Source organism: Corynebacterium sp. KPL2734 (assembly GCF_040225595.1).
Taxonomy (GTDB): Bacteria; Actinomycetota; Actinomycetes; order Mycobacteriales; family Mycobacteriaceae; genus Corynebacterium; species Corynebacterium rhinophilum.
Genome location: NZ_JBEHFO010000013.1, coordinates 1 through 55,107, shown reverse-complemented (window position 1 = coordinate 55,107; position 55,107 = coordinate 1). Strand labels below are relative to the sequence as shown.

Annotated in this window: 47 protein-coding genes and 5 pseudogenes; 34 read left to right on the top strand and 18 right to left on the bottom strand. The window is 58.2% G+C overall.

The features are described from left to right. Positions 1-164: 164 nt before the first annotated feature. The 13 genes from ABRP88_RS08810 to tuf all read left to right on the top strand — a co-directional run bounded on the left by ABRP88_RS08810 (position 165) and on the right by tuf (position 18,741). Positions 165-443, top strand: a complete 279-nt coding sequence (locus tag ABRP88_RS08810; protein WP_284642670.1) for a type II toxin-antitoxin system RelE/ParE family toxin — start codon at positions 165-167, stop codon at positions 441-443. Further along, positions 418-753, top strand: coding sequence for a HigA family addiction module antitoxin (locus ABRP88_RS08805; protein WP_284864783.1), 336 nt, complete (start codon positions 418-420; stop codon positions 751-753). Before ABRP88_RS08810 ends, ABRP88_RS08805 begins: the two co-directional genes overlap by 26 nt. A gap of 76 nt (positions 754-829) precedes the next feature. Further along, positions 830-1,843 carry a cell envelope lipid trafficking protein PgfA gene (gene pgfA, locus ABRP88_RS08800; protein WP_349836972.1) on the top strand — a complete coding sequence of 338 codons (1,014 nt, stop codon included), beginning with the start codon at positions 830-832 and terminating at the stop codon, positions 1,841-1,843. A 376-nt stretch (positions 1,844-2,219) separates the two neighbouring features. Next, a complete protein-coding gene (gene rpoB, locus ABRP88_RS08795; RefSeq protein WP_349836971.1) occupies positions 2,220-5,714 on the top strand; it encodes a DNA-directed RNA polymerase subunit beta in 3,495 nt (1,164 codons plus the stop codon). A gap of 132 nt (positions 5,715-5,846) precedes the next feature. Beyond that, positions 5,847-9,842 (top strand): DNA-directed RNA polymerase subunit beta', encoded by a 3,996-nt coding sequence (locus ABRP88_RS08790; RefSeq protein WP_284770903.1) that lies wholly within the window; start codon positions 5,847-5,849, stop codon positions 9,840-9,842. Positions 9,843-10,207: 365 nt separating this feature from the next. After that, positions 10,208-10,822: an ECF transporter S component gene (locus ABRP88_RS08785; RefSeq protein WP_284770904.1), complete on the top strand. Its 615-nt coding sequence runs from the start codon at positions 10,208-10,210 to the stop codon at positions 10,820-10,822. Between the two features lie 13 nt (positions 10,823-10,835). Continuing rightward, positions 10,836-12,263, top strand: a complete 1,428-nt coding sequence (locus ABRP88_RS08780) for an ABC transporter ATP-binding protein (protein ID WP_349836970.1) — start codon at positions 10,836-10,838, stop codon at positions 12,261-12,263. Beyond that, positions 12,256-13,026 (top strand): energy-coupling factor transporter transmembrane component T family protein, encoded by a 771-nt coding sequence (locus ABRP88_RS08775; RefSeq protein ID WP_349836969.1) that lies wholly within the window; start codon positions 12,256-12,258, stop codon positions 13,024-13,026. The genes ABRP88_RS08780 and ABRP88_RS08775 overlap by 8 nt, the downstream gene beginning before the upstream one ends. A 26-nt stretch (positions 13,027-13,052) precedes the next feature. Next, positions 13,053-13,604, top strand: coding sequence for a nucleoside/nucleotide kinase family protein (locus ABRP88_RS08770; RefSeq protein WP_284851476.1), 552 nt, complete (start codon positions 13,053-13,055; stop codon positions 13,602-13,604). A gap of 263 nt (positions 13,605-13,867) precedes the next feature. Then, entirely contained in the window at positions 13,868-14,239 is a 372-nt protein-coding gene (gene rpsL, locus ABRP88_RS08765) for a 30S ribosomal protein S12 (protein ID WP_005276879.1), read from the top strand. A gap of 6 nt (positions 14,240-14,245) precedes the next feature. Next, positions 14,246-14,713, top strand: a complete 468-nt coding sequence (rpsG, locus tag ABRP88_RS08760) for a 30S ribosomal protein S7 (protein WP_023025169.1) — start codon at positions 14,246-14,248, stop codon at positions 14,711-14,713. 318 nt (positions 14,714-15,031) lie between these two features. Further along, entirely contained in the window at positions 15,032-17,161 is a 2,130-nt protein-coding gene (gene fusA, locus ABRP88_RS08755) for an elongation factor G (protein ID WP_349836968.1), read from the top strand. 389 nt (positions 17,162-17,550) lie between these two features. Continuing rightward, on the top strand, positions 17,551-18,741 hold the full coding sequence (gene tuf, locus ABRP88_RS08750) for an elongation factor Tu (protein WP_284784374.1): 1,191 nt from the start codon (positions 17,551-17,553) through the stop codon (positions 18,739-18,741). Positions 18,742-19,285: 544 nt separating this feature from the next. Here tuf and ABRP88_RS08745 read toward each other — a convergent pair. The 4 pseudogenes from ABRP88_RS08745 to ABRP88_RS08730 form a co-directional block, all read right to left on the bottom strand. Further along, a pseudogene (locus ABRP88_RS08745) lies at positions 19,286-20,985 on the bottom strand (ABC transporter family substrate-binding protein). 146 nt (positions 20,986-21,131) lie between these two features. Next, positions 21,132-23,014, bottom strand: a pseudogene (locus ABRP88_RS08740) (dipeptide ABC transporter ATP-binding protein). Further along, positions 23,011-23,892 (bottom strand): annotated as a pseudogene (locus tag ABRP88_RS08735) (ABC transporter permease). The pseudogenes ABRP88_RS08740 and ABRP88_RS08735 overlap by 4 nt, the downstream one beginning before the upstream one ends. A gap of 111 nt (positions 23,893-24,003) precedes the next feature. Next, a pseudogene (locus ABRP88_RS08730) lies at positions 24,004-24,987 on the bottom strand (ABC transporter permease). Between the two features lie 347 nt (positions 24,988-25,334). On the opposite strand from ABRP88_RS08730, the gene ABRP88_RS08725 reads away from it, so the two are divergent. After that, the gene (locus ABRP88_RS08725) at positions 25,335-26,033 is read left to right on the top strand and encodes a hypothetical protein (RefSeq protein WP_284784381.1); all 699 of its coding nucleotides are present in this window, start codon (positions 25,335-25,337) and stop codon (positions 26,031-26,033) included. On the opposite strand, the gene amaP is transcribed toward ABRP88_RS08725, so the two are convergent. The 6 genes from amaP to ABRP88_RS08695 are packed head-to-tail and all read right to left on the bottom strand — an operon-like array spanning position 26,022 to position 29,308. Beyond that, a complete protein-coding gene (amaP, locus tag ABRP88_RS08720; RefSeq protein ID WP_284784383.1) occupies positions 26,022-26,597 on the bottom strand; it encodes an alkaline shock response membrane anchor protein AmaP in 576 nt (191 codons plus the stop codon). The genes ABRP88_RS08725 and amaP overlap by 12 nt on opposite strands. After that, entirely contained in the window at positions 26,590-27,156 is a 567-nt protein-coding gene (locus ABRP88_RS08715; protein ID WP_284770914.1) for a DUF6286 domain-containing protein, read from the bottom strand. The genes amaP and ABRP88_RS08715 overlap by 8 nt, the downstream gene beginning before the upstream one ends. Continuing rightward, the gene (locus tag ABRP88_RS08710; protein ID WP_284784385.1) at positions 27,149-28,279 is read right to left on the bottom strand and encodes an Asp23/Gls24 family envelope stress response protein; all 1,131 of its coding nucleotides are present in this window, start codon (positions 28,277-28,279) and stop codon (positions 27,149-27,151) included. The genes ABRP88_RS08715 and ABRP88_RS08710 overlap by 8 nt, the downstream gene beginning before the upstream one ends. Beyond that, positions 28,279-28,473 (bottom strand): hypothetical protein, encoded by a 195-nt coding sequence (locus ABRP88_RS08705; protein WP_023025176.1) that lies wholly within the window; start codon positions 28,471-28,473, stop codon positions 28,279-28,281. Before ABRP88_RS08705 ends, ABRP88_RS08710 begins: the two co-directional genes overlap by 1 nt. A 2-nt stretch (positions 28,474-28,475) precedes the next feature. Beyond that, complete coding sequence (locus ABRP88_RS08700) at positions 28,476-28,823, bottom strand: Rossmann-fold NAD(P)-binding domain-containing protein (RefSeq protein WP_284781929.1); 348 nt, start codon at positions 28,821-28,823, stop codon at positions 28,476-28,478. A gap of 5 nt (positions 28,824-28,828) precedes the next feature. After that, complete coding sequence (locus ABRP88_RS08695) at positions 28,829-29,308, bottom strand: Asp23/Gls24 family envelope stress response protein (RefSeq protein ID WP_005276899.1); 480 nt, start codon at positions 29,306-29,308, stop codon at positions 28,829-28,831. Positions 29,309-30,019: 711 nt separating this feature from the next. Here ABRP88_RS08695 and rpsJ point away from each other — a divergent pair. The 11 genes from rpsJ to rpsQ are packed head-to-tail and all read left to right on the top strand — an operon-like array spanning position 30,020 to position 35,194. Beyond that, the gene (gene rpsJ, locus ABRP88_RS08690) at positions 30,020-30,325 is read left to right on the top strand and encodes a 30S ribosomal protein S10 (RefSeq protein WP_003848085.1); all 306 of its coding nucleotides are present in this window, start codon (positions 30,020-30,022) and stop codon (positions 30,323-30,325) included. Positions 30,326-30,348: 23 nt separating this feature from the next. Continuing rightward, positions 30,349-31,005 carry a 50S ribosomal protein L3 gene (gene rplC, locus ABRP88_RS08685; RefSeq protein WP_284781928.1) on the top strand — a complete coding sequence of 219 codons (657 nt, stop codon included), beginning with the start codon at positions 30,349-30,351 and terminating at the stop codon, positions 31,003-31,005. Next, entirely contained in the window at positions 31,002-31,655 is a 654-nt protein-coding gene (gene rplD / locus ABRP88_RS08680; RefSeq protein ID WP_239269115.1) for a 50S ribosomal protein L4, read from the top strand. Before rplC ends, rplD begins: the two co-directional genes overlap by 4 nt. After that, the gene (rplW, locus tag ABRP88_RS08675) at positions 31,655-31,957 is read left to right on the top strand and encodes a 50S ribosomal protein L23 (RefSeq protein WP_005276934.1); all 303 of its coding nucleotides are present in this window, start codon (positions 31,655-31,657) and stop codon (positions 31,955-31,957) included. Before rplD ends, rplW begins: the two co-directional genes overlap by 1 nt. A 35-nt stretch (positions 31,958-31,992) precedes the next feature. Then, positions 31,993-32,829 (top strand): 50S ribosomal protein L2, encoded by an 837-nt coding sequence (gene rplB, locus ABRP88_RS08670; RefSeq protein ID WP_005276935.1) that lies wholly within the window; start codon positions 31,993-31,995, stop codon positions 32,827-32,829. Positions 32,830-32,842: 13 nt separating this feature from the next. Next, positions 32,843-33,121 carry a 30S ribosomal protein S19 gene (rpsS, locus tag ABRP88_RS08665; protein WP_005276936.1) on the top strand — a complete coding sequence of 93 codons (279 nt, stop codon included), beginning with the start codon at positions 32,843-32,845 and terminating at the stop codon, positions 33,119-33,121. 3 nt (positions 33,122-33,124) lie between these two features. After that, on the top strand, positions 33,125-33,487 hold the full coding sequence (gene rplV / locus ABRP88_RS08660; RefSeq protein WP_005276938.1) for a 50S ribosomal protein L22: 363 nt from the start codon (positions 33,125-33,127) through the stop codon (positions 33,485-33,487). Next, positions 33,487-34,233 carry a 30S ribosomal protein S3 gene (rpsC, locus tag ABRP88_RS08655; RefSeq protein WP_005276941.1) on the top strand — a complete coding sequence of 249 codons (747 nt, stop codon included), beginning with the start codon at positions 33,487-33,489 and terminating at the stop codon, positions 34,231-34,233. The genes rplV and rpsC overlap by 1 nt, the downstream gene beginning before the upstream one ends. 3 nt (positions 34,234-34,236) lie before the next feature. Further along, positions 34,237-34,653: a 50S ribosomal protein L16 gene (gene rplP / locus ABRP88_RS08650; protein ID WP_005276943.1), complete on the top strand. Its 417-nt coding sequence runs from the start codon at positions 34,237-34,239 to the stop codon at positions 34,651-34,653. Further along, entirely contained in the window at positions 34,653-34,883 is a 231-nt protein-coding gene (gene rpmC / locus ABRP88_RS08645; protein WP_005276944.1) for a 50S ribosomal protein L29, read from the top strand. The genes rplP and rpmC overlap by 1 nt, the downstream gene beginning before the upstream one ends. A gap of 2 nt (positions 34,884-34,885) precedes the next feature. Next, positions 34,886-35,194: a 30S ribosomal protein S17 gene (gene rpsQ, locus ABRP88_RS08640; RefSeq protein ID WP_349836967.1), complete on the top strand. Its 309-nt coding sequence runs from the start codon at positions 34,886-34,888 to the stop codon at positions 35,192-35,194. 71 nt (positions 35,195-35,265) lie between these two features. Here the strand turns inward: rpsQ and ABRP88_RS08635 are convergent, their stop codons facing one another. Continuing rightward, the gene (locus tag ABRP88_RS08635; RefSeq protein WP_349836966.1) at positions 35,266-36,060 is read right to left on the bottom strand and encodes a siderophore-interacting protein; all 795 of its coding nucleotides are present in this window, start codon (positions 36,058-36,060) and stop codon (positions 35,266-35,268) included. Positions 36,061-36,188: 128 nt separating this feature from the next. On the opposite strand from ABRP88_RS08635, the pseudogene ABRP88_RS08630 reads away from it, so the two are divergent. From ABRP88_RS08630 to ABRP88_RS08615, 4 genes and pseudogenes are all read left to right on the top strand, one after another. Continuing rightward, positions 36,189-37,150 (top strand): annotated as a pseudogene (locus ABRP88_RS08630) (ABC transporter substrate-binding protein). A gap of 75 nt (positions 37,151-37,225) precedes the next feature. Then, on the top strand, positions 37,226-38,230 hold the full coding sequence (locus tag ABRP88_RS08625) for a FecCD family ABC transporter permease (RefSeq protein WP_349836965.1): 1,005 nt from the start codon (positions 37,226-37,228) through the stop codon (positions 38,228-38,230). Beyond that, a complete protein-coding gene (locus ABRP88_RS08620; protein WP_349836964.1) occupies positions 38,227-39,261 on the top strand; it encodes a FecCD family ABC transporter permease in 1,035 nt (344 codons plus the stop codon). The genes ABRP88_RS08625 and ABRP88_RS08620 overlap by 4 nt, the downstream gene beginning before the upstream one ends. Before the next feature lie 84 nt (positions 39,262-39,345). Beyond that, positions 39,346-40,173 (top strand): ABC transporter ATP-binding protein, encoded by an 828-nt coding sequence (locus ABRP88_RS08615; protein ID WP_349836963.1) that lies wholly within the window; start codon positions 39,346-39,348, stop codon positions 40,171-40,173. 42 nt (positions 40,174-40,215) lie between these two features. Here the strand turns inward: ABRP88_RS08615 and ABRP88_RS08610 are convergent, their stop codons facing one another. Then, on the bottom strand, positions 40,216-40,611 hold the full coding sequence (locus tag ABRP88_RS08610) for a multidrug transporter (protein ID WP_284897227.1): 396 nt from the start codon (positions 40,609-40,611) through the stop codon (positions 40,216-40,218). Next, entirely contained in the window at positions 40,608-41,492 is an 885-nt protein-coding gene (locus ABRP88_RS08605) for a carbohydrate kinase family protein (protein WP_284897229.1), read from the bottom strand. Before ABRP88_RS08605 ends, ABRP88_RS08610 begins: the two co-directional genes overlap by 4 nt. A gap of 20 nt (positions 41,493-41,512) precedes the next feature. Between ABRP88_RS08605 and ABRP88_RS08600 the strand changes: the two genes are divergently transcribed. Beyond that, the gene (locus tag ABRP88_RS08600) at positions 41,513-42,721 is read left to right on the top strand and encodes a glycoside hydrolase family 32 protein (RefSeq protein WP_284897231.1); all 1,209 of its coding nucleotides are present in this window, start codon (positions 41,513-41,515) and stop codon (positions 42,719-42,721) included. 124 nt (positions 42,722-42,845) lie between these two features. Then, complete coding sequence (locus ABRP88_RS08595; protein ID WP_349836962.1) at positions 42,846-44,873, top strand: sucrose-specific PTS transporter subunit IIBC; 2,028 nt, start codon at positions 42,846-42,848, stop codon at positions 44,871-44,873. 65 nt (positions 44,874-44,938) lie between these two features. Here ABRP88_RS08595 and ABRP88_RS08590 read toward each other — a convergent pair whose 3' ends face one another. The 3 genes from ABRP88_RS08590 to ABRP88_RS08580 are packed head-to-tail and all read right to left on the bottom strand — an operon-like array spanning position 44,939 to position 47,493. Continuing rightward, complete coding sequence (locus ABRP88_RS08590; RefSeq protein ID WP_349836961.1) at positions 44,939-45,616, bottom strand: methionine ABC transporter permease; 678 nt, start codon at positions 45,614-45,616, stop codon at positions 44,939-44,941. Then, complete coding sequence (locus tag ABRP88_RS08585) at positions 45,616-46,638, bottom strand: methionine ABC transporter ATP-binding protein (protein WP_349836960.1); 1,023 nt, start codon at positions 46,636-46,638, stop codon at positions 45,616-45,618. The genes ABRP88_RS08590 and ABRP88_RS08585 overlap by 1 nt, the downstream gene beginning before the upstream one ends. A gap of 15 nt (positions 46,639-46,653) precedes the next feature. Further along, on the bottom strand, positions 46,654-47,493 hold the full coding sequence (locus ABRP88_RS08580) for a MetQ/NlpA family ABC transporter substrate-binding protein (RefSeq protein WP_502879890.1): 840 nt from the start codon (positions 47,491-47,493) through the stop codon (positions 46,654-46,656). A gap of 1,749 nt (positions 47,494-49,242) precedes the next feature. Between ABRP88_RS08580 and rplN the strand changes: the two genes are divergently transcribed. The 3 genes from rplN to rplE are packed head-to-tail and all read left to right on the top strand — an operon-like array spanning position 49,243 to position 50,484. After that, positions 49,243-49,611, top strand: a complete 369-nt coding sequence (rplN, locus tag ABRP88_RS08575; protein ID WP_023025193.1) for a 50S ribosomal protein L14 — start codon at positions 49,243-49,245, stop codon at positions 49,609-49,611. A gap of 4 nt (positions 49,612-49,615) precedes the next feature. Next, positions 49,616-49,930, top strand: coding sequence for a 50S ribosomal protein L24 (gene rplX, locus ABRP88_RS08570; protein WP_005276967.1), 315 nt, complete (start codon positions 49,616-49,618; stop codon positions 49,928-49,930). Positions 49,931-49,932: 2 nt separating this feature from the next. Beyond that, complete coding sequence (gene rplE / locus ABRP88_RS08565; RefSeq protein ID WP_005276969.1) at positions 49,933-50,484, top strand: 50S ribosomal protein L5; 552 nt, start codon at positions 49,933-49,935, stop codon at positions 50,482-50,484. 156 nt (positions 50,485-50,640) lie between these two features. Here rplE and ABRP88_RS08560 read toward each other — a convergent pair whose 3' ends face one another. Continuing rightward, positions 50,641-54,000: a choice-of-anchor M domain-containing protein gene (locus tag ABRP88_RS08560; protein WP_349836958.1), complete on the bottom strand. Its 3,360-nt coding sequence runs from the start codon at positions 53,998-54,000 to the stop codon at positions 50,641-50,643. Positions 54,001-54,231: 231 nt separating this feature from the next. Beyond that, positions 54,232-54,576, bottom strand: coding sequence for a hypothetical protein (locus ABRP88_RS08555; RefSeq protein WP_349836957.1), 345 nt, complete (start codon positions 54,574-54,576; stop codon positions 54,232-54,234). Positions 54,577-55,107 lie beyond the last annotated feature (531 nt).

Here is a 55,107-nt window from a genome sequence, read left to right as displayed (position 1 = left end):
GAAGGATCCCAACGACTCGACACCACAAACACCACCAATCAAGGTCAGGTGTTTCCACGATCCTTAGAATCCGCCTTCCTTGAGCTTAGTGGGTCGTTGCGACGACTCTAATAATGATTGTCTCAGCGGTAGACTCAAGTTTCAAAGTGTGACACTATAGGATTGTGGAATTTAGGAGAGATAGCTTAGAGCTGTTTCACATTAATGGTAAATCGCCCAAGTACGTACCTCCTGAATTGCGGAAAGTATTACGCCGGAAGTTGATCATGATTGATCGATCTGCGACAGTTTCTGATTTAAGAGTTCCGCCAGCGAATCACCTGGAAAAGCTTAGAGGTCAGTTCGAAGGCTTTTATTCGATTCGAGTAAATGCACAGTGGAGGATAATTTTCCGGTGGACAGAGAAGGGAGCTATCGATGTTGACTTCATCGATTACCACTAATGGGTCTGAAGGAGCACTGGACATAGTCCCTGTGCCGCACCCAGGTGAGGTATTAAGCGAAGAGTTTTTAACGCCTTTAGGTATTACTCAATATCGCTTGGCGAAGGACGTTTTTAGCAGCAAATCCCAGATTTCGAAGCTTGTCCGAGGGCGAATTGGATTGAGCGCGGATATGGCTTTGCGTCTTTCAGCATATTTTGGCAATTCCGCCGAATTCTGGTTGGGATTGCAAGAAGAATATGACCTTTGGTGCGCTCGGCGCACGACGGACACGAGCGGCATTATTGCCTGGGATAAGCACACGGCGTAGGAATCTTAGGTTTAGTCCGCTCGAGCCCGCCTGTAGAAACTAGGATTTGGGTGCTCGCGCTGTAGAATTAGCCCCCATGCTGCCCAAGTCCCGCATCTTTTCCGTCCTTTTACTTGGCCTCGGCGTAGCGCTGGTGGCCGCCGGAGTAGCGGCGCCGGCGTTTTTGGATTTCTCGCCGCGGTTGCCGTTGGAACTCAAAAACACTACGTGGACCCTTAAGGATGACTCCGCGGATTCCCAAGTGGTCAATAAGGATGGCACGTCGCCTTATTCTGGGCCGATGACCTACCAGATTAATGCGAGCATCCAAGAGCCTTCAGATGAAGATACCGCGACGCTGCGCATAGGGGAGACGCGCCTGCGCGGCGATGGTCAGGGCATCGACGATTTAAGCCAGGCGCAGGTGTGGACCTATCCCATCGACCGCCTGAGCGGTGAGGCAGAGGCAGAAGCCAGCCTGAGCCACACTTTGGCTAGCCCCGAAGATCAGGTGGCCATCGACGGGTACTGGCTGAAATTCCCAGCGGATGCGGAGAAAACGAACTACCCGGTTTTTGACCCCACCCTGCGCAAGGCGGTGGACGCGGTCTTTGAAGAAGAAACTGACATAGAAGGCCGCACGGTGTATCGCTATCACCAGGAAATTGAACCAACGAACGTAGCGCAGCTGTATGCCGCCGATGGCAATACCACCTCCTTCCCCAAGGAAGATGGGGGTCAAGAACCTGGTTATTTGATGCACTCGGGCAGCCGAGACTTCTACGTCGACCAAGCCACGGGCCTAGTTGTGGGCATGGATATGGATATCGATGACTACTACGCGGACCGCGAGGGGGTAGGGCGCGAGCGAGCCTTTGTCTTTAACGGTTCTACCTCAGAGGAAAGCCGTGCGGCGCTCATCGCGGAAGCAGAATCATTCCCACGCAACCACGTGGCGGAGATTGCGCGCTGGGTAGCCCTAGGAATCGGTATCTTGCTTACCTTTATTGGGGTCATTGGGGCACTTGGAATATATGACCGTAAAAACAAGCATGTACGCCGTCGCGGAAAGAAAAACGTCACCCAAATAGCTAGGCAAAGTTCCAGCTAAGAGCCTTAAGTGTGGTTCGGGTTGCGGTTGCATGAGTTTTTAGTGGTACGGTGCTTGTGGTTGCCGCGATAGACGCGGTGCAGCATTACTGCCGCGTTGGCGCAGCGGCGAGCGAGAGCTTGCCCCCGAACGCGGAATGAAAAAAGCCTTAAGAGTGGTGTGTCTTTACATACCTGAGTTTTTCCTATACACTAATTCGTTGCGCTGGAATCTGGATCTTCGGTGCACATTTAGCCTTTCGGGTTGGTGATGGCAAAACCGACTTGACAAGGTGATTTTGTGCATTCTGAACCCAGACACTCCACAGCAGACCGAATGCTAAAATTACCAGCGGTTTTGCTGCTCGTCGGCCAGGGCGAGTAGCAATCCGCGTGAGGTGCTGGAAGGACCCATCTTGGCAGTCTCCCGCCAGACCAAGTCAGTGGCCAATATCCCCGGAGCCCCGAAGCGATACTCGTTTGCGAAAATTAGCGAGCCTATCGCCCTGCCGGGCCTCCTTGACGTACAACTCGATTCCTTTGCTTGGCTCGTCGGCTCGCCGGAATGGCGCGAGCGTGAGCAGGCTGAGCGCGGCGATGACGCACGCGTGACGAGTGGCCTTGAGGATATCCTCGAAGAGCTCTCGCCGATTCAGGACTACTCGGGCAATATGTCCCTGTCCTTGTCGGAGCCTCGCTTCGAGCCGGTGAAAAACACCGTCGATGAGTGTAAAGAAAAGGACATCAACTACTCCGCGCCGCTGTACGTGACCGCAGAGTTCATTAATAACGACACCCAAGAGATTAAGTCGCAGACCGTCTTCATCGGTGACTTCCCGATCATGACGGATATGGGTACCTTCATCGTGAACGGTACCGAGCGCGTCATCGTCTCCCAGCTGGTGCGTTCCCCGGGTGTGTACTTCGATCGTTCCATCGATAAGTCCACCGAACGCCCGCTGCACTCCGTGAAGATTATTCCTTCCCGCGGTGCTTGGCTGGAGTTCGACGTGGACAAGCGCGATACCGTCGGCGTGCGCATTGACCGCAAGCGCCGCCAGCCGGTAACCGTCCTGTTGAAGGCACTGGGTTGGACCGAGGAGCAGATCAAGGAGCGCTTCAGCTTCTCTGAGCTCATGATGTCCACCCTAGAATCTGACGGTGTATCCAACACCGATGAAGCGCTGCTGGAGATCTACCGCAAGCAGCGCCCGGGCGAGCAGCCTACCCGCGAGTTGGCGCAGTCCTTGTTAGATAACTCCTTCTTCCGCGCTAAGCGCTATGACCTTGCCAAGGTTGGCCGCTACAAGGCCAACCGCAAGCTGGGCCTTGGCGGCGACCACGACGGTCTGATGACCCTGACTGAAGAAGACATCGCCGTCACCCTGGAGTACTTGGTACGCCTGCACGTTGGCGAGCGTGAGATGAAGGCACCAAACGGCGAGATGATCTCGCTGAACACCGACGACATCGACCACTTTGGCAACCGTCGTCTGCGCACCGTGGGTGAGCTCATCCAGAACCAGGTCCGTGTTGGCCTGTCCCGCATGGAACGCGTCGTGCGCGAGCGCATGACCACCCAGGACGCCGAGTCCATCACGCCGACGTCCCTGATTAACGTGCGCCCGGTCTCTGCTGCTATCCGCGAGTTCTTTGGTACTTCGCAGCTCTCGCAGTTCATGGACCACAACAACTCCCTGTCTGGCCTGACCCACAAGCGTCGCTTGTCCGCACTGGGCCCAGGTGGTCTGTCCCGTGAGCGCGCCGGCATTGAGGTGCGAGACGTGCACGCTTCGCACTACGGCCGCATGTGCCCGATTGAGACCCCTGAGGGTCCAAACATTGGTCTGATTGGTGCGCTGGCGTCCTACGCCCGCGTGAACCCCTTCGGCTTCATCGAGACCCCGTACCGCAAGGTCGTTGACGGCAAGGTTACGGACCAGGTGGAATACCTCACCGCTGATGAGGAAGACCGCTTCGCCATTGCTCAGGCTGAGGTCGAGCAGGACGAAGAAGGCCGCCTGATCGGCGAGCGCATCGAGGTCCGCCTGAAGGAGGGCGACATCGGAGTGACCGATGCCTCCGGTGTGGACTACGTTGACGTTTCCCCGCGCCAGATGGTCTCCGTTGGTACCGCCATGATTCCGTTCTTGGAGCACGACGATGCTAACCGTGCCTTGATGGGCGCGAACATGCAGAAGCAGGCGGTCCCGCTGGTTCGCTCCGAGGCCCCACTGGTGGGTACCGGTATGGAGCAGCGCGCTGCTTATGACGCCGGCGACGTCGTCATCACGCCAAAGGCCGGTGTAGTTGAAAACGTCACCGCTGACGTCATCACCATCATGGACGATGAGGGCCAGCGCGATACCTACATCCTGCGCAAGTTCGAGCGCACCAACCAGGGCACCAACTACAACCAGACCCCGCTGGTGTCCATGGGACAGCGCGTAGAGGCCGGCCAGGTTTTGGCTGATGGCCCAGGTACCCATAATGGTGAGATGTCGCTCGGCCGCAACCTGCTGGTTGCGTTCATGCCGTGGGAAGGCCACAACTACGAGGACGCCATCATCCTCAACCAGCGCATCGTGGAGGAGGACATCCTGACCTCCGTCCACATCGAAGAGCACGAGATCGATGCTCGTGACACCAAGCTGGGCGCCGAGGAAATCACCCGCGAAATTCCAAACGTCGCTGAGGATGTCTTGAGCGACCTCGATGAGCGCGGCATCATCCGTATCGGTGCTGACGTTCGTGCCGGCGATATCCTAGTGGGTAAGGTCACCCCGAAGGGTGAGACCGAGCTGACTCCGGAAGAGCGCCTGCTGCGCGCCATCTTCGGTGAGAAGGCCCGCGAGGTGCGCGATACCTCCATGAAGGTTCCGCACGGTGAGGTGGGCAAGGTTATTGGCGTTGCTCGCTTTTCCCGCGATGATGACGACGACCTGGCACCTGGCGTCAACGAGATGATCCGCGTGTACGTGGCACAAAAGCGCAAGATCCAGGACGGCGATAAGATGGCCGGCCGCCACGGCAACAAGGGTGTTGTGGGCAAGATCCTGCCGCCAGAGGATATGCCGTTCATGGAGGATGGCACCCCGGTGGACATCCTGCTGAACACCCACGGTGTGCCGCGTCGTATGAACATCGGCCAGGTGCTTGAGTTGCACTTGGGCTGGCTGGCTCACGCTGGTTGGAAGGTCGACACCGAGGATCCGGCTAACGCCGAGCTCCTCAAGACCTTGCCGGAAGAGCTCTACGATGTCCCTGCGGACTCCCTGACCGCCACCCCGGTCTTCGATGGTGCTACCAACCACGAGATCGAGCGCCTGTTGGCATCGTCCCGCCCGAACCGCGACGGCGACGTACTGGTCAATGAGCACGGTAAGGCCACGCTTTTCGATGGCCGCTCGGGCGAGCCGTACAAGTACCCCATCTCCGTGGGCTACATGTACATGCTCAAGCTGCACCACCTGGTTGATGAGAAGATTCACGCTCGTTCCACTGGTCCTTACTCCATGATTACCCAGCAGCCACTGGGTGGTAAGGCTCAGTTCGGTGGCCAGCGCTTCGGTGAGATGGAGGTGTGGGCAATGCAGGCTTATGGCGCTGCCTACACCCTGCAAGAGCTCTTGACCATTAAGTCCGATGACGTGGTGGGCCGTGTGAAGGTCTACGAGGCCATCGTGAAGGGCGACAACATTCCAGATCCGGGCATCCCTGAGTCCTTCAAGGTGTTGCTCAAGGAGCTGCAGTCCCTGTGCCTGAACGTGGAAGTTCTTTCCACCGACGGCACGCCGATGGAGCTGTCTGGCTCTGATGACGATGACATGGATAGCCCATCGCTTGGCATTAACTTGTCCCGCGATGAGGGCTCTTCCGCAGACATCGCCTAAATAGATTCTCGGTCCACTGCGGAATGCATGGTTCCGGTGCTTGACACCGGGACCGCCGCGGGCGGGCAATAAAGATTAATTCATTAAAAGCCATCAATTCCTCAGATGACGAGGATGAAAGGGAGACATTACGTGTTTGACGTAAATCTCTTCGACGAGCTCCGCATCGGTCTGGCCACTGCTGACGATATCCGTCGCTGGTCTAAGGGTGAGGTTAAAAAGCCCGAGACCATTAACTACCGCACGCTGAAGCCGGAAAAGGACGGCTTGTTCTGCGAGCGCATTTTCGGACCTACCCGTGACTGGGAGTGTGCTTGTGGTAAGTACAAGCGCGTCCGTTACAAGGGCATCATCTGTGAGCGTTGCGGCGTAGAGGTCACCAAGTCCAAGGTGCGCCGTGAGCGCATGGGCCACATTGAGCTGGCCGCTCCGGTAACCCACATCTGGTACTTCAAGGGCGTTCCTTCCCGCCTGGGCTACCTGCTGGACCTGGCTCCGAAGGACCTTGAGCGCATCATCTACTTCGCTGCCAACATCATCACCTCCGTTGATGAAGAGGCTCGCCACAACGACCAGTCCACTCTGGAAGCAGAAATGCTGCTGGAAAAGAAGGACGTTGAGGACGATACCGAGTCCGAGATTGCAGAGCGCGCTTCCAAGCTCGAGTCCGATTTGGCAGAGCTGGAGGCAGCCGGTGCGCGTGCCGATGCCCGCAAGAAGGTACAGAACGCTGCCGATAAGGAAATGCAGCACATCCGCGAGCGCGGCGAGCGCGAGGTCGCGCGCTTGGATGAAATCTGGAACACCTTCCTGAAGCTTGCTCCGAAGCAGATGGTCATCGATGAGACCATTTACGAAGAGCTGGTTGACCGCTACGAGGATTACTTCACCGGCGGCATGGGTGCAGAAGCCATCCAGACCTTGGTACGCAATTTCGACCTCGAGGCAGAGGCCGAGGAGCTGCGTGAGATCATCAACAACGGCAAGGGCCAGAAGAAGATGCGCGCGCTTAAGCGCCTCAAGGTTGTTGCCGCATTCCTGAACTCCGGCAATGACCCGGCAGGCATGGTGCTTGACGCTATTCCGGTTATCCCGCCTGAGCTGCGCCCGATGGTGCAGCTGGACGGTGGCCGCTTCGCCACCTCGGATCTGAATGACCTGTACCGCCGCGTTATCAACCGCAATAACCGCTTGAAGCGCATGATCGACCTGGGTGCACCAGAAATCATCGTGAATAACGAGAAGCGCATGCTGCAGGAGTCTGTTGACGCGCTCTTCGATAACGGCCGCCGTGGCCGTCCGGTTACCGGCCCGGGCAACCGCCCGTTGAAGTCTCTGTCTGACTTGCTCAAGGGTAAGCAGGGTCGTTTCCGCCAGAACCTGCTGGGTAAGCGCGTGGACTACTCCGGTCGTTCCGTTATTATCGTCGGCCCCCAGCTGAAGCTGCACGAGTGTGGTTTGCCGAAGCTGATGGCACTCGAGCTGTTCAAGCCCTTCGTTATGAAGCGCTTGGTAGAAAACGACTACGCCCAGAACATCAAGTCTGCAAAGCGCATGGTGGAGCGCCAGCGCCCAGAGGTGTGGGACGTGCTGGAGCAGGCCATTTCTGAGCACCCTGTGATGCTCAACCGTGCACCTACGCTGCACCGCCTGGGTATTCAGGCTTTCGAGCCGAAGCTGGTTGAGGGTAAGGCTATTCAGCTGCACCCGCTGGCCTGTGAGGCCTTCAACGCCGACTTCGACGGTGACCAGATGGCAGTTCACCTGCCGCTATCCGCAGAAGCACAGGCAGAGGCTCGCGTGCTGATGCTGGCTTCCAACAACATTCTGTCCCCGGCATCCGGTAAGCCGCTGGCTATGCCGCGTCTGGACATGGTGACCGGCCTGTACTACCTCACCATGGACAAGGCAGAGGACGAGATCGGCGGCAACGGTCGCTACCGCGAGGCTGGCGAGGATTACCCCGCTACTGGCGTGTACTCCTCCTACGCCGAGGCCCTGATGGCCTACGACCGTGGCACGGTTGGTCTTCAGGCACCGATCAAGGTCCGCATCGATCACCTGCGCCCTCCAGAGGACATCGAGGCAGAGCTCTTCCCCGATGGCTGGTCCAAGGGCCAGGCATGGTTGGGTTACACCACCATCGGCCGCATCATGTTCAACGAGCTGCTGCCGTGGAACTACCCGTACCTTGAGGGCATCATGGTCCGCAAGGGCGGCGGCACCGACGGCAAGGTGCTCATTGGTGACGTGGTCAATGACTTGGCCACCAAGTACCCAATGATCACCGTGGCCCAGGTTCTGGACAACATGAAGGATGCTGGCTTCTACTGGGCAACCCGTTCCGGTGTGACCATTACGATGTCTGACGTGCTGGTGCTGCCGAATAAGACCGAGATCCTCGAGTCTTATGAGAAGGAAGCAGAGCGCATCGAGCGTAAGTACTGGGAGCAGGGTGCTCTCACGGAGCGCGAGCGTTATGACCGCCTGGTTGAGCTGTGGAAGGATGCTACCGACACCGTTGGTGAGGCCGTCGAGAACATCTACCCGGATTACAACCCAATTCCAATGATTGTGAAGTCGGGTGCTGCCGGTAACATGCGTCAGATCTGGACGCTGGCCGGTATGAAGGGCATGGTTGTGAACTCGCACGGTGATTACATCACCCGTCCGATTAAGACCTCCTTCCGCGAAGGCCTGTCCGTGCTGGAGTACTTCAACAACTCCCACGGTTCCCGTAAGGGTCTGGCCGATACCGCGCTGCGTACCGCTGACTCGGGTTACCTCACCCGCCGTCTGGTGGACGTCGCTCAGGACGTCATCGTCCGCGAAGAGGACTGTGGCACCCGCCAGGGCGTGCGCGTTCCTATCGGTGAGGTTTCCGGCGACAAGGTCGTCCTCTCCGAGCTGTGGGAGACCTCCGCTTCCGGTCGCGTGCTTGCCACCGACGTCAAGGACGAGAACGGCGAAGTCGTCGCAGAGGCTGGTGCAGACTTGACCGAGGAGCTTACGCAGAAGCTTCTCGATGCCAAGGTCACTGACGTCAAGGTTCGCTCCGTGCTGACCTGCCAGACCCCGGCTGGTGTCTGTGCTAAGTGCTACGGCAAGTCCATGGCATCCGGCCAGTTGGTCGACATCGGCGAGGCCGTCGGCATCGTGGCTGCACAGTCCATTGGTGAGCCTGGTACCCAGTTGACCATGCGTACCTTCCACCAGGGTGGTGTCGGTGGCGACATTACCGGTGGTCTGCCGCGTGTGCAGGAGCTCTTCGAGGCCCGTAACCCGAAGAACCGCGCACCGATTGCCTCCGTGGACGGCACCGTGTCCCTGTCCGATGAGGGCAACTTCTGGACCATGACCATCACCCCGGATGACGGCTCTGATGACGTGGTTTACGAGAAGCTGTCCAAGCGCCAGGGCCTGGCTCAGGTGCGTCGCCCGATGGAGTCCAACCCGGATGCGATGATCGAGCGTTCCTTGCGGGACGGCGACCACGTTGAGACCGGTGACCGCTTGATGCGTGGTGCGGCTGACCCGCACGACGTGCTCGAGGTTCTGGGCCGTCGCGGTGTGGAGCAGCACCTCATCAACGAGGTGCAGGCCGTGTACCGCACCCAGGGTGTGGCTATCCACGACAAGCACATCGAGATCATCATCCGCCAGATGCTGCGCCGCGGTACCGTCATCGACGCCGGTACCACGGAGCTGCTGCCGGGTAACCTGATCGACCTTTCTGAGGCCAAGCAGATGAACGCTGCACAGGTCGCAGAAGGCGGCGAGCCGGCACAGCTGCGCTCGGAGATCATGGGTATTACCAAGGCTTCCTTAGCTACCGAGTCTTGGCTGTCCGCCGCTTCGTTCCAGGAGACCACGCGTGTGCTTACCGATGCCGCTATTAACAAGCGCTCCGATAAGCTCATTGGTCTCAAGGAGAACGTCATCATCGGTAAGCTGATCCCAGCCGGTACCGGTATCTCCCGTTACCGCAATATCTCCGTTAAGCCGACCGAGGCTGCGCGCAACGCCGCATACTCGATTCCGACTTACGGCGATTCCATCTACGGAGACGATGGCTTCGGTGAATTCACCGGCGCCTCCGTCCCACTGGATGAGGACTTCACCTTCTAAGTCCTAGAGCGCGTGTGCCCCGCGGCACCGCGTTCAATTAGAGCCCCCGCTTCCGTGTGCAACGGTAAGCGGGGGCTCTTGTCGTTGAGGTTCGTTGTCGCGGTTGCGCACGCCAATTCGGCCGCCGAATCGATTGCGGGGACCCCTATGCGTGCCTGCTAGTATGAGTAAAGCCTGTGGCCCAGATAAATAAAATGTGGGCCTTGGACTACTTGATTTACACCATTACACGGGAGCTTTCAGAATCTGTGGGCCCTTGGGGCGCACAGGCCGCACCGGCACAGAAATGAAGGCTGAGATACTGCGATATGACGCGGTGAACCGTTGAACCTGATCCGGGTAATTCCGGCGAGAGGGAGAAAACAATGACTGCTAATACTGCTGGGGCCGCAACACCAAAGCGCAACTTGGACTGGCGCGTGGTGGATATTGTGGTGGCATCCGTCTTGGGTGTTGCCTGTGGTTTCGTATTCTTGGGCTGGAATGCCGTGGGCTATGCCTGGTACGAGGCCATGGATGCGCTCACGCCGGGGCTTGGTGGCTTGGCCACCGGTATCTGGCTGCTTGGTGGCATTCTGGGCGGATTGGTCATCCGCAAGCCGGGTGCAGCGGTGTACGTGGAGGTTCTCGCCGCTACCGTGTCTGCCGTCTTGGGTTCGCAGTGGGGCATTAGCACCCTGTACTCGGGCCTGGCGCAGGGTATTGGTGTGGAAATCATCCTCGCTATCTTCATGTACCGCCAGTTCAACCTTGGCGTTACCATCCTGGCCGGTATGGCAGCAGGCTGGGGTGCCTTCGTCCTAGAGCTGTTTACCTCCGGTAACCTCGCGAAGTCCTTCGAGTTCAATGTGATCTACTTGGTCACGTTGACCATTTCCGGTGCCATCTTGGCCGGCGCCCTGGGCTTTTACCTGGTGAAGGCATTGGCTAAGACCGGTGCCCTTGACCGCTTTGCAGTAGGCCGCGAACAGCGCGCTTAGGGCTTAGACCGCTGTGACTGATTTTTCACACTTCACGGGAAATGCCACAAAAATCTCGGCTCGCGGCTATGGGTGGACCCACGCTGGGCGCTCCCAACCGGCGCTGCAGGACATAGACCTCGTCATCGATCCCGGTGAGAAGATCCTGCTTTGCGGGGACTCCGGTTCCGGTAAGTCGACGCTATTGGCGGCGATGGCAGGTGTCTTGGGCTCTGATGAGGAAGGCACGCGCACCGGCGAGATTACCTTGGAGGATTCTGCGGGCACGGTGGAAGAGCCGGGGCGGACCATTCCGGTGGGGCTGGTCCTCCAGGATCCGGATTCGCAGGTCATTTCCGCGCGCGTGGGCGATGATATCGCCTTTGGCTGCGAGAACCTGGCGTATCCGCGCGAGGAGATCTGGCGCAGGGTGCAACAGGCTCAAGACCTAGTTGGCCCCTATGTGGACCTGGATTTTCTCACCGAGCATCTGTCCGGCGGGCAAAAGCAACGCTTGGCGCTCGCCGGGGTTATCGCCATGGGCGCGGGCGTGGTCCTATTGGATGAGCCGACCGCTAACCTGGATCCGGAAGGCGCGCAGGACGTGGTGCGGGCCGTCGGCAAGCTAGTGGAGCACACCGGTGCCACCTTGGTGGTAGTCGAGCATCAGCATGCGGCGTGGGAAAGCGTGCTGGACCGCGCGGTAGAGCTGAAGGATGGGCGCATTATTTCTGATGGCCCCTTTGCTGACGTCGCCCGCAAGCGCCAGGTCACCGGTCTCCCGCGGGCGCGGTCGCTGGGAAGCGATGCGCTCGCAGAGTCCACTGCGGCGCTGTGGAGCAAGGACTTGGTCACCCGCTATGGGCCGCCGCGGTCTATCTCCCTGCCGGCGGGCGCCTCGACCGTCATCACTGGCCGCAATGGCGTGGGAAAATCCACGTGGCTGATGACAATGGCGGGGCTGTTGCCTGCCGAGTCCGGGGAAATCGGGGTTGCTGATTTCATCCGCCGCGGCGTGAAGGGCCCTCCTTCCCGGTGGAAATCCCGCGAATTGGCTGACCGCATTGGCTTCGTATTCCAAAATCCGGAACACCAATTTGTCTCGCGCACCGTGGAAGAAGAACTGCGGGTCGCTCCTAAGGTCATGCGCGTTGATCCCCCAGAAAAACGCATCGCGCAACTGGTGGAATCGTTGCGCTTGGGGCATTTGCTGAAGGCCAATCCCTTCACGCTTTCCGGGGGCGAAAAACGCCGGCTTTCGGTAGCAACGGCTCTGGTCACCGCGCCGGAGGTGCTGCTTTTGGACGAGCCGACCTTTGGCCAGGATCCCGGCACCTTTGTGGAATTGGTGGGCCTTTTGCGCCAATTGGCCGATGACGGCACCACCATTGCCTCCATTACCCATGACCCACAATTCATGGCGGCCTTGGGCGATTATCAGGTGGAGGTGCGCGGTGCCTAATCTCTTGCGCAATGTAAACCCGCTGACCCGCATCTTCTTGATGTTCGTCTGGGTCACGCCGCTGCTTGCCTCCATCGACTGGGTATCGGCGGCGATATCGCTAAGCCTGACGCTCATCTTGGCGCCGCTGTGTGGCGTTTCCTGGGTGCGCTTGTGGAAGGCCGGCTGGTTCTTATTCCTCATCGCCCCGCTCTCGGGCATTTCCATGCTGCTCTATGGCGCGCCCGGTGGAGAGGAGTACTTCAGTTGGTGGCTTATTACGGTGACGGAAAATTCGGTCACCTTGGCCATCGCGATCACGCTGCGTGTGCTCGCGGTCGCGCTACCAACGGTGGTGCTCGCACGCGATATCGATCCCACCGAGCTTGGCGATGCCCTCTCGCAGATCCTCCGCCTTCCCTCCCGCTTCGTCATCGGCGCCGTGGCCGGCGTGCGCATGATGACGCTCTTGAAATCGGATTGGCAATCGCTCGGCATGGCGCGCCGAGCCCGTGGGCTCACGGATGAAGGGCGCTTCAAGCACTTGCTCACGATGTCCTTTGGCCTGTTGGTGATTGCCCTGCGCCGCGGCGGCAAGCTCGCGACGGCGATGGAAGCGCGCGGTTTCGGGCGCACCCCACCCGGAGGAGGGGAGCGGACCTGGGCCCGAGAATCCAGGTTGCACGCCCGCGATGGGTGGGTGATGGCCTGCGGCCTCGCCCTTGCTTGTGTACCGGTGGTAACTTCGGTACTTACTGGGGCCTGGAGATTCTTTGGCCTTTAATCCGCGAAAGCAGTGATTCAAGCACTATGGACATTGATGCCGAACAAGAGCGCCTCTTGGAGGACATCGTTAAGCTAGCAGCCTCGCGAAAGCGTGCGTTTAAACCCATCACGGTGCTTATCGATGGCCCCTCGGGCTCCGGCAAAACCTGGACCTCCGCCGCCTTGGCAGATCGCACTAATTGGCGGGTGGTTCACCTCGATGAATTCTATCCCGGTTGGCATGGCCTGGAGAAGGGCTCCGAGATGGTGGGCGAGCAGGTCTTGCGCACCATGAACCCTGGCTATTGGCGCTGGGATTGGGAGGCCAATTGCCCCGGGGACTGGGCAAGCCTCGACGTTCGTGATGACCTCATTGTTGAAGGCGTTGGCTCCGTGACCGCGGATAATATCGCGGCGGCGAAAAAGCGCGGCGCGGTGGTGACCGTGCGCATCGATGGCCCCCGCGACCAACGCTATGAGCGCGCGATTGCCCGCGAGCCGGCCTATGAGAAATGGTTTAGCACCTGGGAAGAACAGGAAAAATCCTACTTTTCTGACAAGGCCGCAGAGCCAGACCTGACGTGGGAGTGGGAGTAGCCCCTCCGCGCCGCCGGCAGGATACATTCCCTGTTTTGTATTCATAGCGCTGGCTTTGCTAGTCTTATGTCTAGTTCACTATGTATTGTGCACCCTGTGTGAATATGGCGCGCAAAGAACATGGTGAAAAGTCTGATCCTTAACAAGGCACCAGCCTTGAGAAGATTTCTGGACATGCGGAAGCGCCCCGGGAAAGAGCGCCTATTTTCGCATGTTTGGTTCCCTTCTTAAGAAGTGGTGCAATTCGACAGAAAGACTGTTTAATGCCAACTATTCAACAGCTGGTCCGCAAGGGCCGCCAGACCAAGCGCAAAGAGGTTTCTACCGCTGCGCTGAAGGGTTCCCCGCAGCGTCGTGGCGTGTGCACCCGCGTGTACACCACCACCCCGAAGAAGCCGAACTCCGCTCTTCGTAAGGTTGCTCGTGTGCGCCTTACCAGCGGTATCGAGGTTTCGGCCTACATCCCAGGTGAGGGCCACAACCTGCAGGAGCACTCCATGGTCCTCGTTCGCGGCGGCCGTGTGAAGGACCTTCCAGGTGTTCGTTACAAGATCATCCGCGGCTCCCTGGATGCCCAGGGTGTCAAGGACCGTAAGCAGGCTCGTTCCCGTTACGGCGCAAAGAAGGGACAGTAATAAACAATGCGTAAGAATGCTGCTCCGAAGCGTCCTGTAGTAAAGGACCCGGTATACAACTCCGAGCAGGTAACCATGCTCGTCAACAAGATCCTCCAGGACGGCAAGAAGTCCACCGCAGAGCGCATCGTCTACGGCGCGCTTGAGGCTTGCCGCGAGAAGACCGGCACCGACCCGGTCGGTACCCTGGAAAAGGCCCTGGGCAACATCCGTCCGGACCTCGAGGTTCGCTCCCGCCGCGTGGGTGGCGCTACCTACCAGGTGCCGGTCGAGGTTCGCCCGGACCGTGCCAACACCCTGGCACTGCGTTGGATGGTGACTTTCACCCGCCAGCGTCGCGAGAACTCCATGATCGAGCGTCTCTCCAACGAGATCCTGGATGCCTCCAACGGCCTCGGCGCTTCCGTGAAGCGCCGCGAGGATACCCACAAGATGGCTGAGGCTAACCGCGCCTTCGCTCACTACCGCTGGTAATTTTCAGCACCTGCATCATTGGCCTAAGCAACGAGAAACGAGTTTCGCGCTGACTTCCGGGTTTCCCGGCGGCGACACAAAACTTCATATCTCTTGCTTGGGCCATTTTGGTGGCACTGGGTGTGATTTAGACCAGCGCAGCTGGCCTAGTCCAGCGCATTCGCTTTATGTCCAGTACACTGAAGCGATGGAAGTCTAGGAGCCACTGGGCACCTAGCACGGCCACTCAATGGCAAACTTTTCAAGAACTTATCCATGCAGGCGTCTTAGCCAGGTTTCTGGTCACGGCGTCGACGACTATTAAGTTGGGGTATAAACGTGGCACAAGAAGTGCTCAAGGATCTGAACAAGGTCCGCAACATTGGCATCATGGCCCACATCGATGCTGGTAAGACGACCACTACCGAGCGTATTCTCTTCTACACCGGTATCAACCGTAAGGTGGGCGAGACCCACGACGGTGCATCCACCACTGACTGGATGGCACAGGAGAAGGAACGCGGCATCACCATTACCTCCGCTGCCGTGACCTGTTTCTGGAACAACAACCAGATCAACATCATTGACACCCCGGGTCACGTTGACTTCACCGTTGAGGTTGAGCGCTCCCTGCGTGTCCTCGATGGCGCCGTCGCCGTCTTCGACGGTAAGGAAGGTGTGGAGCCACAGTCCGAGCAGGTGTGGCGCCAGGCTGCTAAGTACGACGTTCCGCGTATCTGCTTCGTCAACAAGATGGACAAGCTGGGCGCAGACTTCTACTACACCGTTGACACGATCGTTGAGCGCCTGGGCGCTAAGCCGCTCGTTATGCAGCTGCCTATCGGCGCTGAGGATGACTTCGACGGCGTCGTTGACCTGCTGAACATGCAGGCCATCACCTGGCGCGGCAAGGTCGAGACCGGTGCTGAGCCAACCTACGAGGAGATCCCTGAGGACCTCAAGGAAAAGGCTGAGCAGTACCGCGAGCAGCTGGTTGAGGCCGTTGCAGAGTCTGACGAAGAACTCATGGAGAAGTACTTCGGCGGCGAAGAGCTTTCCATCGACGAGCTGAAGGCCGGCATCCGCAAGCTGACCATCAACTCCGAGATTTACCCGGTCTACTGCGGTACCGCTTACCGCAACAAGGGTGTCCAGCCGCTGCTGGATGCTGTTGTGGACTTCCTGCCTAACCCGCTGGACGTGGGCGAGGTTATCGGCCACGCTGTCGGCGATGAGGAGCAGGAGCTTACCCGTAAGCCTTCCGTTGAGTCTTCCTTCTCCGCGCTGTCCTTCAAGATTGCAGCTCACCCGTTCTTTGGTCAGCTCAACTTCGTGCGCGTGTACTCCGGCCAGGTCATCCCTGGTACTGAGGTCATGAACTCCACCAAGGGCAAGAAGGAGCGCATCGGTAAGCTCTTCCAGATGCACGCCAACAAGGAGAACCCGGTGGAGCAGGCTGACGCCGGCAACATCTACGCCGTTGTTGGTCTGAAGGAAACCACTACCGGTGACACCCTGTGTGACAAGAACGACCAGATCATTCTTGAGTCCATGGACTTCCCGGATCCGGTTATCAAGGTCTCCATCGAGCCGAAGACCAAGGCCGACCAAGAGAAGCTGGGTAACGCCATCCAGAAACTTGCTGCTGAGGACCCAACCTTCACCGTTGAGCTGGATGATGAAACCGGCCAGACCGTCATCGGCGGTATGGGCGAGCTCCACCTCGACGTTCTTGTTGACCGCATGAAGCGCGAGTTCAAGGTCGAGGCAAACATCGGTAACCCACAGGTTGCTTACCGCGAGACCATCCGCCGCAAGGTGGAGTCCATCGACTACACCCACAAGAAGCAGACCGGTGGTTCCGGCCAGTTCGCAAAGGTTATCTGCACCATCGAGCCGTACAACCCGGACCCAGAGACCTTGGAAGAGGGCGAGTCTGCAACCTACGCTTTCGAGAATGCCGTGACCGGTGGCCGCGTGCCGAAGGAATACATTCCTTCCGTCGATGCTGGTATCCAGGACGCTATGCAATACGGCTACCTGGCTGGCTTCCCGATGGTCAACATCAAGGCAACGCTCGAAGACGGCGCTTACCACGACGTTGACTCCTCGGAGATGGCCTTCAAGCTGGCCGGCTCCCAGGTATTCAAGGAAGCTATGGCCAAGGCAAAGCCGGTTCTGCTGGAGCCAATGATGGCCGTTGAGGTTGTTACCCCTGAGGAGTACATGGGTACCGTTAACGGTGACATCTCCTCCCGTCGTGGCCAGGTCTTCGCCATGGAAGACCGCTCCGGCGCCAAGGTCGTCAAGGCCAAGGTTCCGCTGTCTGAGATGTTCGGCTACATCGGTGACCTGCGTTCTTCCACCGCAGGCCGCGCTAACTTCACCATGGTCTTCGACTCCTACGCTGAGGTTCCTTCCTCCGTGGCTCAGGAGATCATCGAAGAGCGCACCGGCGGCGCGAACTAATAGCGACGCCCCGCCCGTTCAGCGGTGGTTAAGGGCTGGTAGTCTCTGCCAGTAGATGCCAGCCTCACCGCTGAATGTGGCAACTGGGCTGGGTAGCGGCGGGCTGAGTTTGCAGCTAACACCATTGGTTGTGAATTGAGCCGGCCGTTACCCTCCCAGGATCCTTTATTTGAGACTCTTGTTGAGGGAAATGGCCGCGAAGATACGCGGGGTTACCTCCTATAATGGCGGTTTGAAAAAACCGCGGGATAAATCTAGGATCGTGTAACTGGCACGTAAAGAAAGCGTCATTAGCGCTTTGTCCCAGACAATGGGTCAGGTGCCAATGACAACTGTCAACCACGTGGCTGCGAAGGTCGTAGCCACCATATAGTCCAGGAGGACATACAGTGGCAAAGGAGAAGTTCGAGCGTACGAAGCCGCATGTGAACATCGGCACCATCGGACACGTCGACCACGGCAAGACCACCACCACCGCAGCGATCACCAAGGTTCTGGCTGACCAGTACCCTGAGGAGAACCAGGCATTCGCGTTCGACATGATCGACAAGGCTCCTGAGGAGAAGGAGCGCGGTATTACCATTAACATCTCCCACGTGGAGTACTCCACCCCGAAGCGTCACTACGCACACGTTGACGCCCCGGGCCACGCCGACTACATCAAGAACATGATTACCGGCGCAGCTCAGATGGACGGCGCTATCCTGGTTGTTGCTGCAACCGATGGCCCGATGCCGCAGACCCGTGAGCACGTTCTGCTTGCTCGCCAGGTTGGCGTTCCTTACATCCTCGTTGCACTGAACAAGTGCGACATGGTTGACGATGAGGAAATCATCGAGCTCGTGGAGATGGAAATCTCCGAGCTGCTCGCAGAGCAGGACTACGATGAGGAAGCTCCTATCGTTCACATCTCCGCTCTGAAGGCACTCGAGGGTGACGAGAAGTGGGTACAGTCCATCGTTGACCTGATGGATGCCTGCGACAACTCCATCCCTGACCCGGAGCGCGCTACCGACCAGCCGTTCCTGATGCCTATCGAGGACATCTTCACCATTACCGGCCGCGGTACCGTTGTTACCGGCCGTGTTGAGCGCGGTCGTCTGAACGTCAACGAGGACGTTGAGATCATCGGTATCCAGGAGAAGTCCCAGAACACCACCGTTACCGGTATCGAGATGTTCCGCAAGATGATGGACTACACCGAGGCCGGCGACAACTGTGGTCTGCTTCTGCGTGGTACCAAGCGTGAGGACGTTGAGCGTGGCCAGGTTGTTATCAAGCCGGGCGCTTACACCCCTCACACCAAGTTCGAGGGTTCCGTCTACGTCCTGAAGAAGGAAGAGGGCGGCCGCCACACCCCGTTCATGAACAACTACCGTCCTCAGTTCTACTTCCGCACCACCGACGTTACCGGTGTTGTGAACCTGCCTGAGGGCACCGAGATGGTTATGCCTGGCGACAACGTTGAGATGTCCGTTGAGCTCATCCAGCCTGTTGCTATGGACGAGGGCCTGCGCTTCGCTATCCGCGAGGGCTCCCGCACCGTCGGCGCTGGCCGCGTTACCAAGGTTCTCGGCTAATCGAGGCTTCGTAACCGCTCAGTAGAGCTTTAAGAGTCCGCTGCACCGCATACTGGTGTGGCGGACTTTTTTGATCCCCACTCGCGCCTTGAGTTGGAGAGGTCGTTGGCTACAGGCAGTGCTGGTGCTTTAGCGGCTTTCTGCTGCACTCCGAGGGAACTGTAGGGCGAGCTTAAGACCTACTCACGCCGTTAGAGGCCTGAATGCAGCGATATGGCTGTGCCAGGGTAGAGGCCATCTCGGAGGCTTTTAGCTGCAAGCGCCATAGGCGCGGCCCGCCCCGAGATAGGAGTCGCAATGTGTTTGCTCTAGGGCATCCGTGTAGTAGCGAGTACGATAAGCTGCCGGACGGTCTGCGCTGACGGCTAATGGGCCGCCATCGCGAGCCTGTCTCGCTGCCCTCGCCTGGGCAGCGAGTTTGTTTCCATAAGTTGGGTCCTGTTGGGGGGTTGCAGGGTCCAAACACATCCAAACACAAAGGAAGGCCTGCCACACACCTGCAGGCAGGTAGTGGAAGGCCTTTACCTAGTGAGGGAAGTAGTTATTACTTCTCCCAGCCGATGTTTTCCTTAGGGATGACGGCGAATCCAGGGGCGCCCATGTTGGCGATGCCCTTCTTCAGACCGACCATCTGTGGGCCGTTGGCGTACGGAAGCAATCCGTATTCTGCGAAGGCTTCGGGCTCGAGCTCGTTGATGCGCTCGATCTGCTCATCGCGGGTCGGCAGCTTCTGCATCTCTTCAATCTTCTTATCGAATTCCTCGGTACCAGTGCCGGACATGTTGAGGGTGGAGTCGCTGGCGTAGGTCTGACCAAAGAATGCTGGGCCGAATGGGTCACTTGCGGCGATACCGGAGAAGAAGAGGTCAAAGTCGCGCTCGTTGCTGATCTTGGAGAAGTCAGAGCTTGGGCGCTCCTCAATCTTCAGCTCAATGCCAGCGTCCTTCAGCATCTTCTGGACGGCGGTAGCGGTGGACTTGGAGACCTCGTCATCGCCGATAAGAACGTAGCGCAGAGACAGCTTGTCGCCGTCCTTGGCGTAGTAGCCATCATCGCCCTCAGAGTAGCCGGCGTCCTCCAGCAGGCTCTTGGCCTCTTCAACGTCGTACTCGAGAACCTCAGAAAGGTTGTCCTTGTAGTCTTCCTGGGTTGGGTACAGGGTCAGGGAGCCAGGCATTTCCTCTTCATAGCCCAGGCCGTTGTAGCGGATCTCTGCGAGCTGGTCGCGGTCGATGGCTGCAAATACTGCGTGGCGAACATCCTTATCAGCTAGCTGTGGGGCCTTGGAATTCAAGGTGAACAGGACGTTGGCCGGGCGGGTGGCTGCGCGGACGTCGATGGAATCGCCCATGTCGGCGGCGATGGTGAGGTTGTTCTTGCTGCCCACGCCGGCGGCGTCGATTTCGCCAGCCTGGAAAGCGTTGATGGTTGCCTGGGACTCCATCGCGCGGTAGCTGACCTTGTCCAGCTTCGGCGCATCGCCCCACCACTTTTCGTTAGGCACGAAGGACACGGTGCCGGCGCGGAAGTCGGAGTTTTCCACCTTGAATGGGCCCGCGCCGTACTGTGGGTTGAGCTTGCCCAAGTATTCCTGGTCAAATTTCTCGGCGGTATCGATCGCTGGGTGCAGGATGTCGTTGAAAAGTCCCTGCCACCATGGGTATGGGCTCTCGAAGGTGACCACGGCTTCCTTGTCGCTTTCACCCTTCTCCATGGATTCGATTAGCTCGTAACCGTCGGTGGAATTGACCTGGACGTCCATGTCCTTGCCGTTGTTGAAGCGCCAGGTGTTCTCGAAAGCGGTCCAGTCAATGGGGGTGCCATCATTGAAGGTGGCGTCGTCGTTGATGTCATAGGTCACGACAGTCTTATCGCCCTCGGTGGACTCGTCTACTGAGTCCAGGTACGCGGGTTCGGGGTGTAGTTACCCTCGCCGTCATAAAGCGCCATTTGCGGGTTGTACCAGCCCCATACGGTGCTGGTATCGGTGGTCATATTGGCGTGGAAACGGTTCTGCTGCTCAGTCAGCTCGCCGAGGGCGAGGGTGAGCTCGCCGCCATCCTTGATCTCATCGCGTTCTTTTTCGTTGTAGTCACCGGTGGGCTTGACGTCGATTTCGAGACCGCCGACAGCCTTGTTGGAGGAGTCGCCACCGTCACCAGAACCCGAGCAGGCGGTGAGTGCGAGCGCGGTGGCGGAGAGGGTGGCAACCGTTGCTATGCGGAAGCGACCGAACTTTTTCATGGGGATTACTCCTTGCGTGAGATGAAGACGAAGTTGGCATAGACGGCCGAATAGGTAACCGTCTACTGCAACTATGTGAAGTAATTTACAATATTTATATTTGTGTCCGCAATCACTTTATGGAAAGAGTGCGGGGCTCGAGGGAGCTAGGCCCGGGACTTTTCCCTGTGTGCGCGGGCAACCTTGGGATCCGGATTCGGGATGGCATCCAGAAGCTTCTTGGTGTAGTCATCCTGCGGGTTATCGAAAATCTCATCCGTCGAGCCGGACTCGACGAACTTGCCCTTGTACATCACCGCAACGCGGTCCGAAAGGTGGCGCACAACGGAAAGGTCGTGGGCGACGAAGAGATAGGACAGGCCCAGCTTTCGCTTGAGGTCCTCGAGGAGGTTAATGACACCCGCTTGGATGGACACGTCCAAGGCGGAGACTGGCTCATCCAGCACAAGGTCCGAAGGGCGCGTGGCCAGGGCGCGTGCCAAGCCGATGCGCTGGCGCTGGCCGCCGGAGAAGTGGCTAGGGAAGCGGTCCAGCTGCGAGGAGTCGAGGCCGACCAGTCCCATGAGCTCGTTCACGCGGGCATCGACATCGCCATCAAAGCCCAGCGAGTTGAGCGGCTCCGCAATAACCTCCCGCACGGTCAGGCGAGGGTTGAGCGAGCTCATTGGGTCCTGGAAGACGATCTGGATGTCTTTGCGGGCCTCGCGGCGCTCGGACCCACTCATGCCATTGGCATCCTTGCCATTGAGGACAACGGCACCGTTTTCAGGGTCCAGATCCATGATCTCCAGCAACGTGGTGGTCTTACCACAGCCAGACTCGCCGACGATGGCCATGCACTCGCCTTCGCGGATATCGAAGGTGAGGCCGTCAACGGCCTTGACGGTGCCCACCTTGCGCTTAATCAAAGCGCCCTTGGTAAGCGGGAATTGCTTGCGCAGGTAGTTCACGGCGAGGGTGGTCTTGCGATCCGCGTGGGGAACGTCGGCCAAGATGTCATCGGCAAGCTGCGGCGGCTTGAACATCAGCTCGCCGTCGATCTTGCGGTCGTGGATCTCCGGCGCGCGGAGGCAAGCGCTGCGGTGGGATACGGATTCATCCTTGAGCGGAAGCAGCTTCGGCTCGCCGGACAGGCAAGCCTCCTGCGCAACTGGGCAGCGCGGGGCGAATTGGCAGCGATCCTTTAGGTTCACCAAGACCGGTGGGTTGCCCTCAATGGGGGTCAGAGGTTCCGAGGCCGAGGAATCGGGGCGCGGCGTGGAACCAAGTAGTCCTACGGTGTAGGGCATGCGGGGGTTAGAAAAATGGTATCGACATCGCCGTGTTCTACCGGTTGGCCGGCGTACATGACCATGACATCGTCAGCGGTTTCTGCCACCACGCCCATATCGTGGGTAATCATGATGGTGGCGGCGCCGGTTTCGCGCTGCGCCAGACGGATGACGTCCAGGATTTGCGCCTGGATGGTGACGTCCAGGGCCGTCGTCGGCTCATCGGCAATGAGCACGCGCGGGTTATTCGCAATCGCAATGGCGATGACCACGCGCTGGCGCATACCGCCGGAAAACTCGTGCGGGAACGACTTCAGGCGCAGGTGAGGCTCGGAGATGCCCACCAGATCTAAGAGCTCAGTGGCTTGCTTCAGGGCTTCTTTCTTGCCGATGTCCTGGTGGGCCTGAATGGCCTCTACCAGCTTCGAGCCAATATCGAAGACCGGGGTCAGCGCGGAGAGCGGATCCTGGAAGATCATGCCGATGCCATTGCCACGAATGCTCGACATTTCCTTATCAGAAAGCCCGAGGAGCTCGCGGTCATCGAATTTCACGGAGCCTTCTACCTTGGCGTATTCCGGCAGCAGGCCCATGATGGACATGGAAGTCACGGACTTACCGGAACCGGATTCGCCGACGATGCCCAGGGTGCGGCCGGGGTGCAAATCAAAGCTCACACCGCGCACCGCAGAGACGGTACCTGCTTCAGAAGGAAAGCTGACGCGTAAGTCATTGACGGACAAGATAGGCGAAGTCATAGTTTACCTCCGGAATTGGAGTTGGGATCGAGTGCGTCGCGCAGACCATCGCCAATAAATGTCATGGAGACGGTCAGCAGCGTCAAGGTAGCGGCGGGGAAGTAGAACTGCCATGGGGCGGATTGCAGGGAGGCGGTACCGCCCTGCAGCAAGGTACCGAGGGAGACATCGGGAAGCTTCACGCCCAAGCCCAGGAAGGACAGGGCGGTCTCAGAGCCCACGGTGCCCACCACGCCGAAGACGAACTGGATGATAAGCAGCGAACCAATATTGGGAATGACGTGGCGGATGATGGTGCGCACCTTGGATACGCCCATGTAGCTTGCGGCGCGGACTTAGTCCTGCTCGCGGACGGTAAGGGCCAAGGACCAAATCACACGGGCCTGATACATCCAGCCGAAGGCGATAAGGACGACCATCAAAAGCTTCCAGTCACCGCCGGAGTCTGCCACCACGAGGGCGATGAGCAGGAAGGTTGGGATGGAAAGCAGGAAGTGGATAACCGCGAGGACGGCCTTTTCTGCAAATCCGCCCCACAGGGCTGCGGCGCAGCCGACGAAGGCTGAAATGACCAGCGTGGCGAAGGACACCACGATTGCAATGGTCAGGGACCTGCCCAGGCCGTGGATGGTTTGGGCATAGAGGTCATTGCCGGAATCGTTGGTACCAAACCAATGCTCGGGGCTCGGTGGCTCAGATAGGGCGAGGGAGTCCGGTTCCGTGTAGACCCACTGGGCAAAGAAATTGCCAAAAAGGGCGGCAAAGGTGAGAAAGCCCAGGATGATGACGCCAACGGTGGCTAGCTTGTTGCGGAAGAAGCGGCGAATATACAGCTTGTACCGGGAAGTACCGCAGGGGACCTCCGGCAGCGTGGCCATGCGCTCGGCTTCCTCATTGCTTAAAGGATCCTCGGAGACGACCTCGGTGCGCGTAGAAACCTCGCCGCGGGGCTGTTTCTTGGACATCTTTGGTTCTTTGGGATTTGTCATTTAGCTCACCCTTACTCGTGGATCCAAGGCGACAACAACGAGGTCTGCCAGAACGGCGGACACGGCCGTCATCGCGGCGCCGAATGCCGCTACGGCTACCGCGCCATTGATGTCGTTCTTACTGATGGTCTGGATGAAGTACTGGCCCATACCGTTCCAGCCGAAGATGCGCTCCGTCATCACGGCACCGGTGAAAATGCCGGGTACGGAGAATGCGACGGAGGTGGCCACCGGGATGATGGAGGTGCGCAGCGCGTGCTTGCGGATGGCCTGCTGGCGGGTAAGTCCCTTTGCACGTGCGGTGCGGACATAATCCGCATCGAGGTTATCGAGCAATAGCGTGCGCTGGGTCATGTGGTAGCTGGCGTAGCTGATGATCACCAGGGAAATCGTGGGCAGGACGAGGTGCTGTGCGGAATCTAGGAGCTTGGGGGAAGAATCCCTCGACCCCTAGGGACTTGGAACCGACGACGTAGAAGATCTTTTTGCCGGTCAGATCGTTGATTTCCAGCGCGGCCCACACGACGGCGATGGAAGCAACAACCACGTGGGTATTCATCGCAATGATGGAAATTCCCTGCCACACGCGGTCACCGGTCTTGTACTGGCGGGAGGCGGTGTATACACCAACCGCTACACCAATAACGATGGACAGGATGGTCGCAAGCAAGAGTAGCTGCGCGGACACCCAAATGCGGTAGCTGATCTCCTCGTTCACCATCTCACCGACCGGAGACTGACCCCAATCCCACTTCGTGATGATATTGGTCAGCCAGGTCCACCAGCGCTCCAAAAGTGGGGTTTCTGGGCTGAGGTTGTAGGGCTCGAGGAGGTTATTGATTTCCTCATCTGAAAGTGGTGGACGGCGCTCGGTGTAGTTCGAACGCGGGTCCAAAAACGAGGCTGCCAAGAAATAAGCCAAGTTAGTGGCTAAAAGATCATGAGTAACCAGCCCAAGATCTTTTTGATCAAATACTTTGTCATGGGGAAATTCTCCGTGCGCGGTTAAGCAGGAAACAGTGCGAATAAATATGAAGCCAACGATGCAGTCGTTGTATGTGACCAATCTAATAATATATAAGCAAGGGCACAATTCACATAGCCCCGTGATGTACATCGCCAATCAACCAATAGGTATTTTTTCAGTGTAGACACTTAGGGTGCTAAAAAGAAAAATGGGATTCAGCTGCAGATTTAAAAACCTAAATTGTTCAACAGTTATAAGAAACGATTAACTGAAAATAAGTGACAACGGGGGTAACCAATCAGCCCGAGTGGGGTGATCCTCCGCGGCTGTATTAGGGCGGAAGGGCTCGGTAGGCTAGTTGCTTATGGAAGATCCCACTCGCATTGACCCGACCTTGGCAGCGCTGCGCAAGGCGTGGGAGGGGCAACCCGATTTGAGCCTGCCTACGCTTTTTGCCTTATTGGCCAACCGGGGCATCGGCTGGGGCGTGAGCGACGCGGAGTTGGTCGCTGAACTGGAGCGGCAGGCCGAAGTTCATCCGCCGTTATTGCCCCTTGAGGATGGTCGCGTGGGCACAAGTGAGTGGCTCGTGCTTAGCGATGCCCCCGCCTGCCGCATCACCGCCGATGCCTCCCGCATCATTGTTCGCCGCGCGAATACACAGCCGGTGGTGTGGGCATATAGTGCGATTAGGCCAACAGGGCCTGGCCGGCCCTTCGTGGTTACGGATACTGAGGGCTTTGAACACCGCCTTGGAATCGTCTCCAGTATCATGCGGCTGTCTGAACAGCTACCAGAACTCAGCGGTCTTAAACGCTACGAGTTGGGAGACTTTGTCTATGTTCTTCGATTCGAGGACGAGATTGCAGTTCTAGACCACGGATTGCATCTCTTTCATAAGGAAAATCGGCGGGTGGTGGCCCACGATTATGCGTGGAAAAGGATAGAAAAATGCCGCCCTGGCGAGGAGCTGGAAGTACTCCTCGAGGGCGGCGATTATGCGCGGCTCGGTAAGGTGGTTGAGGTCCTTGCTGCAGAGACCCCAAACCCCTTATTCAGCTAAATCCTTCATCGGCTTAACCTTGGTGAAGTGCAGCTTATAGCTGGTATCCAGGTCAGCATTCGGGAATGCCTCACGGAAGTCGCGTTCATTAGTTTCCACAGCGTTGGTCAAGCGCTCCAGCGGCGTATCTGGGTTAGCAACCACCGTGTACTGCAGCGTTGGGCGGGCGCGGTCGTACGCAACCAAGCGGTCCACGCGTTCCACACCATCTCGCGAGTCCAGATCCTTGGCCACCGCGGTGGCGATGGCGTTCATGGATGCAGAGATTGCGCCTTGTTCATTGGAGGCTGCGGAGTCCACATTATTAAACCGGCGGTGACGCAGGTTCACGACGATGAGCCACAAGCCAATGATGAGCAGCAGGGCAGAGGCGCCAGCCAAGGCCCAGACCCACCAGCTATTATCGCCCAAGGTGCGCCACGTATCGTGGTCTACCCACTCGGCCAAGTACTCAGCAAATTTCACATTGAAGTTAATGAGGATCGGCCATACGCCTAGCGCGATGAGGATAATTCCAAGCAAGCCGAGGAGGATGCGGTCAAAGGTAGCAAGCTTTTTAGACATGATTATCCATCTCCGGAATCTTCTCTACGGCTACGGTGACCTTTGGTGGGTCTGCAAGGACCTCTAAAGCGCTGTTGACAGCCTTTTCCACGCGCCCAGGCAAATCGGAGTCTTGCTCATCGCCATTGACGGTGACCTTCGCGCTCTTGGTATCAGCCGAAGTCTGCGCGGAAGCGACTCCCGGAACACGGCGTGCTGCAGCAGAGCTCAATCGTGCGACATCAACTGGCCGCATCCACATGGAAGCGGACTCAGAAGTGATCTGAGTGTGGGTATTGCGACGGGTCTTTACCGCAGCGAATACAAAGATGAGACCAACCACGATGGAACCCACGCCCGCCCAGATCATCCACGTCTCTAATTGCTCGGTGGCAATAAGATCGAGGACCGGCTGGACCCACGATTGGGCATTAGCGTCCGCGCCGACAAGCCAGGTTTCGCGTACCCCCACAACGCCAATGACAAGCAGCACAAAACCCAGGATTACGGTCCACGTGCGAACTGCAGGAGACGCCTTGGGCTGCTGCCCGAAATGCTCAGGCAAATTCATTTCAGCCATTATTGCCTCCTTGCTCGTGGTACGGGGTAATGGAAATGGCACGCAGCGGCTCAGGCCGTGGTGCATAGACGTGCAACGGGCGCTGGCTAGCTGGCGATACCTTGATGCGCTTTAGCGGTTCTTGGCGCGGGGCCTGAACCTTGCGCAGTGACGCGGGTCTAGCGGTTCGCACGCGCTGCTCGCTACGGGAATTATCGATCTCGATCTTGCGCAATGGCTGCGGGCGCGGCGGCTGCACCTTACGCAGGGGAGCCGGGCGGGCAACGCGAACGCGCTTTTTCTGTTCAGTATTGTCGATCTCGATTTTGCGCAAAGGCTGCGGACGGGGGACAGAGACCTTTGCCTTTTTGACAAAGGGGCGTACCTGTCCGCTCGGAAGCAACCTGCCAGGGCGCGGAGCGCGAACGCTGCGTACGTGCTCTGGGCGCGGTTCGACGATACGACGCAGTTCGTGATCTTCTGGAGCGCTAATTTCTAGCAGCTGATGGTCCGGAAGGTCAGCGGAAATGCTGCGCACCGGTGCCTCCCGCGGCGTATCGACGGAGCGCACTGGCGTGTCACCAGAGGGCGCCGATACTCCGCGAACCGCAACTTCCTTTCCAGAAGAAATTTCGCGGATTTCCGCTTCTTGCGGGGTGTCGACATTGCGGACTGCGGCTTCTTCCGGAGTCTCGATGCTTCGCACTTCGACCGAGTCCTGAGTAACAGGCTGGGTCACGGTAGAAGGTGTGACCTCAGGGGTAAAAGCTGAAGCGGCAGGACGCTGCGCAAGCTGTTCTGCGGTAACGCGAGTACCCGGAATCGATTCACCGACGGTGACATTAACGCGGGTGGTGGAATAGCCGGTATGGGCAGCAATAGCCTCTGAAATGGCGGCACGCGTACTTTCCGCGACTGCGGTAACCGGAGATGGCCACACCACAGCGATGGTCGCGCTCACGGCGGCGACCTCACGCTCTGGGTCCATCTGTACCGAAACCCGTGGATAACCGCGTCCGCCAATGCCAGCAAGCTTGGCATCTAAATCTTTTGTGCCAGGCACGCTAGCAATTGCGGCGGTCACGATTCGTTCCATGGTCCGCAGCGAGAAACGCGTGTGGCCCTGAGTGGAACCTTCTGACATTAGCCTTGGCCTTTCTCCTTGCCAATGAGGCCATTCCACACGGCGCTGAGGTCGATGCGGCCATCAAAGTGGGAACCCAAGAGGCCACCGACGGCAGCAAGCAGCACGGCGAGCAGCGTCCAACCCCAACCTAAGTACAAAAAGAAGGCAAGTAGCAGGCCGATAACAATGCCCAATGTGGTGTAATTTTTCATATCTAATCCTTCGAGGGAGCAGCGGATAAGCCATCTACGGCGTCAGAAAACTCAACGTCGACGCGTTCTAGCTCCGTACATGCCTTGCGGGCTGCCGAGCGGACTTCTTCCGCTAGGCGGTACAGATCAGGCTGCGCACTGATATCAACACGGACGTTGATTTGCAGGTGGCGATCGTCGCGGGGATCGGGCCGGCGCATGCCGGTAACCCTTTCGCCCGGGAAGAGTAGGCTCACCGAGCCGTAGGATCCGCCGTCAAGGCCCGCGACACCGTTGAGCTTTTGCACCGCTTCCGCAATTGCGTGAGCGTGGCTTACCTCGAGCTCAAATTGTGCTCGGGGTTCAGGCATTGTTCTTATGCCTGGCCCTGGTTCAGTGCAGCCTGCTCTTCAGACTCGGAGTCTTCCTTCGGCAGCTTGACGTTGTGAACAACAACGTCAACGCGCTCTACGGTCAGGCCGGTCATGCGCTCGACAGCGTTCATGATGTTGCGGCGGATTGCCTCAGCCAGCTCGTGGATAGCAACACCGTACTCAGCGGTGATGGCAATCTCGATCTTTGCGGAGCCGTTTTCTACCTCTACGTCAACACCCTGGCGTACGTCCTCGGATGCGCCGAAGGACTCGCGGATGGTGCCCATCATGCGAGCGCCGCCGCCACCAAGGGAGTCAACGCCGGAAACTTCGCGGGCTGCAATGCCAGCGATCTTGGAAACAACGACGTCATCAATGGTGGTGGTGCCGTACTGAGTCTCCAGGTTGTTGTTTACCTCGCGCTCTTCAGAAGCGGCAACGTTGTTCTCAGAGTGCTTTGCAGGAGTGTTGTTCTCAGACATGGTCTTTAAGGCCTTTCCTTAAATATTGACTTGCATGGTCGCAATATGAAATTGACGGATCAAGAACCAGCGGTTCAAAATCCTTCCTTGAGCGTACCTACCGGCTAACCATACGTGGGGTCTGGGACAACAATATTTACCAAAACGTGATTATTGGCACTATTGCCGGGATGGTTTGAAAAACACCAGCCCACCGTGCTTAAATACTTAGGTTGCTTTAACAGGGCAGCGCGAACCGGTAACGGACCGTCTTGAACACGGTGCATATCGGCGAGACGTTGAGCTGGTAAAGCGAACATGACACCTTCGTTGTCACCGTGTCTCAGGATTTTCCTGAAACACAGACTGGAAGGTCATCCGATCGGGCTAGGTCCGCGCTGGAGCAGAGACACCCCGAGACGATGGACCGGAGAAGGGGCATGGCAAATAAACAGCGGCAGTTAGCGAATAGGACACTCTCCACGTGTAATGCGTGAAAACCGTCCTCTTCACAATACTTTGACTACGGGTCTTGTACCCCGTCAGGAGTACTGCAGACTGGCATTTGCCATGTGCTGTATCTCTTGGTTGTCATGACAGTCAGACCACTGGCGTTGTGTCAGGCCCCAGGCCCGGACAACGTTATAGAGAAATCGAGAAGCAATTTCCCACCGCTTCACGCCCCGGAAACGCCGGGAATGTGAAAGTGGGGAAGCGAGGAAGAGGATAAGCGTGGCGGGACAAAAGATCCGCATTCGGCTGAAGGCCTATGACCACGAGGCAATCGACGCTTCTGCAAAGAAGATCGTCGAGACCGTTACCCGTACGGGTGCTCGTGTAGTTGGCCCAGTGCCGCTCCCAACCGAGAAGAACGTGTACGCAGTTATTCGTTCTCCGCACAAGTACAAGGACTCTCGCGAGCACTTCGAGATGCGCACGCACAAGCGCCTGATCGATATTCTCGACCCGACCCCGAAGACCGTTGATGCTTTGATGCGCATCGATCTTCCGGCAAGCGTCGACGTGAACATCCAGTAAGCGACTTTGGTGGAGAACTAATAATGAGTGAAAACGAGATCAAGGGCATTCTGGGCAAGAAGCTCGGCATGACCCAGGTCTTCGACGATGACAACCGCGTTGTTCCGGTTACCGTCGTTGAAGCAGGGCCATGCGTTGTCACCCAGATTCGCACCCCCGAAACCGATGGCTACAGTGCCATCCAAATCGCCTTTGGCGAGATTGACCCACGCAAGGCAAACAAGCCTGAGGGTGGTCACTTCAAGAAGGCTGGCGTAACCCCGCGTCGTCACGTTGCGGAAATCCGCATGGACGACACCTCCGCATACGAGGTTGGCCAAGAGGTCAAGGTAGACATCTTCGAAGACATCACCTTCGTTGACGTCACCGGCCAGACCAAGGGCCACGGCTACGCTGGTGCTATGAAGCGCCACGGCTTCCAGGGTCAGGGCGCAGCTCACGGTAACCAGGCCGCTCACCGCCGTGTTGGTGGTATCGGTGGCGCTGCTACCCCGGGCCGCGTCTTCAAGGGCAAGCGCATGGCTGGCCGCATGGGCCACGACCGCGTGACGACCCAAAACCTGAAGATTCAGAAAGTCGATGTCGAGTCCAACCTGCTGCTCATCAAGGGTGCTATCCCTGGTGCGCGCGGTGGCCTCGTCACCGTTAAGACCGCAGTGAAGGGCGGTGCACACGCATGAGCAACCTCAAGCTAGACGTCCACACCTCCGAAGGTAAGACCAATGGCTCCGTGGACCTGCCGGCTGAAATCTTTGACACCGAGGCATCCGTTGCTTTGATGCACCAGGTTGTCAACGCACAGCTTGCTGCTGCTCGTCAGGGCACCCACGCCACCAAGACCCGCGGCGCTGTCCGCGGTGGTGGTCGCAAGCCTTTCCGCCAGAAGGGCACCGGTCGTGCGCGCCAGGGTTCCATCCGTGCGCCGCACTACACCGGCGGTGGCACCGTCCACGGCCCGCAGCCACGTAGCTACGCACAGCGCACCCCTAAGAAGATGATCAAGGCTGCTCTCTTCGGTGCGTTGTCTGACCGTGCTCGCAACGAGCGCATCCATGTCATCGAAGAGTTGGTTCCAGGCCAGAAGCCGTCCACCAAGGCGGCCAAGGCTTTCCTCGAGTCCCTGACCGAGCGCGACAACGTGCTGCTGGTTATCGGCCGCGAGGACATCAACGCCCGTCGTAGCGCTAATAACCTGCCGAACGTTCAGATCTTGGACGCCGGTCAGCTCAACACCTACGACGTTCTCTACTCCGATGACGTTGTGTTCTCCGTTGAGGCGCTACACACCTTCATCACTCGCGCTACCGGCGCGGATAAGGAGGAGAACTAATGGCTAAGATTTCTAACCCGCGCGATGTCATCATCGCCCCGGTTGTATCTGAGAAGTCCTACGGTCTGATGGAGCAGAACGTCTACACGTTCTTCGTCTCCCCAGACTCCAACAAGTCCCAGATTAAAGATGCCGTCGAGCAGATCTTTGACGTGAAGGTCGACTCCGTGAATACCGTAAACCGTGCAGGTAAGCGCAAGCGCACCCGCACCGGTTTCGGTCAGCGTAAGTCCACCAAGCGCGCATACGTGACGCTCCGTGAAGGCAGCGACTCCATCGACGTCTTCGGCGCAGGCGCTTAAGCGCCACCGGAGAGCCGAAAGGAAAAGGAAGAATTATGGCTATTCGTAAGTACAAGCCGACAACTCCGGGTCGCCGCGCATCCTCCGTGTCTGAGTTCGACGAGATCACTCGCTCGACTCCGGAGAAGTCCCTGCTGCGCCCGCTGAGCAAAACCGGTGGTCGTAATAACTACGGCCGCATCACCACCCGCCACATCGGCGGTGGCCACAAGCGCCGTTACCGTCTGATCGACTTCCGTCGTAACGACAAAGACGGCATTCCGGCAAAGGTCGCTCACATCGAGTACGACCCAAACCGCACCGCAAACATTGCATTGCTGCACTACGTAGATGGCGAGAAGCGCTACATCATCGCGCCGAAGGGCCTGAAGCAGGGTGCTGTTGTCGAGTCCGGCCCGAACGCAGATATCAAGGTGGGCAACAACCTGCCGCTGCGCAACATCCCGACCGGTTCGACCATCCACGCTGTTGAGCTCAAGCCGGGCGCTGGCGCTAAGCTGGCTCGCTCTGCTGGTGCTTCCATCCAGCTGCTGGGTAAGGAAGGCAAGTACGCCGTTCTGCGTATGCCGTCTTCTGAAATCCGCCGCGTGGACATCCGTTGCCGCGCAACGGTTGGTGAAGTTGGCAACGCCGAGCAGATGAACATCCGCTGGGGCAAGGCCGGCCGCATGCGTTGGAAGGGCGTTCGCCCGACCGTCCGTGGTGTCGTTATGAACCCGGTTGACCACCCACACGGTGGTGGTGAGGGTAAGACCTCCGGTGGTCGCCACCCAGTGTCCCCATGGGGTCACAAGGAGGGTCGCACCCGCAACCCGAACCGTTACTCCAACAACATGATCGTGCGCCGTCGTCGCCCGAACAAGAAGCGCTAAGAGGAGGTAAACAATGCCACGCAGCCTTAAGAAAGGCCCGTTCGTCGATGAGCACCTCCTCAACAAGGTGGATGCTCAAAACGATGCAGGCACCAAGCAGGTCATCAAGACCTGGTCTCGCCGCTCGACCATTCTCCCCGATTTCATCGGACACACCTTCGCCGTCCACGACGGCCGCAAGCATGTGCCGGTCTTCATCGAGGACTCCATGGTCGGCCACAAGTTGGGCGAGTTTGCACCAACCAAGACCTTTAAGGGTCACGTCAAGGATGACAAGAAGGGACGTCGATAAGCGATGAGTGAGACCATCACCTCCGCATCCGCCACGGCCCGCTACGTCCGCGTTACCCCGATGAAGGCACGTCGTGTGCTCGATCTGGTCCGCGGCAAGTCCGTAAGCGAAGCTTTGGCAATCCTGAAGTACGCACCGCAGGGTGCTTCCAAGCCAGTTGCAAAGGTCGTTGCTTCCGCAGCCGCTAACGCTGAGAACAACTTCGGCCTCGACCCACGCACCCTGGTCATCTCCGAGGCATACGCCAACGAGGGCCCGACCATGCGTCGTTTCCAGCCGCGTGCACAGGGTCGTGCATTCATGATTCGTAAGCGCACCAGCCACATCACCGTGGTTGTCGAAAGCCAGCAGGAAGGGGCCAAGTAATGGGCCAGAAGATCCATCCTCACGGCCTACGTTTGGGCATCACTTCCGACTGGAAGACCCACTGGTTCGCGGATAAGGACTACGCGAACTACGTAGCCGAAGACATCAAGATTCGTAACTACCTCAACAAGGGCCTCGAGCGCGCCGGCATCGCCGACATCGTTATCGAGCGCACCCGTGACCGCGTCCGCGTGGACATTCACACCGCCCGTCCGGGCATCGTGATTGGCCGCCGCGGTGCTGAGGCTGACCGCATCCGCCGCGAGCTGGAAAAGCTCACCGGCAAGATGGTTGCCCTCAACATCCTCGAGGTCAAGCAGGTAGACGCAAACGCAACCCTGGTTGCTCACTCCATCGCGGAGCAGCTGGTTAACCGCGTCGCATTCCGTCGTGCAATGCGCAAGGCTATCCAGTCCGCTATGCGCCAGCCACAGGTTAAGGGCATCAAGATTCTGCTGTCCGGCCGCCTGGGCGGTGCAGAAATGTCCCGCGTCGAGCGCTACCACGAGGGCCGCGTTCCGCTGCACACTCTTCGCGCCGAGATCGACTACGGCACCGCAGAGGCCCACACCACCTTCGGCCGCATCGGCATCAAGGTGTGGATCTACAAGGGTGACGTCGTCGGTGGCGTACGCGAGTCCGAACTGAACGCTCCGGCACAGGGCCGTGGCCGTGGTGACCGCAATGGTCGCTCCCGCCGCGGTGGCCAGCGCCGCCAGCGTGCACAGCAGAAGCAGGAGGGCTAATCCATGCTGATTCCTAAGCGTGTTAAGTACCGCCGTCAGCACCGCCCGAGCCGTCGTGGCGTGTCCAAGGGCGGAAACCGCATTAACTTCGGCGATTACGCAATCCAGGCACTGGAGCCTGCGTACATCACCAACCGTCAGATTGAGGCCGCACGTATTGCCATCAACCGCCACGTTAAGCGTGGTGGCAAGGTGTGGATCAACATCTTCCCGGACCGTCCGTTGACCCAAAAGCCGCTCGGTGTTCGTATGGGTTCCGGTAAGGGCCCGGTTGAGAAGTGGGTGGCTAACGTGAAGCCTGGCCGCGTACTTTTCGAGATGAGCTACCCAACTGAGGCTGTTGCAATTGAGGCTCTGCGCCGCGCTGGCCAGAAGCTTCCTTGCAAGGTCCGCATCATCAAGAAGGAGGACCAGTTCTAATGGCAACCGGTACCCCCGCCCACGAGTTCCGTGAGCTCGACAACGCAGAGCTGGAAACCCGTCTAAAGGATGCGAAGGAAGAACTGTTCAACCTTCGTTTCCAGAAGGCCACCGGCCAGCTGACCAACAACCGCCGCATCGGCACGGTTAAGCGCGACATTGCCCGCATCTACACCGTTCTGCGCGAGCGCGAGCTGGGCCTGTCTGTCGCTCCGGGAGCTGAGGCTTAATCATGAGTGAGGCTAACGTGACTGAATCCAAGAAGGGACCAACTCCGAAGAAGGAGAAGGTCAAGGGTGCTCCTAAGGTCCGCACCGGCTACGTCGTCTCGGACAAGATGTCCAAGACCATCGTCGTCGAGTTGGAAGACCGCAAGCAGCACGCTCTGTACGGCAAGATCATGCGCTCTAACAAGAAGGTTAAGGCGCACGATGAGGAAGAAACCGCAGGCGCAGGCGATCTCGTACGTATCGCTGAGACCCGCCCGCTGTCCAAGGACAAGCACTTCCGTCTCGTAAAGATCATCGAGAAGGCTAAGTAAACCCTAGCCAGCGCAGCCCCTGTACCGGACCATTTGGTTCGATACAGGGGCTTTTCGCTGTTTCAGAGTTTTTAAGGCCGGGCTCTTCCATAGAACCAGTAGGGCACCCACGTGACGTCGTCTGAAGAAAGGCTCCAGTCTTTCACCGCGAGGCCCCGAACCTTCTTCGCCAAGTCCCCTTCGCCGGAGACCCACACGTACCCCGGTATCGCCTCACCGGCATAATCTGCCTTCAGCGCGGCAACAACAGATTCCGCTTCCTGGTGCGGCTCGGCGTGAAGGACGCTCAGACTGCGCACGCTCGTTTTCCACCTGGCCGCGAGCCCAGGTTCTATCTCGTCATCGCTAGTTACCACGGCCATAACGTCGGTACGGGCGAGCATCGCCGGGTCACGGCCTTCTTGGTAGGCAAGGATATGTCGCAGGGCCGGCAGTGCGGAGGCATCGGCGACCAATAGTTGTGGTGCTTCGGTTGGCTGCCACAGCTCGTTGCAGGTAAAGAACCCCGCTGTATCGCCGGGCTGCGCGCTCCGAATCCATCGCGACCCGGGCCCGGAATCGCCGTGGGTCACCACGTCGACATCGACTGTGGCGTCCTCAGGGTGGAGCGCGCGAATGGTGTACCAGCGCAGATCGGGCCTAGTTTCTTCGCCTATAGCGGCAACGGCTGCCCGGATATTGACCCCGTCGACGGGGAAGGGTGAGAATTCTTGCCCGGCTTGCGGCATGACGAGGCCAAAGAATTCATCAGGGCCGGCGAGCTGATACGTCCGGAAGGCCTCGGCGTGAAACGTCAAACGGTGCAGGCGCGGGCGGATCTGTTTATTGGCGGCCAAGGTAACGGGAATCAGTTGGTGTTCAGGCATCGGCGACGATTGTAGGGAAGAGTTCATGCACCCAACATACTCCTGCAAAGCTAAGCCTTGCCTAAGCACTGGGCCGGCGTCTAAGATGAGCAACGTTATTTTCCTCCTTGATTGAAAGGGCTAGCCTCATGAAGATTTTTGGGCGCCGCACCATGGGTGTTGTGGCACTGCTGTCCGCCGGAGCCGTCGCATTAGCCGGTTGCTCGCGCGGTGAGGGCGATGAGAGCACGCAGTCCACCGATGCAGCCAGCGAGGAGCGGGTGGCTAGCCTGGGCTTGGGTGATGCCGATACGCTGCTCGCCCTGGGTATTACTCCCGTGACGGTGGGGCCGTGGGGCGCTGAGGGCGATGGCGATCCTTCCGGCGTTGGCCCGTGGGCAAAGAAGCTTCTGGGCGATGCAAAGCCGGAGGTCATCTACAACACCGCAACTACAACACCGCAACGGGCTTTACCGCGGAGACCTTTGAGCAGATCACCGCTGCAGACCCCACCAAGATCATTGCGGTGAACCAGGCAGTGGATGCGCGCACCAAGGAATCCTTGGAAGAGATCGCGCCAACCACCGTCAAGCCGGATGGGTATGAAGACTGGCAGGTTCCCTGGGAAGACCAGGTAGAGGCCATAGCGGACGCCGTAGACAAGGAAGATGAAGGCGATAAGCTTATCGCTGATACCGAGAAGGCTTTCGAGGAATTCCGCCGCGAGCACACCGAATTGCAGGGCAAGTCCGCGGCCATCGTCATGCCTTATGACGGCAAGATTGGCCTGTACACCGATGAGGACGGGCGCGGACAGTTCATCGAGGATCTAGGCATGGAGATCCCGGATGAGCTGCAGGGCGATGGCAGCAGCTTCTTCGTTGACATTGCCCCGGAAAACTACGCGAAGCTCAACCAGGTTGATCACCTCTTCGTCCTGGACTACAACGGCTCCGCGGATGTCTTGAAGAAGGATAAGACCTTCCAGGGCCTGGATATTGTCAAGGATGGGCGTGTGCGCTACCTGGACACGGATACCGGCAACGCCATGAGCATGCCGAACCCAGTGACCATTCCGTGGGCAATGGATAAGTTTGAAGAGAAGCTGTAATTGTCAGGAACCACGCAAGGCGGCCAGAAAATCCAGACGGGGTCCACAACGGAAAGCCACACAGCCACACCGGTGATGACGCGGGGAAAGGGTCGCAAGACGTTCCTCGTTGCCCTCATCCTCGCCAGCCTCGTGCTGGCGGTGGCGTCCTTGGCACTAGGCTCTCGTTCGATTCCGCCCGATGAGGTCATCGCCGCGCTACGCGGAGCGGGGGAGCAGGATATCCGCGATATCGTGTGGAACCTGCGCATGCCGCGCACCTTCTTGGCCTATTTCGCCGGCGCGGCCCTTGCCGTCGCCGGTGTCTTGGCGCAATCGTGGACCAGGAACCCGCTAGCGGACCCCGGATTTATCGGTATTACCGCAGGCGCGTCGTTCTTCGTTGCCCTAGGCACGGCCATTGGCATTGCTACCACCACCGGCATGCGCACCTCCCTCGCGCTTGTCGGCGCGGGCATTACCACGCTGCTGGTCCTGGCCGTCTCCCGGCGGTTTCAGGATCCGCTAACGCTCATTCTGGTCGGCGCTGGCGTCTCCGCCGCTCTGGGATCGGGAGCGGTGATCATCGGCCTGTATTCCACGGACGTCCTCGATAGCATGCGGCGCTGGACCATCGGCTCGACCTTTGGGCGCGGCCCAGAAGACGTCACCATCGCGGGCATAGGCCTGCTCATTGGCCTAGCGTGCGCGGCGATGGCGGCCAGGCCGCTTGACCTTTTGGCCATGGGGGAGGAGTCCTCGCTCGCCTTGGGTGGATCCCCTACCACCGCGCGGGTGGGCGCGGCGCTGAGCGTCGTGGTACTAGCCGGCAGCGCAACGGCGGCAACGGGTCCCATCGCCTTCGTTGGCTTCGCCATTCCCCACATCGTGCGGCGGGTGGTCGGCCCCAGCGTTGCCACGATGATCCTGCCCTCCGCGCTCCTGGGCAGTTGCGCCGTGCTTGCCGCCGACATCATCGGCCGCCTCATTGTGGGTAACTCGGAGCTAGAGATGTCCATCGTTCTTGCCATCGTGGGCGCGCCTTTCCTCATTTGGGGCGCTCACCGCGGCGTGGGCAGAGCGTGGGGCGATAACGCATGACAACAATAAGCAGTACCCTGCAAGCGCAGCAGCGTCGCAGGCACGTCCGCGTGCTCGCATCGACGCTGGTATTCGGCCTTATCGCCTTTGGCGCCTACCTGGTGTTGCTGGGGCAAGGGCCTTTGGAGTTGAGCCCGCGGCAGGTCCTCGATGTGCTCACCGGTGGCGGCAGCGAGAGCCACATCAGGGTGGTGTGGGACTTACGCCTGCCTGTTGCCATCGCCACCGTCATCGTGGGGGCCGCCCTTGGCGTGGCCGGCTCATGGACGCAGACCATGGCCCGCAACCCACTGGCATCACCGGATATCTTGGGCGTGACCGGCGGCGCATCGGTCCTGGTAGTGCTGGGCACCGTGCATTCGCGCCCCGGTTTCGCAGACGGCATCCCGGACTTCTGGTGGCGGGCATGCTTGGCGATGATCGGAGCCCTCCTCGTCGTCATCCTCCTCGCCGTCCTGGGTGGCATCGGCACGAGCAACCGCATCGTCATCGTCGGCATCGCCTTATCGCTGATGTTTCAGGCCGTCGTTGCGTATTTGATGCGCAGCGCGCAGATCCAGCGCGCGGCCGAGGCGCAAACGTGGCTGGCGGGCTCGACCGGGTTCGTGCGCATGGAGGTCATCGTGCCCTTACTCGTGGCATTAGCGCCGTTTCTCGCCATAGGCATCTGGTGTGCGCGGGAGCTGCCGCTGCTCGCCCACGATGATTCTTCTGCGACCACCCTAGGCGTGAATATCTCCCGCCAGCGCGCCCTGCTGCTCATTGCTGCTACCGGGATCTGCGCGGTGGTGGTCTCGGTGGTGGGGCCCATTGGGTTTATCGCGCTGCTGGCGCCGCACCTGGCGCGGATGGTGGCACGCACGCCCACGGCATCACCGGTGGCATCGGCAGCCGCGGGCGCGGCGCTGCTGACCGTGTGCGCCGTTATCGCCGGTGCGATTCCGGTCAACGCCCCGGTGGGTGCGGTCTCCTCGGTCATCGGCGGCAGCGCCCTGGTGGTATTGGTGTGGAATGCGGCCCGGCACAGCTAAATGCCGAGCCGCTGCGCAGCGATGACCGGACAAATAAGCCAACCACAAACTCCTACACAGTCGTACGTGGATGAAGGAAAAGATATGACGGATAATCAGCCCACGCGCTCGAAGCGCCGGTGCAACCTCCAGGCCACCGGCATCCATGCGGGATATAAGGACGGCGAGGATATCCTCGCCGGCGTCGATCTGCATGCACGCGCCGGTGAGGTCACCACGCTCATCGGGCCCAATGGCTGCGGCAAGTCCACGCTGCTCAAGACGCTGTCTAAAATCCTGGCCCCGCGGCAGGGCAGCGTTATGGTCGGGGACGCCGACCTGCATGCGATGAACGCGAAGGAAGCCGCGCAGCAGGTGGCGCTGCTGCCACAGCACCCCGTGGCCCCCGATGGATTGCGGGTAGGCGAGTTGGTCGCGCGCGGGCGCCACCCCTATCAGGGCAGGATGCGCGGCCTTTCTCCTACGGACCGAGAAATCATCGCCCAGGCCTGCGAAGCCACGGAGATTGTGGACTTCCTCGATCGTGATATCGCCTCCCTATCGGGTGGGCAGCGCCAGCGCGTCTGGCTAGCGCTAGCGTTGGCGCAAGATACGCCGGTGCTGCTTCTCGATGAACCCACGACCTTCCTCGACCCCGCCCACGCCATGAGCATGCTGGAGCTGGCTCGAACACAGGCGCGCGCCGGCAAAACGGTGGTTGTGGTCCTGCACGATCTCATGCTCGCGGGCCACTACTCCGATTCCATGGTGGTGATGAAGGCTGGCGATATCATTGCGCGCGGCGCACCTAAGCAAGCGCTGGCCCCCAAGGTCTTGGCGCAGGCCTATGGCATCGAGGCGGAGGCCTGGGACGATCCGCTTGGTGATGCCCCTATTATCGTCCCTCGCCGCGTCCTCCCCAGCGACAAGTAAGCGCTCCCCCGCTAAGCGCGGGGAGCGTGTTGCTCAGATCGGCTACTGCCGCGCCAACCGGCGGATATCCAAAACCGAAATCGCGATGATGAAGAGGTTGAGCACGCAGCCGACGCTGAGGAGGAAATTGCCAATGCGGTAGGTGCCCGTGCCTACTTCCGCCATATTGCCGTAGATGTAGATCCAGATTCCCCAGCCCACCAGCAGCACGATGCCGGCGATTCCGGAGAGCAGCTTGAGACTGCGTGGGGAAGCGGGAGCGAAGAACTTAAAGGCGGCATCGATAAGCGCGGCCGCTGCCAGGGCGATGCTTAATCCACCCGAGAGCCACAGCGGGAGCAGGGCTGCGGTGCCGACGACAACGGGGAGGATGAAGGCGAGGAATGCTAAGAGGAATAACCCCAGGTGTATCCACATCGTGCGCTTGGTGTAGCTCATAGGGCAGACTCTACTTCCTTGCGGAGTGGGGGATTGGCGCCGGTGCGGGAGACGGTGATGCCGGCCGCGGTGGCGGCGAAGTGGAGGATATCGCGCCACTGTTCGGCGCTTAGTGCTGCGGCCTTGTCCGCATCGAGGTCGCGTTCATCCAGTTGCGCCAACAGGGCGGCCATGATGGTGTCGCCGGCGCCGATGGTATCGGTGACCTCTACCGCGGCTGCGGGAACGTCGAGGGAAGTATCCCCAGCCCTGACGCTAATTCCATCGCCGCCGCGGGTGGTGACCACGATGGGGACCTGGGAGGTGAAGTCCTCGCCTAAAAAGTCCACCTCTTCATCCGATAGCTTCAGCACAGAGACGTGTGGCAGCAAATCCGCCAAGAATTTCTTATGCGCGGCGGTGGCATAAAAGGGCCGGATATTGGGATCAAGGGCGACGAGCGTTCCCTGTGCGGCGAAGTCCTTGAGCAGCTGCGCGTAGCGGGAAGCACCCGGCTCCAAGGCCAAGGAAACGGTGCCGAAGCAAGCGATATCTGCAGGAACTAGTTTGGGTTCAACGAAGCGATCCGCAGTGCCTTCCACATAAAAGTTATAGGAGGCCGTGCCATTATCCGCGATGCTGGTCACCGCCAGGGTGGTCGGTTCCTCGCCGCGTTGCACGTGGGCGGTTACGACACCTTCTTCCTCAAGGCGGCGGAATAATTCCTGGCCAAACCCATCGGTAGAAATCCGCGATTGGAACTCCACGTCCGCGCCCAGGCGTGCCGCGGCGATGGCCACGTTGAAGGGGCCGCCGCCCAGCGCCGGGGTGAGGTCATTCAAGCGGCCAGGGGATACCGGAACCAAGTCCACGAGGCCTTCGCCGCACACATGAATAGTCATAGTTCCATAGTATCGGGGACATGAACCACCGACCGAACTTTCACCTCGCCCCACCACTTGGACGCCTCAATGACCCCAATGGCCTTTTTGTGGATGGCGATATTCTGCACGCCTACTACCAGCATGACCCTGCCTTTCCGCACAAGCCCAAGCGGACTGGCTGGGGTCACGCCACCACGACGGTGTCCGCGCCCACTCCGTGGCGGCATTACCCCGATGCGCTCTATCCTGACCTGCCCTATGACAAGGATGGGTGCTACTCCGGCGGGGCCGTGGTTGACGGCACTGACGTGTGGCTTTTTTATACCGGAAACCTGAAAGAAGCCGGGCGCCGCATCCCCTCACAGAATCGCGTGCGGGTCATGGACCCCTCCGGGCCGGAAGGCGGGATTTATGTCCGCGATGCCGCTAACCCGCTCATTGCTGATTCCCCGGAGGGATATACCGGCCACTTCCGCGATCCCCATATTTCCCGCGCTGGGGAGGGATGGCGCATGGTCATTGGTGCGCAAACGGAAGACGAACGCGGAACCATCGTGCTGTATTACTCGCAGGATTTAAAGCAGTGGGATTTCCAGGGAGAGCTTGTTTTTGATGATCCCGCGCAGCTTCCCGGTGGCTATATGTGGGAGTGCCCCAACCTGCTGACCTTTGGGGATAAGCACGTGCTCATTTTCTGTCCACAGGATGAGACGGACCGTTGCGGCTACGTCGTCGGGACCTTGGATGGGCTTAATTTCCACGTTGAGCGCGGCTTTACCCTGCTGGATCATGGCACGCAGTTCTATGCGCCGCAGGCAACCGAGGAAAACATCCTGCTGGGCTGGATAGGCATGCCCGCTCATGATGAGACTCCAACGCAGGGGTGGGTGCATACCTTGACTATTCCGCGGCGGCTGTGGCTGGAGGATAACTACCTGTGCCAAGAACCGCTGTGGTCTGCACTGCCGGAAACCCGCGGCAGGGAGGGCTTTGGCTCGACCATTGATGTAACAGGGGAGGGGGCTTATGCGCTTGTCGATGCCACTGGCAACGAAGCGTTCCGCGTGGTGCAAGGCGGTGGCACCATCTCTTTCAATGGTGGTGAGCCGATCGCGTGCCCCGATGGAGAAATGCGGCTGATTGCTGATGGCTGCGCCGTAGAAGTCTTTGCCGGTGGCGGTCGCATCGCCGCGGCATTCGCGGTCTTTGGCGATGCTCCCTGGCAGGCATGGGAGCCGCTGGACTAAGACCCTGCGGAACTAGGACCGACAGCTTTTTACTTTGTGGACATTTGGGCACAAACAGACTTAAATAGGAAGTAGACAATCACATTCGGTCATTTAATGTGACCTAAATAACAAAGGTTGGTCCATGGAGTATAAAGAGGTCGCCGCCCGCACCCTCAAGGCATTAGGCGGCGAAGATAATATTATTGCCCTTGCCCACTGCGCCACGCGCTTGCGCATGGTGTTGGATGATTCGGACAAGGTAGATACCGCAGCGCTAGACAACGATCCAGATCTGAAGGGCACCTTCGAAGCCGGTGGCATGTTCCAGGTCATCGTGGGACCGGGCGATGTCAATATCGTCTTTCAGGAAATGACAAAGTCCATTTCCAAGGACGTCGCCGTGTCCACCGATCGGCTAAAAGATATTGCCGCGGAATCCGGGAACTGGTTCTCCCGTGCGGTCAAGGTCTTGGCGGATATTTTTGTTCCGCTAATCCCAATCCTGCTCGGCGGCGGTCTATTGATGGCATTAAATAATGTGCTGACCGCGCCGGGACTATTTGGGGATCAATCAGTCATCGAAATGTATCCCTCGTGGGAAGGGTTTGCCGGGCTGGTCAACCTCCTGGCATCCGCCCCCTTTGCCTTCCTTCCTATCCTCGTGGGATTTACTGCTACTAAGCGCTTTGGCGGTAATGAATTCCTCGGTGCGGGCATGGCCATGGCGATGGTCATGCCAGATTTGGTTAGCGGCTATAACGTTGCTGAGGCCATTGAAAATGGCGAGATGCCCTACTGGGATATCTTTGGCTTAGACGTTGCCCAGGCCGGCTACCAGGGGTCCATCTTGCCTATTTTGGTCATCGCCTGGATTTTGGCGACGATTGAAAAGTTCCTACACAAGCACCTCAAGGGCACCGTGGACTTCATGCTCACGCCCCTGCTTACCCTGCTGGTGACCGGTTTTATTACCTTTATGGGGCTGGGTCCAATCTTGCGTACCGCCGGTGAATGGTTGGGCATGGGGCTGGCCAACCTGTATGACTTTGCAGGTCCTGTGGCCGGCTTCCTTTTCGGTCTGGTTTATTCACCGATCGTCATTACCGGTCTACACCAATCCTTCCCGCCCATTGAGACGATGCTGTGGAATGAGGGCGGTTCCTTCATCTTCCCCATTGCCTCGATGGCCAATATCGCCCAGGGTGGTGTGGCCTTGGCCGTGTACTTCCTGGCGCGTTCCGAAAAGCTCAAGGGCTTGGCCGGTGCCTCCGGTATCTCGGCGCTGTTTGGTATTACTGAGCCCGCGATCTTCGGTGTTAACCTGCGCCTGCGTTGGCCGTTTTATATCGGTATGGCGGCATCAGCCATCGCCTCTACGTTCATCGCCATTTTTGGCGTGCTTGCGGATGCCCTCGGTGCCGCCGGCTTCATTGGCTTCGTCTCCGTTCCCCGCTTTGTCCCGACCTTCTTGTTGTGTGGTGTCATCGCCTTCGCCGTAGCCTTCATCGGGGCTTACCTATACGGGCGCGTGCTCATCCATCGCAATGGCACCATTGACCCTGATGAGATCAATCCGCCCGCCGCGCAGGCTTTGGCTGCCGAGGCCGCTGAAGAGTCTGCTGACAGCGCTTCCGCCGCCGCAGATGCCGCGACGATCTTTTCCCCGCTAGAGGGAAATGCCGTGCCCCTTTCCAAAGTTGAGGACCCCATGTTTGCCGGGGGCAAGCTGGGCAAAGGCGTTGCCATCGAACCGACCGTCGGCAAGCTCGTTGCGCCTGCCGATGGCACCATCACCGTGACCTTCCCTTCCCACCACGCCTACGCCCTGCGCGTGGAGGACCCAGCGGTGGGGCCGATTGACATCCTTATGCACATTGGCTTCGATACGGTAAACCTCAAGGGCGAACACTTCACCTCGCATGTCAATAAGGGCGATACCGTCAAGCAAGGCGAGGTCCTGGCTGAATTTGATATCGAGGCCATCAAGGAAGCGGGCCTGCCGGTCACGACGCCAGTGGTTGTCTCCAATGCCAAGAAGACTGGCCCCGTTATTCCCACCGCGGCCTTCCGCGAGGGCGAGCTCATCGGTTCTGGGACGGACCTATTTACCGTGGATCCAAAGGCTGGGCAGGAGACTGCGGAGACTACTGCGAAGAAAGCTACGTCTTAAGAGCTGGGCTTTCTGATACAAAAAGGCTGGGGATAAACCCCAGCCTTTTTACTTGTCGGTGTTCATCAGGCGCCGTTGCGCGCCCGACGGGCGAGCGCATTGCCCAAGCCTTGGATTGCTTGTACCACCACGATGAGGATAATCACGGTGAAGATAATGGCTACGGTGTCGAATTGCTGATAACCATAAGAGACCGCCAAGTCACCGACGCCGCCACCACCGATGGTTCCGGCCATCGCGGTAGCAGAAATCAGAGTGATGGTGGAGGTAGTCAGCGCCAAGATAATCGAGGCCTTAGCTTCCGGCAGCAAGAAATAGCGGATGGTTTGCCACAGGGAAGCACCCATGGATTCTGCGGCTTCTAGGATGCCATCGCCAACTTCCAGCACCGATTGTTCGATGAGGCGGGCCATAAACGGCGCAATGAAGATGGTTAGCGGCACCAGCGCCGCGGTCATGCCGATGGAAGTGCCGACGATAAGGCGCGTGAACGGGACGATTGCCACCATCAAGATGATGAACGGCAAAGAGCGCACCGTATTGACCAAGAAGTCGGTGATCCTAAACAGCACGCGGTTGGGGTACATGCCCTGTGGATTAGCAAGTACCAGGATGATTCCCAGGGCAACTCCGCCGATCGTTCCTAAGAAGAGGGAAATGCCCACCATATAGAGGGTTTGCCAGCCGGCCTCTAGGTACTGATCGATTGACACCTTGGTATCGAAAATCTCGGTTAAATCCATTAGTTCACTACCTCTGCATTGAGTTGACCCTGCTGCTGTATCCACTGCACGGCATCGTCAAGGGCAGCTTCATCCTCGTTGGCGAGCCCGAGCACCAACGTGCCAACCGTGCCATCGCGCAAGGCCACGTCGGAGGCGTGGACAATATCCGTGTCGATGCCTCGTTGCACCAGGCCACTGACAAGCCCCTTCGCCGCGCCACTGTGGTGGGTTACACGCAGGACGCGGTCATAGTGGGAAGCATTGACCGTTTCTTGCACTGATGCTGGAAGGTGCTGCGGGAGCACTGTCTCCACGAGCCGCTGCGTCAGGGGCTGCTGTGGGTTAGAAAAGACGCCGCTCACGGAGCCATTTTCGATGACATGGCCGTCCTCCATCACCACAACCGTGTCCGCAATGCGGGAGATAACACCCATCTCATGCGTGATGATGACGACGGTGATATCCAATTCCTGATTCACGCGGACGATGAGATCCAGAATCTGGTCTGTCGTTAGCGGGTCGAGGGCTGACGTAGGTTCATCGCACAGCAAGATCTTGGGGTTGGTAATCAAGGCGCGAGCGATCCCAACGCGTTGACGCTGACCACCAGAAAGCTGCTTAGGCAGCGATTGAGCGCGCCCTTCAAGGCCCACCATCTCTAGCACCTCGGTGACGCGTTGCTGGATTTCCTTCTTCGGGGTCTTGGCCAGGATAAGTGGCATCGCCACGTTCTGGGTCACCGTTTGCGTATCGAGCAGGTTGAAGTGCTGGAATACCATGGACACTTCCCCGCGTAGCTCGCGCAGTTGTTTCTTGGACAGCGCATTAAGGTCACGGCCTAGAACATTGACCGTTCCAGCGGTGGGCTTTTCCAGTCCGTTAATGGTGCGCAGCAAAGTGGACTTGCCGGCACCACTCGTGCCGACGACCCCGAAAATGGAGCCCTTTTCGATGTCCAAGTCGACACCTTCCAGGGCCGTCACCGAGGCCGACTTCGTGCGAAAGGTCTTGCCTAAGTCGCGAAATTCAACATCAAGCATGGAGAAAGTTCCGTATTACTTCTTGAGCGAGTCTGGAACAGACCAGTAGTTTTCCTCGTTCACGCTATCGACGTGGTCGAGGAACTCCTGGGACTTATAGGCGTCAATAACTGCCTTAGCCCAATCGGCGTCCTTCTTATCTTCCGTGGTTACGGCCTGGAGGATGAGGTCATCGCTGAGATCTTCTTCCCCAAGAGCCAAAGAAGGATCGACATTGGAGGAATAAGCGATGGAGCCTGGGATAACGCCCCAGTCAACATCGTCCATGGAGCGCGGAATGGTGGCAGAGTCCATCGGCTGAATCTTGAGGTCGTGCGGATTGTCCTCAATGTCATTGACCGTCAAGAGGTTTTGGTCAGCATCGTCTTTCATCGTGAGCCAGCCGAGCTTGACCAATAGGCGGAATGCGCGCGTTTGGTTCGAACCGTCCTGAGGGATGGCCACGGTGTGTCCCTTATCCACATCATCAATGGACTTATGGGACTTGGAGTAAATCTTGGTCTTGACGGTGGGGATATCGGTGAGGTTGGTCAGCTCGGACCCAGTCTCTTGGTTGTAGACGTCCATGTACGCCGTGTGCTGGTCTACGTTGAGATCGATTTGGCCTTCAGATAAAGCGACATCGGCTTGGCGTAGCTCAGAGAAGTCTGTGTAATCGACCTTAAATCCTTCATCTTCAAGGATTGGCTCAATGCCGTCCTTGAAAAGCTCGGAATATGGTCCTGGAGAAGTACCAACCTGAATCGTATCCGTATCGGCATTGTCGTCACTATCGCTAGCGCAAGCGCTCAGGGTGAGTGCGGTTGCGGCAGCGGTCATCGATGCACCGATTTTTGTAAATAGAGAGTGTGTCATGAGGAATCTTTGAATAATAGACGCAAAAGTGGACGTTCCATAGACTACGCGGTTCAACACATTAGACCAAGCTGTACAAGGCGAAACCATCTAAGCTTTTGCGGCTAACCCGGTAAGTGGGATCGTTGTTTTCGCAGGTCGTCGAGAAAACCTATAGTCTAAACGTAATTAACCGGGTTAATTTAATAGGATCTTGTATGTACGTCTATACAGCCCGGTCTAGTAGTGCATAAGGGTGCACACTGCTTTGAGGTACGACTTTTCGGAGGGTACATGGTGCGGGGGAATGAGAGTAGGGGGGAGGGCGATCGAGCTCTAGGTCATTGAGCCCGCCAGGTATCAAGGCCACACCTACTTGAGTTCCTAGATTTCCTAATGCGTACAGCCATTCCTTTTTAAGATGGTATTACTGCGCAGGTGTGTTTTCTCTTAAGTGAAGAACTTGCGGCGTACAACGGATACACCGGCAGCAAGAAGGTTTGCAATTGTGAGTGCAGCAGCGCCACATGCAAAGGAGTTGTTATCGGTCTCTGAAGTCATGTCACTAATGTTGTCGGTGGCCTGGGTGCTGATTTTGGCACCTTGTGCAGAAATGTTCCCCTTTACGCGGAGGCGTCCTCCGCAACCCCGCTGCTCAGAGCAATGGCTTCGCTCTTACTGTCGTGGGTCGGGTATATCGGTGATACTACCGATGATCGGTGCCGGAGAGACGTCGACCCAGAAGTCTTCTTGGCGTAATCCTCCCGCAATCCTGCGGCGATTTCTACGGTGAAGTCAATGCTGTCCTTCATGTGCTAGTGGGATCTTGGATGTACTTGTGTCAGAGATAGTGTCATTCTTGTCTTTCTTGGTGGCAGATTTTGGGATGTCGACTCCGTTGGTTACCCAGCCCCCAATCTTCTTCGGTTTCAGGCTCCTATGAGAGGCAATCGGTGCAATCGCGAAGTGGTCGGTGTCTGCAGGGGGTGGTTGTATCTTTGTTGTCTTCTGTGTCTGGCTCCGTGCCGAGGAATCAGGGAGCTGCTTCCGGGGGATGGCAATACGCCGATTCGATTTGCGAGCTTCGGTGCGAGTCTTACATCGATAGGTGCCGTCATTTGGGCGAAGGTAGGTATTGGCATTTTTGATTAAAGGCACTGGTGCAGGGCTTTACGTTCGAGAAACAGCGGTGCAGCCTAGGGAAATTGTGCCAGCTAGGGCGGTGGAAGTGAGGATCTTTGCGTGACGCTTCATGTTGTTGTCCATTGGCGACGATCTTCGCCAATGGAAAATTCATAATCGACAGCATGAACATTAACCACAAGGGCTTACACTATTATCGTGAAACTGTGATGATGTGTATAAATAAATCCATTTTTTAAAAGCGGGGAAAATAGAACTAGTGAACTGTAGGGGTTGGTCGCGGCTCTGCAAAAGTGCAGGCGGTGCGGGTGTATAGCCCTTAGTCGGTAAATTTTCAGGAAATAGAAATGTAGTAAATTCTTAATAATGAAAATTTTCAGCCCCGGGGTCATCTGTGGAGGTGAAAACCTGCGTTTGCTGTGTTTTGGAAGTAGCTAGGCTATGTGGTTAAATGTATAGGTTGCGAGAGCTGGTCGGTCCGTAGCGGTGCGTTTCCGAATCGCCGGTCCGAGACCCATCGACGCTTTACGGTGTTCGTTGTAAAGGCTCGAGCACAGCAAGTTTGTAGACCGCGTGTGGCAAGGACGGAAATCTTGTCGCACATCAATCCAGGTCAGGAGACCCATAGTGATTCAGCAAGAATCGCGTCTGCGCGTCGCCGACAACTCTGGTGCACGTGAAATTTTGTGCATCCGCGTTCTCGGCGGCTCTGTCCGACGCTCCGCTGGCATCGGCGACGTTATTGTCGCGACTGTCAAGGACGCTGTTCCAGGTGGCAGCGTAAAAGAAGGCGACGTAATTAAGGCAGTTATCGTCCGTGCGAAGAAAGAGACCCGTCGTCCAGACGGTTCCTACATCCGCTTTGACGAGAATGCTGCAGTTATTCTGAAGGGCGATAGCGAACCTCGCGGTACCCGTATCTTCGGCCCGGTTGCTCGTGAACTTCGTGACAAGCGTTTCATGAAGATCGTTTCTCTAGCACCGGAGGTGATCTAATCTTATGAAGATCCATAAGGGAGATATGGTGATTGTCATTTCGGGCCCAGATAAGGGTGCGAAGGGCAAGGTCATCGAGGCATACCCGAAGCGCGAAAAGGTCCTCGTTGAGGGCGTTAACCGCATCAAGAAGCACGTCGCAAACTCCGCTACCGAGCGTGGCGCCGAGTCCGGCGGAATCGTTACCCAAGAAGCCCCGATCCACGTGTCCAACGTTGCGATCGTTGACTCCGAGGGCAACCCGACCCGCGTGGGCTACCGTTTCGACGAGAACGGCAAAAAGGTCCGTATCGCGCGTAGCAACGGGAAGGACATCTAAAAATGAGCGAGAACTACACCCCGCGTCTGAAGACTCGCTACCGCGAGGAAATCCGCAAGAACCTGAACGAAGAGTTCAACTACGACAACGTCATGCAGATCCCTGGCGTCACCAAGGTCGTCGTCAACATGGGTGTTGGCGAAGCTGCCCGTGACTCCAAGGTCATCAATGGCGCTCTCGAGGACCTGACCGCTATCACCGGTCAGAAGCCACAGCTGCGTCGCGCAAAGAAGTCCATCGCGAACTTCAAGCTGCGCGAAGGCATGCCCATCGGCGCACGCGTTACCCTGCGTGGCGACCGCATGTGGGAGTTCCTGGACCGTCTGCTGACCATCGCGCTGCCACGTATTCGTGACTTCCGCGGTCTGTCTGACCAGCAGTTCGACGGCCACGGTAACTACACCTTCGGTCTGTCTGAGCAGTCCATGTTCTACGAAATCGACATCGACAAGATCGATCGTCCCCGTGGTATGGACATCACCGTCGTTACTAGCGCTACCAACGACGAAGAAGGCCGTAAGCTCCTGCGCGAGCTCGGCTTCCCGTTCAAGTAAATAGAGCGCTTAAAAGTCCCAACTCCATGCAAGGAGTTGGGACTTTTTAGTTTTAATGTCAGTGCTTGGATTTTAGGGGCGTCGAACAGTTCCCCAGTGAGAGGTCATTGCAGTGTTGCAGTGGGGCGATGTGCAACGACCTCTGGAGCCTGAGGGCTACTGACTGTCCTTAGAGCGCTTTTTCATCAGGGCTATGCCGCCGGCAATAAAGACTGCGGCGAGCAGGAGTACCCAACCGACATTGGCACCGGTGGAAGCCAGTGAACCGTTGTGGGAGCTGGAGGAACCTCCGCCGGATCCGGAGCCTGGTCCAGAGCCACCGCTTGCTGCGCCCTTAGCAGTAGCGGATTTGCTGGAGCCTTCTGACTTCCCACTACCATTTCCTTTGGCGCCCGCATTCGATCCAGACGAGTTAGAGGCCTTGGACTTATCAGAGCCTGAATGCTTATCCTGCGAGGAATCTGCGGGCTTGTTGTTTTCCATACCGCCTTGTTCGTCGGCGTCCTTTCCACCGGGCTGGGTGGTTGAATCGCCTACGAGGAAGGTTACGGTATGCCACTCGGTGAGCTTGTCTCCGTTGTTATTGATAGTGCGCATTTCCATTTCGTAGCGGCCCGGTTGGGTAAATATCCAGTGCGCGTGGACATGGAAAGGTCCATCCTCAACGCCCTTGATCGTATGGGTACCGTTGCTATCGGCTAAGGTGCGTGCTGGCGTGTTTAGGGAGGCAGTGTGGCCGGCCCACCATTTTCCGCCTGTTGGGCCGGACTTAGGACGAACCTCGATAGCAGCGTCACGGTAGTCTTGTCCGACCTTGATCGTGTCCCACCCCGGCCACACGGCATCATGATCCTGTTGCAACGGCAGGTGGTAGATCGTTGAGCCAGTCTTTACCAATCCAGTAAAGGACAGCGTCTTAGCCAGGGAGTCAGCGACCGTCACGCGGCGGGCATCGTGAATGCGCAGAGCTACGTCTTCAGGCACGTTGTGGCGGTCGTCCTCGTTGACATAGAAGCCGAGATTATTGTCCACAACCTTTGGACCGAAGTCGATGTGGCCTTTGGTGATTTCGCGCTTTTTGGTCGGCTCTTCGCTGGGAGCAGGGTCCGTTGTCTCTGGGTTAGGTTCCTTCGACGGTGCGGTGCTTTCCGTGCCGTTAGAGTCGCCTTCAGTGGCACTGTCGTTCCCAGTAGTGGGTGGGACAGCAGGTGATGAATCCTCGGTGGCTACCTTGAAACGCAGAACGGCCTTTTTCGCAGTCTTGCCGTCTTTTTCGGCTACCGTGACACCGACTTCATACGTACCGGGTTTATTGAATGCCCAGTTGAGATGCATGTGCTCTGCAGTTTCGGTGGTATAAGAGTGCGTACCATCGCTGCCGGCAAGGCGCTGATCCAGGCCAGTCTGATCGGCTTGGTACGCTAACCATTCGCCGTCCTTTGGGGCGCTGACCGGGGTGAAGGTGAAGGTGTAATTCTTCTTGGTGTCCTTGTAAGCATCCTCAGTGCTTAGCCCAGGCCACACCACTCCTGTACGCTGTGTCTCTGGCAGGACGTAAGCAGCGCTGCCCTTCTTTCCAAAGTGCGGGATGTCTTTATTCAAGATGGTCTTGACCTGCTTGGGAACGGTGAAAAAGATATCGGAAGGCTTACGCCAGATTGCACCGATGTGGTACAGGTTCGTCTCGTCCTTGATTCCCAGGTGCAGGTCACCTTGTTCGTGGATCGGGGCGATATCCACGTGGCCTCGGTGCAGATTGAGCTCCTTGTGCGGGGTGCCCTTTTCCTTCGGGTTCTGCGGCTTGGGTGAGGGGACCTTGGGGACAGAAGGCTTCGGGGTCGTGGAAGGGGAGGGATTCTTGGTGGGGTCAGAACCCTCTGATTCTTCTGAATCCTGCGGCTTCTCGGGTGCATCGGAGTTTCCTGGCTTCTCCGAACCTTCTGGTTCTTGCGAGTCCTCGGAATCGGAAGGTTCAGCGAACGAGACGGTGGTCTCAGCTATTGGCTCATAAGCATCTTTGTGCGTATGGCTAAATAGCGAGGCGCCGGCGGCATCGGAGCGCGAATCAGGAACGATGCGCAGCATGAGCTGGTAGCCGGGCTGCTTACAGCTATCGATGAGTTGCCTGCTCGTCCTATGCCCCGGTCCGGAAGTAAAGCCGATTTCGCAATCTGCAATAGCGTTCTGCGGCAGGCTGGTTATTGGCTCGCCATTTACTTTGTAAAAGCCGCCGGTAACGCGCACCGTGGTGCGGTCATCCTCGGGCGCTACGGTGATGTCGATATTACGGTCTCCGTCGCCGTACATCGTGCTGGTAGAAACGGTGATATCAGAGCTCGTTATCTCAAGGGTATCGGTCTCAAACGGCTCTATTTCTTCCATCTCGGGAGCAGGAAGCTCGCCGCTTTTCGTCGTAAAAGCTTCGGCATCTTCATCGCGATCGTCCTCGTCGATGCCGGTCCAGAACTTTACGGGCTCGGATACCCAGCGTGGGCTTGGGGCATTGTCGTCGGGAATAAAGACGGCTTGGAAATTGGATTCTTCATCACCAATCATTTCATCCCACGAAGCCTTACCACCTTCTACCTTGCGCTCGGCAAGGTGGTGGCCATTGATGGTGAATACGGCGCGGCCGGAGTCTTTGGCATTGCCCGTATCGAGGGAGAGCGTGGTGAGGATGCCTTGCTTCGCGCCCTTTGTATCGGCCTTGGAAGGAGCCATCTTAAACAGTGGGGCGTTGGACTCGGCCCCTTCGGAGGCGGAGTCTTCAGCCTTGGCGGCGTTAAAGGCGGCGTCAAGGTCGGTGATCGTGCGCTCGGCGGGGTTGGTGCCGCCTACCTGCCAGACCAAGGTTTGTGGCTCCGAGTGGATGAAGGTGCCATCCTTCTTTCGTGCAGAGGCGCGATAGGTTACCTCGTAGTGGCCGGGGCGGGTAAATGTCGTGGCGTTATGCGTATGCGTGCCTGCATTAACCCAGGTGGTACGGAATCCTGGATCGTGAGAGGACCAGAGGCGGCTGAGGGGGTAGTTCTCGTCGCTGTAGGTAAAAAGCTCCATGCGGCCGGGGCCCTTAAAGTCCACGATCTCCATATTGAAGGATTTATCGCGGAATTGATCGGTGGGAAGATCTGCGGCGGCACCGAACCCAGCCCAGATGGGCATGGTGTTTTTCGGGAAGCCGACCGCGGGGCCGCCGTAGTACATGAGCTGGTTTTTCTCGGCATTGAGAAACTCGAAGCGCGGGTCATCGGGCACGCGCCAGGCATAGGCTCCTAGGCCGCCGTCGACGCGGCCGTGGCTGACCCAGTTGATTGTGTCCTCGATGGGGACAAGGCCCGCACTATTGGACATGAGCTTGAAGTTTCCGTCCTGCCACACCGCGTGCGGTGAATCCACGTGCGTTTGGGTGCGGACAAGCGGGGCGTCGCCAGCGAGGGCGAGGGGAGCGTGGAATAACGCGAGCGCCAAGGCCACAACTATGGTGGCAAGGCGCGGTAGTGAGGTGCGCAACGGCATAAGGTTCTCCCAAGGTTAAGTGCAGGAACTTTTATATAGGTTGGAACGAATATTACACTATTGCAAACGGTTATCGTTAGAGGTGTTGAGATTGGTAAAACAAGCCCGTGCGCTGAGGGAAGAAGGTATAGAAAGTCCCCACTCCCGGTTGTGGAAGGGGGGACTGTGGGGAGCGAGGGTTGGGATTGGAGAAGCGGAGGGCAGGCAAGTGACCGCAGTGCTGCTGAGCGGTTAAGCTTTGTCGTCCGCGGCGCGGGTAGTGCCCTCGAATTGCCATCCCACGACGGCATTGCGCACGGCGGCCTTTAGGGGGTTCGCGGGCTGAATGCAGCTAATGGTAAGCAGTCTGCCTGGCGTTGCCTCGTCTCCCCATACGCTTGAGTCCCCTGCTAGGCCTTGTTTATCGGGGTCGTGGAGATCGGTTGCAGTGTAGGTGAGCCAGTTCTGGTCGGAATTCTTGGTGCGCACGTACAGCTTGTCGCCGATGCTGACCTTGTGCTCGTTGGCAGCGCCATCGACTGCGCGGCATGCACCATCATCAAATTGCGCATGGACGTCGATGGCAGGAATATACATTTCTAGTGCCGCCGATGGTTTGATTACGGGAGAAGTTTCGCAAGGGGCCTCGTTGGTTTCTAATCCTTTGGGTGGGCTTATGCTTTGCTCAGGCGTATTGATGCTGTGCTCAACCATTCTGATGGCGAGGATGGTTGCATTGATGCCAGCTGAGACTAGAAGAACTCCGGAGGATGCCCACGCACCTTTAATGCGATCCCAAGGTGAGGAAGGGCTTTTTCGGTGCCGTGGATTTGAGCTCTCTTTGATCCCGCGATTCGGGTAACGGCTTTGGATGTGACGCGCGTGATGCTCTGCTTTCCGCCAATCGCGCTCTTAGGAATGGTGCCGGCCAGAGCCACGCTTAGGCCGGTCATTAGTGCTGCGATCTAAGGATGAAGTGTCGCGTGATTGGGCTGCAGATGGGTGGAATCCCCTCCTCCGTGGGCGGTCTTGGTGTGCCACTGAGACCTCCGAGAGAGTGTCTAATGGTTTGTGTGTGGGAACCCAACCCGCATAAGGAGATGAACCAGAATGACTACTATGGCGAGA

Bases quoted from the DNA above. Each gene is read 5' to 3' on its own strand.
- ABRP88_RS08805 (WP_284864783.1), top strand. From the start codon at position 418: ATGTTGACTTCATCGATTACCACTAATGGGTCTGAAGGAGCACTGGAC.
- pgfA (WP_349836972.1), top strand. From the start codon at position 830: ATGCTGCCCAAGTCCCGCATCTTTTCCGTCCTTTTACTTGGCCTCGGC.
- ABRP88_RS08785 (WP_284770904.1), top strand. From the start codon at position 10,208: ATGACTGCTAATACTGCTGGGGCCGCAACACCAAAGCGCAACTTGGAC.
- ABRP88_RS08770 (WP_284851476.1), top strand. From the start codon at position 13,053: ATGGACATTGATGCCGAACAAGAGCGCCTCTTGGAGGACATCGTTAAG.
- rpsL (WP_005276879.1), top strand. From the start codon at position 13,868: ATGCCAACTATTCAACAGCTGGTCCGCAAGGGCCGCCAGACCAAGCGC.
- rpsG (WP_023025169.1), top strand. From the start codon at position 14,246: ATGCGTAAGAATGCTGCTCCGAAGCGTCCTGTAGTAAAGGACCCGGTA.
- ABRP88_RS08725 (WP_284784381.1), top strand. From the start codon at position 25,335: ATGGAAGATCCCACTCGCATTGACCCGACCTTGGCAGCGCTGCGCAAG.
- amaP (WP_284784383.1), bottom strand. From the start codon at position 26,597: ATGTCTAAAAAGCTTGCTACCTTTGACCGCATCCTCCTCGGCTTGCTT.
- ABRP88_RS08715 (WP_284770914.1), bottom strand. From the start codon at position 27,156: ATGGCTGAAATGAATTTGCCTGAGCATTTCGGGCAGCAGCCCAAGGCG.
- ABRP88_RS08710 (WP_284784385.1), bottom strand. From the start codon at position 28,279: ATGTCAGAAGGTTCCACTCAGGGCCACACGCGTTTCTCGCTGCGGACC.
- ABRP88_RS08705 (WP_023025176.1), bottom strand. From the start codon at position 28,473: ATGAAAAATTACACCACATTGGGCATTGTTATCGGCCTGCTACTTGCC.
- ABRP88_RS08700 (WP_284781929.1), bottom strand. From the start codon at position 28,823: ATGCCTGAACCCCGAGCACAATTTGAGCTCGAGGTAAGCCACGCTCAC.
- ABRP88_RS08695 (WP_005276899.1), bottom strand. From the start codon at position 29,308: ATGTCTGAGAACAACACTCCTGCAAAGCACTCTGAGAACAACGTTGCC.
- rplC (WP_284781928.1), top strand. From the start codon at position 30,349: ATGAGTGAAAACGAGATCAAGGGCATTCTGGGCAAGAAGCTCGGCATG.
- rplD (WP_239269115.1), top strand. From the start codon at position 31,002: ATGAGCAACCTCAAGCTAGACGTCCACACCTCCGAAGGTAAGACCAAT.
- rplW (WP_005276934.1), top strand. From the start codon at position 31,655: ATGGCTAAGATTTCTAACCCGCGCGATGTCATCATCGCCCCGGTTGTA.
- rplB (WP_005276935.1), top strand. From the start codon at position 31,993: ATGGCTATTCGTAAGTACAAGCCGACAACTCCGGGTCGCCGCGCATCC.
- rpsS (WP_005276936.1), top strand. From the start codon at position 32,843: ATGCCACGCAGCCTTAAGAAAGGCCCGTTCGTCGATGAGCACCTCCTC.
- rplV (WP_005276938.1), top strand. From the start codon at position 33,125: ATGAGTGAGACCATCACCTCCGCATCCGCCACGGCCCGCTACGTCCGC.
- rpsC (WP_005276941.1), top strand. From the start codon at position 33,487: ATGGGCCAGAAGATCCATCCTCACGGCCTACGTTTGGGCATCACTTCC.
- rplP (WP_005276943.1), top strand. From the start codon at position 34,237: ATGCTGATTCCTAAGCGTGTTAAGTACCGCCGTCAGCACCGCCCGAGC.
- rpmC (WP_005276944.1), top strand. From the start codon at position 34,653: ATGGCAACCGGTACCCCCGCCCACGAGTTCCGTGAGCTCGACAACGCA.
- rpsQ (WP_349836967.1), top strand. From the start codon at position 34,886: ATGAGTGAGGCTAACGTGACTGAATCCAAGAAGGGACCAACTCCGAAG.
- ABRP88_RS08635 (WP_349836966.1), bottom strand. From the start codon at position 36,060: ATGCCTGAACACCAACTGATTCCCGTTACCTTGGCCGCCAATAAACAG.
- ABRP88_RS08625 (WP_349836965.1), top strand. From the start codon at position 37,226: ATGACGCGGGGAAAGGGTCGCAAGACGTTCCTCGTTGCCCTCATCCTC.
- ABRP88_RS08620 (WP_349836964.1), top strand. From the start codon at position 38,227: ATGACAACAATAAGCAGTACCCTGCAAGCGCAGCAGCGTCGCAGGCAC.
- ABRP88_RS08615 (WP_349836963.1), top strand. From the start codon at position 39,346: ATGACGGATAATCAGCCCACGCGCTCGAAGCGCCGGTGCAACCTCCAG.
- ABRP88_RS08610 (WP_284897227.1), bottom strand. From the start codon at position 40,611: ATGAGCTACACCAAGCGCACGATGTGGATACACCTGGGGTTATTCCTC.
- ABRP88_RS08605 (WP_284897229.1), bottom strand. From the start codon at position 41,492: ATGACTATTCATGTGTGCGGCGAAGGCCTCGTGGACTTGGTTCCGGTA.
- ABRP88_RS08600 (WP_284897231.1), top strand. From the start codon at position 41,513: ATGAACCACCGACCGAACTTTCACCTCGCCCCACCACTTGGACGCCTC.
- ABRP88_RS08595 (WP_349836962.1), top strand. From the start codon at position 42,846: ATGGAGTATAAAGAGGTCGCCGCCCGCACCCTCAAGGCATTAGGCGGC.
- ABRP88_RS08590 (WP_349836961.1), bottom strand. From the start codon at position 45,616: ATGGATTTAACCGAGATTTTCGATACCAAGGTGTCAATCGATCAGTAC.
- ABRP88_RS08585 (WP_349836960.1), bottom strand. From the start codon at position 46,638: ATGCTTGATGTTGAATTTCGCGACTTAGGCAAGACCTTTCGCACGAAG.
- ABRP88_RS08580 (WP_502879890.1), bottom strand. From the start codon at position 47,493: ATGACACACTCTCTATTTACAAAAATCGGTGCATCGATGACCGCTGCC.
- rplX (WP_005276967.1), top strand. From the start codon at position 49,616: ATGAAGATCCATAAGGGAGATATGGTGATTGTCATTTCGGGCCCAGAT.
- rplE (WP_005276969.1), top strand. From the start codon at position 49,933: ATGAGCGAGAACTACACCCCGCGTCTGAAGACTCGCTACCGCGAGGAA.
- ABRP88_RS08560 (WP_349836958.1), bottom strand. From the start codon at position 54,000: ATGCCGTTGCGCACCTCACTACCGCGCCTTGCCACCATAGTTGTGGCC.
- ABRP88_RS08555 (WP_349836957.1), bottom strand. From the start codon at position 54,576: ATGTATATTCCTGCCATCGACGTCCATGCGCAATTTGATGATGGTGCA.